Origin of the sequence: Escherichia sp. WS1368, assembly GCF_046487485.1 — a bacterium.
Taxonomy (GTDB): domain Bacteria; phylum Pseudomonadota; class Gammaproteobacteria; order Enterobacterales; family Enterobacteriaceae; genus Escherichia; species Escherichia coli.
On the sequence record NZ_JBJQJI010000002.1, the window covers coordinates 57,672 to 115,342 of the forward strand.

General features: G+C 48.4%; 51 protein-coding genes (2 of these 51 cut by a window edge). 28 read left to right on the forward strand and 23 right to left on the reverse strand.

The annotated features are described in order from the left end of the window. Positions 1 to 235: the start of a bifunctional glycosyl transferase/transpeptidase gene (gene mrcB, locus ACJHYD_RS05970; RefSeq protein WP_001550623.1), read on the reverse strand. 2,300 nt of this gene lie to the left of the window's left edge; the window shows 235 of its 2,535 coding nt (coding positions 1-235); it begins with the start codon at positions 233 to 235; its stop codon lies off the left edge, out of view. 93 nt (positions 236 to 328) lie between these two features. Next, a complete protein-coding gene (hrpB, locus tag ACJHYD_RS05975) occupies positions 329 to 2,758 on the reverse strand; it encodes an ATP-dependent helicase HrpB (RefSeq protein WP_001550622.1) in 2,430 nt (809 codons plus the stop codon). 73 nt (positions 2,759 to 2,831) lie between these two features. Between hrpB and thpR the strand changes: the two genes are divergently transcribed. The 14 genes from thpR to panC all read left to right on the forward strand — a co-directional run bounded on the left by thpR (position 2,832) and on the right by panC (position 16,255). Then, on the forward strand, positions 2,832 to 3,362 hold the full coding sequence (thpR, locus tag ACJHYD_RS05980) for an RNA 2',3'-cyclic phosphodiesterase (RefSeq protein WP_001294687.1): 531 nt from the start codon (positions 2,832 to 2,834) through the stop codon (positions 3,360 to 3,362). Positions 3,363 to 3,376: 14 nt separating this feature from the next. After that, positions 3,377 to 4,081, forward strand: a complete 705-nt coding sequence (gene sfsA, locus ACJHYD_RS05985) for a DNA/RNA nuclease SfsA (protein WP_000396050.1) — start codon at positions 3,377 to 3,379, stop codon at positions 4,079 to 4,081. Positions 4,082 to 4,258: 177 nt separating this feature from the next. Next, the gene (dksA, locus tag ACJHYD_RS05990) at positions 4,259 to 4,714 is read left to right on the forward strand and encodes an RNA polymerase-binding protein DksA (RefSeq protein ID WP_001155227.1); all 456 of its coding nucleotides are present in this window, start codon (positions 4,259 to 4,261) and stop codon (positions 4,712 to 4,714) included. 66 nt (positions 4,715 to 4,780) lie between these two features. Then, a complete protein-coding gene (gene gluQRS, locus ACJHYD_RS05995; protein ID WP_032145728.1) occupies positions 4,781 to 5,677 on the forward strand; it encodes a tRNA glutamyl-Q(34) synthetase GluQRS in 897 nt (298 codons plus the stop codon). 59 nt (positions 5,678 to 5,736) lie between these two features. Then, positions 5,737 to 7,134, forward strand: a complete 1,398-nt coding sequence (gene pcnB, locus ACJHYD_RS06000; RefSeq protein ID WP_014639063.1) for a polynucleotide adenylyltransferase PcnB — start codon at positions 5,737 to 5,739, stop codon at positions 7,132 to 7,134. Then, positions 7,131 to 7,610 carry a 2-amino-4-hydroxy-6-hydroxymethyldihydropteridine diphosphokinase gene (gene folK / locus ACJHYD_RS06005; protein WP_000215130.1) on the forward strand — a complete coding sequence of 160 codons (480 nt, stop codon included), beginning with the start codon at positions 7,131 to 7,133 and terminating at the stop codon, positions 7,608 to 7,610. Before pcnB ends, folK begins: the two co-directional genes overlap by 4 nt. Before the next feature lie 348 nt (positions 7,611 to 7,958). Beyond that, complete coding sequence (locus ACJHYD_RS06010; protein ID WP_000038432.1) at positions 7,959 to 8,531, forward strand: fimbrial protein; 573 nt, start codon at positions 7,959 to 7,961, stop codon at positions 8,529 to 8,531. Positions 8,532 to 8,620: 89 nt separating this feature from the next. After that, a complete protein-coding gene (locus ACJHYD_RS06015) occupies positions 8,621 to 9,355 on the forward strand; it encodes a fimbrial chaperone (RefSeq protein WP_024189685.1) in 735 nt (244 codons plus the stop codon). Positions 9,356 to 9,389: 34 nt separating this feature from the next. Then, positions 9,390 to 11,990 carry an outer membrane usher protein gene (locus ACJHYD_RS06020; RefSeq protein ID WP_001445793.1) on the forward strand — a complete coding sequence of 867 codons (2,601 nt, stop codon included), beginning with the start codon at positions 9,390 to 9,392 and terminating at the stop codon, positions 11,988 to 11,990. 18 nt (positions 11,991 to 12,008) lie between these two features. Continuing rightward, on the forward strand, positions 12,009 to 12,569 hold the full coding sequence (locus ACJHYD_RS06025; RefSeq protein WP_220412367.1) for a fimbrial protein: 561 nt from the start codon (positions 12,009 to 12,011) through the stop codon (positions 12,567 to 12,569). 13 nt (positions 12,570 to 12,582) lie between these two features. Further along, on the forward strand, positions 12,583 to 13,182 hold the full coding sequence (locus tag ACJHYD_RS06030; protein WP_001178095.1) for a fimbrial-like protein: 600 nt from the start codon (positions 12,583 to 12,585) through the stop codon (positions 13,180 to 13,182). A 51-nt stretch (positions 13,183 to 13,233) separates the two neighbouring features. Beyond that, positions 13,234 to 14,484 carry a fimbrial-like adhesin gene (locus ACJHYD_RS06035; protein ID WP_001550618.1) on the forward strand — a complete coding sequence of 417 codons (1,251 nt, stop codon included), beginning with the start codon at positions 13,234 to 13,236 and terminating at the stop codon, positions 14,482 to 14,484. A gap of 113 nt (positions 14,485 to 14,597) precedes the next feature. Beyond that, positions 14,598 to 15,392 (forward strand): 3-methyl-2-oxobutanoate hydroxymethyltransferase, encoded by a 795-nt coding sequence (panB, locus tag ACJHYD_RS06040; protein ID WP_001550617.1) that lies wholly within the window; start codon positions 14,598 to 14,600, stop codon positions 15,390 to 15,392. Between the two features lie 11 nt (positions 15,393 to 15,403). Then, positions 15,404 to 16,255 (forward strand): pantoate--beta-alanine ligase, encoded by an 852-nt coding sequence (panC, locus tag ACJHYD_RS06045; protein WP_000905382.1) that lies wholly within the window; start codon positions 15,404 to 15,406, stop codon positions 16,253 to 16,255. A gap of 81 nt (positions 16,256 to 16,336) precedes the next feature. Here the strand turns inward: panC and ACJHYD_RS06050 are convergent, their stop codons facing one another. Further along, a complete protein-coding gene (locus tag ACJHYD_RS06050) occupies positions 16,337 to 16,552 on the reverse strand; it encodes a hypothetical protein (protein ID WP_000404121.1) in 216 nt (71 codons plus the stop codon). Positions 16,553 to 16,620: 68 nt separating this feature from the next. Then, positions 16,621 to 17,565 (reverse strand): Rpn family recombination-promoting nuclease/putative transposase, encoded by a 945-nt coding sequence (locus ACJHYD_RS06055; protein ID WP_000339900.1) that lies wholly within the window; start codon positions 17,563 to 17,565, stop codon positions 16,621 to 16,623. Positions 17,566 to 17,838: 273 nt separating this feature from the next. On the opposite strand from ACJHYD_RS06055, the gene panD reads away from it, so the two are divergent. Continuing rightward, positions 17,839 to 18,219, forward strand: a complete 381-nt coding sequence (gene panD / locus ACJHYD_RS06060; protein WP_000621515.1) for an aspartate 1-decarboxylase — start codon at positions 17,839 to 17,841, stop codon at positions 18,217 to 18,219. A gap of 3 nt (positions 18,220 to 18,222) precedes the next feature. Here the strand turns inward: panD and ACJHYD_RS06065 are convergent, their stop codons facing one another. From ACJHYD_RS06065 to ACJHYD_RS06080, 4 genes are all read right to left on the reverse strand, one after another. Next, complete coding sequence (locus tag ACJHYD_RS06065) at positions 18,223 to 19,452, reverse strand: polysaccharide deacetylase family protein (protein ID WP_069903797.1); 1,230 nt, start codon at positions 19,450 to 19,452, stop codon at positions 18,223 to 18,225. 63 nt (positions 19,453 to 19,515) lie between these two features. Next, positions 19,516 to 19,956, reverse strand: a complete 441-nt coding sequence (locus tag ACJHYD_RS06070; protein ID WP_001550616.1) for a PTS sugar transporter subunit IIA — start codon at positions 19,954 to 19,956, stop codon at positions 19,516 to 19,518. A 104-nt stretch (positions 19,957 to 20,060) separates the two neighbouring features. Beyond that, positions 20,061 to 20,831 (reverse strand): ABC transporter permease, encoded by a 771-nt coding sequence (locus ACJHYD_RS06075; protein ID WP_000972203.1) that lies wholly within the window; start codon positions 20,829 to 20,831, stop codon positions 20,061 to 20,063. Beyond that, positions 20,828 to 21,754, reverse strand: coding sequence for an ABC transporter ATP-binding protein (locus ACJHYD_RS06080; RefSeq protein ID WP_000150637.1), 927 nt, complete (start codon positions 21,752 to 21,754; stop codon positions 20,828 to 20,830). The genes ACJHYD_RS06075 and ACJHYD_RS06080 overlap by 4 nt, the downstream gene beginning before the upstream one ends. 108 nt (positions 21,755 to 21,862) lie before the next feature. Between ACJHYD_RS06080 and can the strand changes: the two genes are divergently transcribed. Next, a complete protein-coding gene (gene can / locus ACJHYD_RS06085) occupies positions 21,863 to 22,525 on the forward strand; it encodes a carbonate dehydratase (RefSeq protein WP_000651599.1) in 663 nt (220 codons plus the stop codon). Between the two features lie 40 nt (positions 22,526 to 22,565). Here the strand turns inward: can and hpt are convergent, their stop codons facing one another. Next, entirely contained in the window at positions 22,566 to 23,102 is a 537-nt protein-coding gene (gene hpt, locus ACJHYD_RS06090) for a hypoxanthine phosphoribosyltransferase (RefSeq protein ID WP_000683335.1), read from the reverse strand. A gap of 205 nt (positions 23,103 to 23,307) precedes the next feature. Between hpt and gcd the strand changes: the two genes are divergently transcribed. Continuing rightward, positions 23,308 to 25,698 (forward strand): quinoprotein glucose dehydrogenase, encoded by a 2,391-nt coding sequence (gene gcd / locus ACJHYD_RS06095; RefSeq protein ID WP_001306211.1) that lies wholly within the window; start codon positions 23,308 to 23,310, stop codon positions 25,696 to 25,698. 46 nt (positions 25,699 to 25,744) lie between these two features. Here the strand turns inward: gcd and cueO are convergent, their stop codons facing one another. Continuing rightward, positions 25,745 to 27,295 carry a multicopper oxidase CueO gene (cueO, locus tag ACJHYD_RS06100; protein ID WP_001550615.1) on the reverse strand — a complete coding sequence of 517 codons (1,551 nt, stop codon included), beginning with the start codon at positions 27,293 to 27,295 and terminating at the stop codon, positions 25,745 to 25,747. 165 nt (positions 27,296 to 27,460) lie between these two features. Here cueO and ACJHYD_RS06105 point away from each other — a divergent pair, with 165 nt between their 5' ends. From ACJHYD_RS06105 to speD, 3 genes are all read left to right on the forward strand, one after another. After that, entirely contained in the window at positions 27,461 to 27,808 is a 348-nt protein-coding gene (locus tag ACJHYD_RS06105; protein WP_014639061.1) for a YacC family pilotin-like protein, read from the forward strand. A gap of 105 nt (positions 27,809 to 27,913) precedes the next feature. Then, positions 27,914 to 28,780 (forward strand): polyamine aminopropyltransferase, encoded by an 867-nt coding sequence (speE, locus tag ACJHYD_RS06110; RefSeq protein WP_000818425.1) that lies wholly within the window; start codon positions 27,914 to 27,916, stop codon positions 28,778 to 28,780. 15 nt (positions 28,781 to 28,795) lie between these two features. Further along, the gene (speD, locus tag ACJHYD_RS06115) at positions 28,796 to 29,590 is read left to right on the forward strand and encodes an adenosylmethionine decarboxylase (protein WP_000734287.1); all 795 of its coding nucleotides are present in this window, start codon (positions 28,796 to 28,798) and stop codon (positions 29,588 to 29,590) included. Positions 29,591 to 29,627: 37 nt separating this feature from the next. Here the strand turns inward: speD and yacL are convergent, their stop codons facing one another. Next, entirely contained in the window at positions 29,628 to 29,990 is a 363-nt protein-coding gene (gene yacL, locus ACJHYD_RS06120; RefSeq protein WP_000384304.1) for a protein YacL, read from the reverse strand. 196 nt (positions 29,991 to 30,186) lie between these two features. Continuing rightward, the gene (gene acnB / locus ACJHYD_RS06125; RefSeq protein WP_001307570.1) at positions 30,187 to 32,784 is read right to left on the reverse strand and encodes a bifunctional aconitate hydratase 2/2-methylisocitrate dehydratase; all 2,598 of its coding nucleotides are present in this window, start codon (positions 32,782 to 32,784) and stop codon (positions 30,187 to 30,189) included. Positions 32,785 to 33,138: 354 nt separating this feature from the next. Between acnB and ACJHYD_RS06130 the strand changes: the two genes are divergently transcribed. Continuing rightward, on the forward strand, positions 33,139 to 34,992 hold the full coding sequence (locus ACJHYD_RS06130) for a DUF3300 domain-containing protein (RefSeq protein WP_001552008.1): 1,854 nt from the start codon (positions 33,139 to 33,141) through the stop codon (positions 34,990 to 34,992). 70 nt (positions 34,993 to 35,062) lie between these two features. Here ACJHYD_RS06130 and lpdA read toward each other — a convergent pair whose 3' ends face one another. From lpdA to pdhR, 4 genes are all read right to left on the reverse strand, one after another. Next, positions 35,063 to 36,487 (reverse strand): dihydrolipoyl dehydrogenase, encoded by a 1,425-nt coding sequence (gene lpdA / locus ACJHYD_RS06135; protein ID WP_000102485.1) that lies wholly within the window; start codon positions 36,485 to 36,487, stop codon positions 35,063 to 35,065. A gap of 324 nt (positions 36,488 to 36,811) precedes the next feature. Further along, the gene (aceF, locus tag ACJHYD_RS06140) at positions 36,812 to 38,704 is read right to left on the reverse strand and encodes a pyruvate dehydrogenase complex dihydrolipoyllysine-residue acetyltransferase (RefSeq protein WP_001550612.1); all 1,893 of its coding nucleotides are present in this window, start codon (positions 38,702 to 38,704) and stop codon (positions 36,812 to 36,814) included. A gap of 14 nt (positions 38,705 to 38,718) precedes the next feature. After that, a complete protein-coding gene (aceE, locus tag ACJHYD_RS06145; RefSeq protein WP_000003820.1) occupies positions 38,719 to 41,382 on the reverse strand; it encodes a pyruvate dehydrogenase (acetyl-transferring), homodimeric type in 2,664 nt (887 codons plus the stop codon). A 160-nt stretch (positions 41,383 to 41,542) separates the two neighbouring features. Next, positions 41,543 to 42,307 carry a pyruvate dehydrogenase complex transcriptional repressor PdhR gene (gene pdhR, locus ACJHYD_RS06150; RefSeq protein WP_000331776.1) on the reverse strand — a complete coding sequence of 255 codons (765 nt, stop codon included), beginning with the start codon at positions 42,305 to 42,307 and terminating at the stop codon, positions 41,543 to 41,545. A gap of 540 nt (positions 42,308 to 42,847) precedes the next feature. Between pdhR and aroP the strand changes: the two genes are divergently transcribed. Then, positions 42,848 to 44,221: an aromatic amino acid transporter AroP gene (aroP, locus tag ACJHYD_RS06155; protein ID WP_000969915.1), complete on the forward strand. Its 1,374-nt coding sequence runs from the start codon at positions 42,848 to 42,850 to the stop codon at positions 44,219 to 44,221. A 42-nt stretch (positions 44,222 to 44,263) separates the two neighbouring features. On the opposite strand, the gene ampE is transcribed toward aroP, so the two are convergent. Both ampE and ampD read right to left on the reverse strand, forming a co-directional pair. Next, positions 44,264 to 45,118: a beta-lactamase regulator AmpE gene (gene ampE, locus ACJHYD_RS06160; protein ID WP_001550611.1), complete on the reverse strand. Its 855-nt coding sequence runs from the start codon at positions 45,116 to 45,118 to the stop codon at positions 44,264 to 44,266. Then, positions 45,115 to 45,666: a 1,6-anhydro-N-acetylmuramyl-L-alanine amidase AmpD gene (gene ampD, locus ACJHYD_RS06165; protein WP_001550610.1), complete on the reverse strand. Its 552-nt coding sequence runs from the start codon at positions 45,664 to 45,666 to the stop codon at positions 45,115 to 45,117. Before ampD ends, ampE begins: the two co-directional genes overlap by 4 nt. A gap of 87 nt (positions 45,667 to 45,753) precedes the next feature. On the opposite strand from ampD, the gene nadC reads away from it, so the two are divergent. The 4 genes from nadC to ACJHYD_RS06185 all read left to right on the forward strand — a co-directional run bounded on the left by nadC (position 45,754) and on the right by ACJHYD_RS06185 (position 49,658). Further along, entirely contained in the window at positions 45,754 to 46,647 is an 894-nt protein-coding gene (gene nadC, locus ACJHYD_RS06170) for a carboxylating nicotinate-nucleotide diphosphorylase (protein ID WP_001135168.1), read from the forward strand. Between the two features lie 203 nt (positions 46,648 to 46,850). Then, positions 46,851 to 46,934 (forward strand): prepilin-type N-terminal cleavage/methylation domain-containing protein, encoded by an 84-nt coding sequence (locus tag ACJHYD_RS06175; protein ID WP_071883250.1) that lies wholly within the window; start codon positions 46,851 to 46,853, stop codon positions 46,932 to 46,934. Between the two features lie 343 nt (positions 46,935 to 47,277). After that, positions 47,278 to 48,555 (forward strand): hypothetical protein, encoded by a 1,278-nt coding sequence (locus ACJHYD_RS06180; protein WP_021293063.1) that lies wholly within the window; start codon positions 47,278 to 47,280, stop codon positions 48,553 to 48,555. A gap of 5 nt (positions 48,556 to 48,560) precedes the next feature. After that, entirely contained in the window at positions 48,561 to 49,658 is a 1,098-nt protein-coding gene (locus tag ACJHYD_RS06185) for a hypothetical protein (protein WP_129560323.1), read from the forward strand. A 137-nt stretch (positions 49,659 to 49,795) separates the two neighbouring features. On the opposite strand, the gene ACJHYD_RS06190 is transcribed toward ACJHYD_RS06185, so the two are convergent. The 5 genes from ACJHYD_RS06190 to ACJHYD_RS06210 all read right to left on the reverse strand — a co-directional run bounded on the left by ACJHYD_RS06190 (position 49,796) and on the right by ACJHYD_RS06210 (position 56,444). Then, positions 49,796 to 50,353, reverse strand: coding sequence for a recombinase family protein (locus ACJHYD_RS06190; RefSeq protein WP_031314521.1), 558 nt, complete (start codon positions 50,351 to 50,353; stop codon positions 49,796 to 49,798). A gap of 551 nt (positions 50,354 to 50,904) precedes the next feature. Then, positions 50,905 to 51,264, reverse strand: coding sequence for a hypothetical protein (locus tag ACJHYD_RS06195; RefSeq protein WP_001578623.1), 360 nt, complete (start codon positions 51,262 to 51,264; stop codon positions 50,905 to 50,907). Positions 51,265 to 51,307: 43 nt separating this feature from the next. Beyond that, positions 51,308 to 52,348, reverse strand: coding sequence for a hypothetical protein (locus tag ACJHYD_RS06200; protein ID WP_410228815.1), 1,041 nt, complete (start codon positions 52,346 to 52,348; stop codon positions 51,308 to 51,310). A gap of 982 nt (positions 52,349 to 53,330) precedes the next feature. Further along, a complete protein-coding gene (locus ACJHYD_RS06205) occupies positions 53,331 to 54,764 on the reverse strand; it encodes a type III restriction endonuclease subunit R (RefSeq protein ID WP_069917041.1) in 1,434 nt (477 codons plus the stop codon). A gap of 117 nt (positions 54,765 to 54,881) precedes the next feature. Beyond that, complete coding sequence (locus ACJHYD_RS06210) at positions 54,882 to 56,444, reverse strand: recombinase family protein (protein WP_021293056.1); 1,563 nt, start codon at positions 56,442 to 56,444, stop codon at positions 54,882 to 54,884. Positions 56,445 to 56,485: 41 nt separating this feature from the next. Between ACJHYD_RS06210 and ppdD the strand changes: the two genes are divergently transcribed. Continuing rightward, positions 56,486 to 56,890 (forward strand): prepilin peptidase-dependent pilin, encoded by a 405-nt coding sequence (ppdD, locus tag ACJHYD_RS06215; protein ID WP_410228817.1) that lies wholly within the window; start codon positions 56,486 to 56,488, stop codon positions 56,888 to 56,890. A 9-nt stretch (positions 56,891 to 56,899) separates the two neighbouring features. Next, positions 56,900 to 57,671, forward strand: the 5' portion of a protein-coding gene (gene gspE / locus ACJHYD_RS06220; protein WP_001550607.1) for a type II secretion system protein GspE. It continues 614 nt past the right edge of the window; 772 of the gene's 1,386 nt are visible here — the first part of the coding sequence; its start codon is at positions 56,900 to 56,902; its stop codon lies beyond the right edge, outside the window.

The following is a 57,671-nucleotide window of genomic DNA, read 5'->3' on the forward strand; positions in this document are numbered from 1 at the left end:
GCACGGCAAAAACGATAGCCAGTTTTAGCAGCAGCCATAGCCAGCCGCGTTTGCCACGAGGCTTACGCCCTTTGCCTTTGCCCTTACCTTTGCGCGGCATCGGTTCTTCATCCTCATAGTCATCATAATCGTCGTAATCATCGTCATCTTCGTAACGACGACGGCTTACCTTTTGTTTGACCGGACGCGTCGGTTTCCCTTTGCGTCCAATTGGCTCGCGGTCATTCCCGGCCATGCTTTTTCTCCGCAATATTCAGGCGCAAAAGCCCGATTTTCTGTTCTTCTGTTGCAAGACAGAAGAAGATATCTCTCAAATTTGCTTTGGTCTTCACGAATACTTTTTCGTCCGTCGCGTCGGTGCCGTGTTTGCCGGGTCGTCCGGCCAGACGTGTTTGGGATAACGCCCTTTCATCTCCTTTTGCACCTCACGATACGCCCCTTTCCAGAAGGCCCCCAAATCACGCGTGATTTGCAGCGGCCTTTGGGCAGGGGAAAGCAACTCCAGCACCAGCGGCACGCGCCCCTGAGCGATCGTCGGATTGGTGGCCTCGCCAAACATCTCCTGCATTCTCACCGCCAGCGCGGGCGGGTTATCTTCATGATAACGAATGGCGATCCGGCTTCCCGTCGGCACAGTGTAATGCGCAGGCAATTCACTATCCAGACGTTGCTGCATTCCCCAATCAAGTAATCCGCGTAGTGCCTGATAAATGTCGAGTGATTTCAGGCCGCGTAGTGAATGCACGCCGCTCATATGCGGCAGTAGCCACGTTTCCAGCGTCGCCAACAAACTCTCATCATCAACCGCTGGCCAGTCATATTCCGGCAACCACTTTGCGGCGCATAACAAACGCAAGCGTAGCTGTTCCGCTTCCGCCGTCCAGTTGAGCACGCTTAAACCTTTATCACGAATGCCGTTAAGCATCGCCTGATGCAACTCGTCTTCCGAGGGTTTCGCCAGTGGCTGCACTTTCACCGTCAACTGACCGATTTGCAGCCGACGCCAGGCTTTCAGCGTGCCTTGCGCGTCATCCCATTCCACGGTGTCCGACTGCTGTACCAGCTGCGGGCAGCGTTGTACTAACTCATCAATATCGACCGGCAGCGCCAGTAAAATCCGCGCATCCGGCGAGGCGCTGCCCTGCAATAATAACGGTGCGATCAACCATTCGTGGCGGCTTAGCGCATCGTCGGCATCGAGCATCGCCCCCATGCCGTTTGCCAGTTGATAGCGTCCATCTTGCCCACGGCGACGAGCAATGCGATCGGCATACGCCCCGGCAAGTAGCGGCGCGATAAGAGAACTGTCTGCCTCACCGCCGCGTACGTTTAAACGTTTTAACAGTTGCTGACTACGTTGCTGCCAGGCTGGTTGATTGCGCGAAAACGCCACGCCCAGGTCACTATTGCCCATCCGTGGCGGCTCTTCGAGAATGGCGGCAATTTTTGCCGCGGTAGCAGCTTCGTCGTCGTTCTTCGCGCTAACCAGCATTGCCGCTAAACGCGGATCGTTACCCAGCGCTGCCATTTTTTGCCCTTGCGCACTAAGCCGTTCACCGTCCAGCGCCCCCAGCATCCGTAACAGGCGTTTCGCGGCCAGTAGATTCACCGTTGGCGGTTGATCCAGCCAGCTCATCTGCGCCGGATCGCTGCATCCCCATTGCAGTAATTCCATCAGCAAACCGGAAAGATCGCTTTGTAATATTTCCGGTTCACTTTGCGCCGCAGCGCGTTCTGCTTGTTCTTTGGCGATTAAATGCAGGCAGATACCCGGCTCCAGACGCCCGGCGCGCCCGGCACGCTGCGTCATGGATGCCTGACTAACGCGTTGAGTAATCAACCGCGTAAGCCCCGTGCGCGGATCAAAACGCGCCACACGCTCCTGGGCACAATCCACCACCAGACGAATACCTTCAATGGTTAAACTGGTTTCAGCAATATTGGTCGCCAGCACCACTTTGCGCATCCCTTGCGGTGCCGGGAGGATCGCTTTTCGCTGATCGTTCAGCGACAACGCGCCATACAGCGGGCAGAGCAACACATCACTGCCGATGCGCGAAGCCAGTTGTTCCTGCACGCGCTGAATTTCTCCGACGCCAGGTAAAAATAACAGTAATGATCCACTTTCCTGACGCAGCATTTCGGCGGTGGCTACCGCAACGGCTTCGTCAAAACGCTGATGCGCGGGCAGCGGTAAATAACGGCGTTCAACCGGAAACGAGCGCCCTTCTGAGATGATGACGGGCGCTTCTGGCAGCATTTGCTGCAAGCGGTCGTTGTCCAGCGTAGCCGACATAATCAGCAGTTTAAGGTCATCACGCAGACCTTGTTGCACATCGAGTAACAGCGCCAACGCCAAATCCGCCTGCAAGCTGCGCTCATGAAACTCATCGAGGATCACCAATCCAACACCGCTCAGTTCCGGGTCACGCTGGATCATGCGCGTCAGCACGCCTTCGGTAACCACTTCCAGGCGGGTATTCGGCCCGACGCAGTTTTGCGCACGCATCCGGTAGCCAACGGTATCGCCTGGCTTTTCGTTAAGCAGCTCCGCCAGCCGTTGCGCAACGTTACGCGCCGCCAGACGACGCGGCTCCAGCAGAATGATTTTCCCGTGAATAGCTGAATGCGCCAGCAGTTGCAGCGGCAGCCAGGTTGATTTCCCGGCCCCGGTCGGCGCACTTAATAACACCTGCGATGCACAATCGAGAGCGGTAAGTAATTCAGGTAAGACGGCAGCAACGGGCAACGACGACACAAAACGCTCCAGAGGGTTAACATTCTTCGCGGCACATTGTAGCATCGCGGTAATTCATAACCGAGTGCCTCACATGTCTGAACCGCAACGGCTGTTCTTTGCTATCGACTTACCTGCAGAAATCCGCGAACAGATTATCCACTGGCGCGCCACACACTTCCCACCTGACGCGGGACGTCCGGTCGCCGCCGATAATTTGCATCTGACTCTGGCATTTTTAGGCGAAGTGAGCGCCGAGAAAGAGAAGGCGCTTTCTCTTTTAGCCGGGCGGATTCGTCAACCGGGTTTCACACTCACGCTTGATGACGCCGGTCAATGGCTGCGTTCGCGTGTGGTGTGGTTAGGGATGCGTCAGCCACCACGCGGCTTAATCCAGCTGGCGAATATGCTCCGTTCACAGGCTGCCCGCAGCGGTTGTTTTCAAAGCAATCGTCCGTTTCATCCACATATTACCTTATTGCGCGACGCCAGCGAGGCGGTGACAATCCCGCCGCCAGGTTTTAACTGGTCGTATACGGTGACGGAGTTCACCCTTTATGCCTCCTCGTTTGCGCGTGGACGCACACGCTACACGCCGCTAAAACGCTGGGCGCTAACGCAATAACAAGGATTGTCGTAATGGAATTTTCTCCCCCTCTACAGCGCGCGACGCTAATTCAGCGTTACAAACGTTTTTTAGCCGATGTGATCACACCCGATGGTCGCGAATTAACGCTACACTGCCCGAATACGGGTGCGATGACCGGTTGTGCAACGCCTGGCGATACCGTCTGGTATTCGACTTCAGACAACACCAAACGGAAATACCCACACACCTGGGAATTGACTCAAAGCCAGAGCGGCGCAATTATTTGCGTCAATACGCTTTGGGCTAACAGGTTGACGAAAGAGGCTATCCTTAATGAATCAATTTCAGAACTGTCAGGCTATAGCTCGCTGAAAAGCGAAGTTAAATACGGCGCAGAACGCAGCCGTATTGACTTTATGTTGCAGGCGGATTCGCGTCCAGACTGCTATATTGAAGTGAAATCGGTTACGTTAGCGGAAAACGAACAGGGATATTTTCCCGATGCGGTCACTGAACGAGGTCAGAAACACCTTCGGGAGTTGATGAGCGTAGCGGCTGAAGGCCAGCGTGCGGTTATCTTTTTTGCCGTGCTGCATTCAGCCATTACACGGTTTTCACCCGCGCGCCACATCGATGAGAAATACGCGCAACTATTGTCAGAAGCTCAACAGAGGGGGGTAGAAATTCTGGCTTACAAAGCGGAACTTTCTGCCGAAGGCATGGCTCTTAAAAAATCATTACCGGTTACATTGTAGTAGAGTAAGTAACTGGTTAATTTACATTCTGGTCGCGTGCGCAAATACGCTTTTCCTCACACAGTTGTCAAGTGTTACGTTTAGATAATTGCTATCCGGAAAAGCATCTGCTATTTATAGCGGCCTCATTTTTCCCCCGAACATGGGGATCGATAGTGCGTGTTAAGGAGAAGCAACATGCAAGAAGGGCAAAACCGTAAAACATCGTCCCTGAGTATTCTCGCCATCGCTGGGGTGGAACCATATCAGGAGAAGCCGGGCGAAGAGTATATGAATGAAGCCCAGCTGGCGCACTTCCGTCGTATTCTGGAAGCATGGCGTAATCAACTCAGGGATGAAGTCGATCGCACCGTTACACATATGCAGGATGAAGCAGCCAACTTCCCGGACCCGGTAGACCGTGCAGCCCAGGAAGAAGAGTTCAGCCTCGAACTGCGTAACCGCGATCGCGAGCGTAAGCTGATCAAAAAGATCGAGAAAACGCTGAAAAAAGTGGAAGACGAAGATTTCGGCTACTGCGAATCCTGCGGTGTTGAAATTGGTATTCGCCGTCTGGAAGCGCGCCCGACAGCCGATCTGTGCATCGACTGCAAAACGCTGGCTGAAATTCGCGAAAAACAAATGGCTGGCTAATTACAGCCGTTCCATCACGTTTACCACAGGCGGGAAATGCTCCCGCCTTATTTTTTGTTCAACGAGATGACAGACACACACTATATTGGCCGCTTTGCCCCCTCTCCTTCCGGCGAGCTTCATTTTGGCTCTCTGATTGCCGCGCTTGGCAGCTATTTACAGGCTCGCGCTAGGCACGGTCGCTGGCTGGTACGCATTGAAGATATCGACCCGCCTCGTGAAGTTCCCGGTGCCGCAGAAACTATCCTGCGCCAGCTGGAACATTACGGCCTGCACTGGGACGGCGATGTTCTCTGGCAATCGCAACGTCACCACGCCTATCGCGAAGCACTCGCCTGGTTACATGAGCAAGGATTAAGTTATTACTGCACCTGCACGCGTGCGCGTATTCAAAGCATTGGCGGTATTTACGACGGTCATTGCCGGGAATTACATCATGGACCAGACAACGCCGCAGTACGTATCCGCCAGCAGCATCCGGTCACCCAGTTTACTGACCTGCTGCGAGGCATTATTCACGCCGACGAAAAACTGGCACGGGAAGATTTTATTATTCATCGCCGTGATGGTTTGTTTGCCTATAACCTGGCGGTGGTGGTGGATGATCACTTCCAGGGCGTGAGCGAAATTGTCCGCGGGGCAGATTTGATCGAACCGACAGTGCGGCAAATCTCGCTGTACCAGCTTTTTGGCTGGAAAGTGCCAGATTACATCCATTTACCGCTGGCGCTTAATCCACAAGGCGCTAAACTTTCCAAGCAGAATCATGCGCCTGCGTTGCCGAAAGGCGATCCACGCCCGGTTTTAATCGCGGCACTTCAATTTCTGGGTCAACAGGCAGAAGCACACTGGCAGGATTTCAGCGTCGAGCAAATCCTTCAGTCAGCCGTCAAAAACTGGCGGCTCACCGCAGTGCCTGAGTCGGCAATTGTAAATTCAACATTCTCAAATGCGTCATGCTGAGCTATGATTAGCCGCTATTTTTTTGTCCTGAATGATGTTTGACACTACCGAGGTGTACTATTTTTACCCGAGTCGCTAATTTTTGCCGCAAGGTGCTAAGCCGCGAGGAAAGCGAGGCTGAACAGGCAGTCGCCCGTCCACAGGTGACGGTGATCCCGCGTGAGCAGCATGCTATTTCCCGCAAAGATATCAGTGAAAATGCCCTGAAGGTAATGTACAGGCTCAATAAAGCGGGATACGAAGCCTGGCTGGTTGGCGGCGGCGTGCGCGACCTGTTACTTGGCAAAAAGCCGAAAGATTTTGACGTAACCACTAACGCCACGCCTGAACAGGTACGTAAACTGTTCCGTAACTGCCGCCTGGTGGGTCGCCGTTTCCGTCTGGCTCATGTGATGTTTGGCCCGGAGATTATCGAAGTTGCGACCTTCCGTGGACATCACGAAGGTAACGTCAGCGACCGCACGACCTCCCAACGCGGGCAAAACGGTATGTTGCTGCGCGACAACATTTTCGGCTCCATCGAAGAAGACGCCCAGCGCCGCGATTTCACTATCAACAGCCTGTATTACAGCGTAGCGGATTTTACCGTCCGTGATTACGTTGGCGGCATGAAGGATCTGAAAGACGGCGTTATCCGTCTGATTGGTAACCCGGAAACGCGCTACCGTGAAGATCCGGTACGGATGCTGCGCGCGGTACGTTTTGCCGCCAAATTGGGTATGCGTATCAGTCCTGAAACCGCAGAACCGATCCCTCGCCTCGCTACCCTGCTGAACGATATTCCACCGGCACGTCTGTTTGAAGAATCTTTGAAACTGCTGCAAGCGGGCTACGGTTACGAAACCTATAAGCTGCTGTGTGAATATCACCTGTTCCAGCCGCTGTTCCCGACCATTACCCGCTACTTCACGGAAAATGGCGACAGCCCGATGGAGCGGATCATTGAACAGGTGCTGAAGAATACCGATACGCGTATCCATAACGATATGCGCGTGAACCCGGCGTTCCTGTTTGCCGCCATGTTCTGGTACCCACTGCTGGAGACGGCACAGAAGATCGCCCAGGAAAGCGGCCTGACCTATCACGACGCTTTCGCGCTGGCGATGAACGACGTGCTGGACGAAGCCTGCCGTTCACTGGCGATCCCGAAACGTCTGACGACGTTAACCCGCGATATCTGGCAGTTGCAGTTGCGTATGTCCCGACGTCAGGGTAAACGCGCCTGGAAACTGCTGGAGCATCCTAAGTTCCGTGCGGCTTATGACCTGTTGGCCTTGCGAGCTGAAGTTGAACGTAACGCTGAACTGCAGCGTCTTGTGAAATGGTGGGGGGAGTTCCAGGTTTCCGCGCCACCAGATCAAAAAGGGATGCTCAACGAGCTGGATGAAGAGCCGTCACCGCGTCGCCGTTCTCGTCGTCCACGCAAACGCGCACCGCGTCGTGAGGGTACCGCATGACAGTGGCGTATATTGCCATAGGCAGCAATCTGGCCTCTCCGCTGGAGCAGGTCAATGCTGCCCTGAAAGCATTAGGCGATATCCCTGAAAGCCACATTCTTGCCGTTTCTTCGTTTTACCGCACCCCACCGCTGGGGCCGCAAGATCAACCCGATTACTTAAACGCAGCCGTGGCGCTGGAAACCTCTCTTGCACCTGAAGAGTTACTCAACCACACACAACGTATTGAGTTACAACAAGGTCGCGTCCGTAAAGCGGAACGCTGGGGGCCGCGCACACTGGATCTCGACATCATGCTATTTGGTAATGAAGTAATAAATACCGAACGCCTGACCGTTCCGCACTACGATATGAAGAATCGTGGATTTATGCTGTGGCCGCTGTTTGAAATTGCGCCGGAGCTGGTGTTTCCTGATGGAACAGTATTAGGAAATTTATTAAAAATAAATAAATTTCATGAATTAAACAAATGGTGATTTAATGATTTCATGAATATAAATAAATTCCGAAAAATAGCCTTACCCCATTGCAATTAATATATTCCCTAAGCTACAACCATAATTAATATTATATACCCCGTTAACACCTTCCGCCTCACATACAATATTTTTCCCGCTTTGTACATTAAGTTTTACTTAAAGATGAATTAAGTGGATATATAAATTTAAATATGCACAATATCCCACTTGGTGATGAACAGATGTTACATTCAGTAAATCTTCACATTCATCATTAACAAACCAATCTATTTTTCTCTATCGGGGTTCTTTGTCTGAAAGCACCCGATTGTAGTTAAACTCATGGAATATAATTCAAGGATTATTATGTCTAAAAAATTAGGTTTTGCCCTGTCTGGTCTTATGCTGGCAATGGTTGCAGGTACTGCTTCTGCTGATATGGACGGTGGTCAGATTAACATCAGTGGCTTGGTTAGCGATAACACCTGTGAAACAAAAGTTGATGGCGGCAAGCAAGATGGCCTGGTTCTTCTGCAAACTGCAACGGTTGCTGAAATTACCGCTGGTGTATCTGAAACTGCTGTCGGTGCCAAAGCGAAACCGTTTAGCATTACTGTAGACTGCAGCAAAGCGACTCCGGGAGGCCAACCGACTCTGACATTCGGTTCAGTTTTCTTTGGTAACAGTCGTGGCACTTTGAATAACGATATGTCCATCACCACCCCGTCATCTGGTGTGAATATTGCCCTGCACAACATTGACGGCACCACTGTTAAACAAGTCAAAATTAATAATGCATCTGATGCTTACACTAAAGCATTAACCAATAATGTTGCAGTCTTTGACTTCAAAGCCTCCTATGTTCGTGAAGACGACTCAACACCAGCAACGGCTGGTTATGTAAGAACCAACACAGCTTACACCATCACCTACAATTAAGTTATTCGTTGGTGATTTAAATTACTACAAGGGAGCGACACCTATTGTCGCCCCCTTGTCTTGAAAACAATTCATGTCATGGATGGTATATTTTGTTAAATAAAAAGAATATTGTCGCATTATGTGTTGCCAGTAGTATGGCATTTAGCATGCCTGTTATGGCTGATATTGTTATTTCCGGTACACGCGTCATTTATAAAAGTGATCAAAAAAGCGTTAGCGTACGCCTGGAGAATAAAGGCAATAGCCACCTGTTAGTACAAAGCTGGCTGGATACCGGTGACGATAACGCTGAGCCAGGAAGCATTAATGTACCATTTACGGCAACACCTCCCGTTTCACGTATTGATGCTAAACGCGGTCAAACCATCAAATTGATGTATACCGGCAGTACCGTACTCCCCAGCGATAAAGAAAGCGTATTCTGGTTTAACGTGCTGGAAGTGCCCCCAAAACCAGATGCTACAAAAGTAGAGAATCAGAGCCTGTTACAACTGGCTTTCCGTACCCGTATCAAGCTGTTCTATCGTCCGGCAGGATTAAACGGTAACCCGTCTGAAGCACCATTAGCCCTGAAATGGAAATGGGCTGAAGGGAAGTCTGGCCTGAGTGTATATAACCCAACACCTTATTACGTCTCTTTCAACAGTGCAGAGTTAATCGCTGGCGGTAAGTCGAACCCGCTCAATGTAAAAATGGTTGCACCGAAAAGCGAAGAGATTTTCACCATAAGCGGTTCAGGCGGGAAAGCAACGTCAGGAAAGGTACATTTCTCCGCGATTAATGATTTTGGCGGCGCAATTGAAGGCGATGTCAATTTGTAAGACCAGGGACCTTATGCAGCAGGAAGCCAATGTAATGAAAACAACGACATCGACTAAACGCCATAATCTTACGCGTATCGCAATGTATTGCTCAATTATGTATAGCGGCGCTACCATCGGAGCCGAAAGCGTTGAGTATGACCCTACCTTTTTAATGGGTGGCAACGCTTCCAGTATTGATGTTAGCCGCTATAGCGATGGCAACCCGACTTTGCCTGGTGTTTACGATGTTAGCATCTATGTTAACGAGCAACCTGTTGCTAACCTGGAGATCCCCTTTATCGCGATCCCCGATAAAAAGAATGCTCAAGCCTGTATTACCCTGAAAAATCTACTACAACTGCATATCAAGACACCCCCGGCAGACGAGGAAAATACTATCCTTCTTCCACGGGATGAAACGCTTGGCAACTGTCTTGACCTGTCGTTAGCCATACCTAAATCCTCAGTGAACTATGACCCCTCTGAACAACGTCTGGATATCAATGTTCCCCAGGCATGGGTGATGAAGAATTATCAAAACTATGTGGACCCATCACTTTGGGAAAATGGCATTAACGCGGCTACGCTGTCTTATAACATCAACGCTTATCGCAGTGAAAATTCAAATTATACAAATGATAGCGTTTATACATCGTTCAATGGTGGCGTCAATTTAGGGGCCTGGCGTCTGCGTAGCAGCGGTAACTATAGCTGGAGAAACGACGCGGGAAGCAATGTTGAGTTTATGAATCGCTACGTCCAGCGCGACATTACCGCTATTCGCTCGCAGCTCATTATGGGGGAATCCTACACCACAGGTGAAACGTTCGACTCCGTTAGTATCCGTGGCATTCGCTTATACAGCGACAGCCGAATGCTGCCGCCTGTATTGGCAAACTTCGCCCCGACAATTCGTGGTGTAGCAAATACTAACGCCAAAGTCAGCATCACCCAGAGTGGATACAAAATTTACGAAACCACTGTTCCACCGGGACCTTTTGTCATTGATGATCTCAGCCCGTCAGGGTATGGCAGCGATCTTATCGTAACCATTGAAGAAGCTGATGGCAGCAAGCGTACATTTTCTCAGCCATTTTCTTCAGTAATTCAAATGCTGCGCCCGGGTGTTTCTCGCTGGGATATCAGCGGCGGGCAAATTAATAAAGACGACTTGCATCATGAACCAAACTTACTACAAGCGACCTATTACCGTGGTTTAAGTAACCTTTTCACTGGCTATACTGGTTTTCAGGTCACAGATAATCATTATGCTGCAGGCTTACTTGGCATTGGGATGAATACTTCTGTCGGCGCAATTTCCTTCGATGTCACCCACTCCAGTGTCGATATACCGGATGATAAAAGGTACCAGGGGCAAAGCTATCGCATCTCCTGGAACAAATTTTTTGACCTGACAGATACATCATTAAACATCGCGGCTTACCGCTACTCCACGCAGGACTATCTGGGCCTGAATGATGCATTAACACTTATTGATGAAGTTGAACATCCCACTCAGGATCTTGATCCCAAAACTATGCGCAACTACGGGCGCATGAAAAACCAGTTCACCGTAAGCATTAACCAACCGCTACGCTTTGGGAAGGATGATTATGGCTCGTTCTATACATCTGGAAGCTGGTCTGATTACTGGGGGGGCAGTAAGAGCCGTAGCAACTATTCGGTCGGCTACAGTAACAGCGCTTCATGGGGAAGCTACAGCATCAGCGCTCAACGATCCTGGGATGAGTACAGCCAAACAGAAAACAGTATTTACCTCAGCTTTTCGATACCTATCGAAAAGCTGATGGGTACGGAGCACCGTGATTCCGGTTTCCAAAGTATTGATACACAACTTAGTACCAATATGGATGGTAATAATCAGTTCAACATGAGCAGTAGCGGTTATAGCAACGATAACCGCGTGAGCTATAGCGTGAACGCGGGTTATGGGATGAATAAAACCGGCAAAGATCTCAGCAACATTGGGGGTTATGCCAGCTATGAATCGCCATGGGGAACGCTAGCTGGGTCAGTCTCTGCTACCAGCGATAATAACCGCCAGTACTCCGTTAATACAGATGGTGGATTTGTGTTGCACAGCGGAGGACTGACGTTCAGCAACGACAGTTTCAGTGATAATGACACCATTGCTCTGGTTAAAGCACCGGGTGCAAAAGGGGCGCGTATTAACTACGGCAACAATACCGTTGACCGTTGGGGATATGGCGTAACCAGTGCTCTTTCACCATACCAGGAAAACAAAATTGCTCTGGACACTGAAAACCTGGAAAACGACATCGAAATGAAGAGCACCAGTACGGTTGCCGTACCACGCCAGGGCTCGGTTATCTTTGCTGGTTTTGAAACCAATCAGGGACAATCTGCGATTATGAATATCAAACGCAGTGACGGAAAAGGTATCCCCTTCGCCGCCGATATTCATGATGAAACAAATGCAATCATTGGCAACGTTGGGCAGGGCGGGCAGGCATTTGTTCGCGGTATTCAGCAGCAGGGCACGATAAAAATCACCTGGCTGGAAGCCAGCATGCCCAAAACCTGTATTGCGCAGTACCAGCAACCCAATGTGACATCGGAGAAAATCCAGCAAACGATTATTCTCAATAATATTCTTTGCCAGCTCCAATAATACGAAAGAGAGATGACAATGATAAAAAACACACGGTATAAAATAGTACTCCTGGCAGGCATTTTTTTACTGCCCGGCGCACTGGCACAAGATATTAATGTTGATTTTGTTGCCACAATCAAAGGCACGACATGTAATATCACTCTGGAAGGGACACGCGTCACCGCTGATGGCAATAATCAGTACACGCTACGGATATTAAATGTTGCTCTGGATAAAATCATAAACAAGATGCCAGAAGCACAAGCCGACTTTAAACTGGTCGCTAATTGTGATGGTAACATAGGCAAGATTACGACATCGCTGGCAGGGAATCCTTCAGTAGAGTTACCCTATTTAATTTCTCCATTAACTTCAGATAATTCATCCACCACAGAATATATTGCTATGGGGATTAAACTTCGAAATGCCTCTGACACTGAATTTATTCCCCCAGATGGTTCTAAAAAGATTTCCTGGGGAGAGGGATTAACAAAACCGGAACTTGAGATGACGGTAGCACTTCGCGAAACCCGACCAGGTTCAGGAAGAGCAGGTGGTTTTAAAGCACTTGCGACATTCAATTTCACCTACGAATAAAAGGATAATAATAATGCAGATGAAATCATTACATTATGGGATATTTGCAAGCATTACTCTGAGCTTATTATTATTCAGCACGTTTTCTATAGCCATCACGGATAACATTGGCCTAAACGTTATGACCACTGTTGAAAACAGAACTTGTCAAAGCGAAATCAGCAACCAGGGGTTGGTTAATCTTGGCACTGTTGGAGTGGGATATTTTGCCAGTAATGTTAGTGCGGAAGATAATTATCCAGGCGGAAAGACCTTTACTGTGACAGTAAAAGATTGCCCCTCCGCTGGCACAACATCAAGCCAGTTGCATATAGAATTTAAACCTGTCAGTGGTGTAATGGCCACTGGTAGCCAACAGATATTCGCCAATAATCATGTCGGCGGTGCACAAAATGTAGGAATCGTGATTTTTAGCCAAAATAATCAGTCATCGGACACAGTGAATGTGCTGTCACCAACAGGGCAGTTTCGCACAGTCTGGCCAGTTGCCTCTGCAAACATGAATAATTCATCGTGGCAATTTTATACACGAATGCAAAAAATTGATCCGTTACTTCCCGTTGGGGCAGGATTTGTCACCAGCAATGTATTAGTTGATATTTATTATCAATAAATGCCAGACATAACGCATCTACAAATATTATTTTTTCAAAGGAGTGATAAGATGAAGTCAGCGTTCCGATACTTTCTTTTTTTATGGATTATCACAGCCAGCATTAATAATGTAAATGCTGGAAATCTTACTTTTATGGTCGGTGACGATGCTGGCGTAGGAAACCTTAATGGCCCATCAGGCGATAAACTAATATCATTTTCCTATCCGGTTGGTGGAGTAAACAATATTGTATTTTATAATCCAACATCAGCCACACCGACCAATGCACAAATAAAATTATATTGGAGTGACCTGGACACATCAAGTAGCCGTGGGTTTGTATATTGTACTTCAAAAAGTAATTCCAGCGGTATGCCAATTACTGTCCGGCATAACATGGTTGACTCAGGAAAAATGGCAGATGGGCACAGATTATATGAAACTAATGTAACCGGTCTATATTATACGTTAATGCTCAATAGATTCTGGTCGTATGAACTTCGCTCAAGCTCTCCAGATATATACGTTGGAGACGATGGCTGGCACACTGTACAATTTTCTATTACGGGTGATTATATACGAGGTCAATGTAATACTTCCAGGTATCAAGCAGTCGGAGGTCTTTTGCACGATGCCACGGTGGAATTCTATACCGACAGCAGTTTTAACCCTGCTCCAAATACTAACGTGCAATTAAAACATACTGGTGATTATTTGTATTCATTCGCAAATGAAGGGCCAGGGGTTCCAAATGTAAGTGCATCTAAGATGCTAAAAATTGATTTTAATTTAACAGACATCAATATCCAACTGCCAACATGCTTTACGTCTATCCTTTTGGGTGAGAGCGTAACGCGATCAACCGTAAATCTCGGGGAATATACTGTTGGACAGATCACCTCAGATTCTGCAACACCTGTTAATTTTCAGATCTCGCTGCAAAATTGTGTTCGTATAAGCAGTATTAAAACAAAACTAAAATCTAATGTAGTAGGAGTGAATAATCCTCTGTTGCTTGGTAATACTTTGACAGGAACCGATGATGCAAAAGGTGCCGGAGTACTTATTGAAGGGTTACCCAACAGCAAAAATTCACAAAATTTCACGCTTAAGCCAAATGATGAGACATCAAGCTATAACGATGCTGAAGATGATCCTGGAGAAAACAATGGAATTTATAACCCAGATTATCCTAATGCCAACGGTCGTACTACAACCCAGGACCTGAAATTTCAGGCAACATTAAAACGCGATGGTAATGCAACTGTGAAACCCGGCGGATTTAAGGCTACCAGTACATTCCAGGTCACCTACGAGTAACAGGTTTAACCGCACCGCCATCATCTGGCGGTGCTGTAATTGATAAATCATTGCCCCCACCAATGTGACTGATAAAATGCCAGACAGCACGACATTACTTATCAGGATACGTTATGAAACCAACCACTATTGCTTCATTGCAAAAATGCAAACAAGAAAAAAAACGTTTCGCGACCATCACCGCTTACGACTATAGCTTCGCAAAACTGTTTGCCGATGAAGGGCTTAACGTCATGCTGGTTGGCGATTCACTGGGCATGACGGTTCAGGGGCATGACTCCACTCTGCCAGTTACCGTTGCCGATATCGCCTACCACACTGCTGCTGTACGTCGCGGTGCGCCAAACTGTCTGCTGCTGGCTGATCTGCCGTTTATGGCGTATGCCACACAAGAACAAGCCTTTGAAAACGCCGCGACTGTCATGCGTGCCGGTGCCAACATGGTCAAAATTGAGGGCGGTGAGTGGCTGGTAGAAACCGTACAAATGCTGACCGAACGTGCCGTTCCGGTTTGTGGTCATTTAGGCCTAACCCCACAGTCAGTAAATATTTTCGGTGGCTACAAAGTCCAGGGGCGCGGCGATGAAGCGGCCGATCGACTGCTCAGCGATGCATTAGCTTTAGAAGCTGCTGGGGCACAACTGCTGGTACTGGAGTGCGTGCCGGTTGAACTGGCAAAACGTATTACCGAAGCACTGGCGATCCCGGTTATTGGCATTGGCGCAGGCAACGTCACTGACGGGCAAATTCTCGTGATGCACGACGCATTCGGCATTACCGGCGGTCATATTCCTAAATTCGCCAAAAATTTCCTCGCCGAAACGGGCGACATCCGCGCGGCTGTGCGGCAGTATATGGCTGAAGTGGAGTCCGGCGTTTATCCGGGCGAAGAACACAGTTTCCATTAAGGAGTGACGTTGTGTTAATTATCGAAACCCTGCCGCTGCTGCGTCAGCAAATCCGCCGCCTGCGTATGGAAGGTAAGCGCGTGGCGCTGGTGCCCACCATGGGTAACCTGCACGACGGCCATATGAAGCTGGTCGACGAAGCCAAAGCCCGCGCCGATGTGGTCGTCGTCAGTATTTTCGTTAACCCGATGCAGTTCGACCGCCCGGAAGATCTGGCACGTTATCCACGGACCTTGCAAGAGGACTGCGAAAAGCTGAACAAGCGCAAAGTGGATTTAGTTTTCGCCCCTTCGGTAAAAGAGATCTACCCGAACGGTACAGAAACCCACACCTATGTTGATGTTCCCGGTCTTTCTACCATGCTGGAAGGTGCCAGCCGTCCGGGACATTTTCGCGGCGTTTCGACTATCGTCAGCAAGCTGTTCAATCTGGTCCAGCCGGACATCGCCTGCTTCGGTGAAAAAGATTTTCAGCAACTGGCGCTGATCCGCAAAATGGTTGCTGATATGGGCTTTGATATTGAGATTGTCGGTGTGCCAATTATGCGCGCCAAAGACGGTCTGGCGCTGAGTTCCCGTAACGGTTATCTGACGGCGGAACAACGCAAAATTGCGCCTGGTCTGTACAAGGTTTTAAGTTCGATTGCCGACAAATTGCAGGCTGGCGAACGGGATCTCGATGAAATTATTACTATTGCCGGGCAAGAACTGAATGAAAAAGGCTTCCGCGCCGATGATATTCAGATTCGTGATGCCGACACCTTGCTGGAGGTCTCTGAAAACAGCAAACGTGCAGTGATTCTGGTAGCCGCCTGGCTTGGCGATGCCCGCCTGATCGACAACAAAATAGTCGAGCTGGTGTAATACTTAACTGGCGCTACGGCTGATGGCGCCAGTTATTCATTGCCACGTTATCTGTAAGCGATAATTCATAACGCAGACAACTTAGTTAGAGTTAATTAGCTTATCAACCTCTGTAAGAGATAAAGTTGCCATCTCTGCAACGTCTTCCCGAGACATTCCTTTACTCAGAAGACGCTGTGCCAGCCTTACCTTCCGGAGTCCCTCTTTATATCCCTTCTGAAATCCCTTCTGAAATCCCTTCTCTTCAAACCACTGCGCCAACGTCTGCCTGGTTTCTCTCCGTGTCTTTATTTCCATAGGTTCCCTTAATTATCTGGTCAGTTAACAATAACAATTATCTGGCTATAACTGATGATGCAGACAACTTAGTTAATCAGCTTATCAATCTCGGCAAGGGGTAAATTTGCCATCTCTGCAACGTCTTCCCGAGACATTCCTTTACTCAGAAGACGCTGGGCGAATTCCTGACTTACTTCCTGTGTTACTTCCTGTATTACCTCTTGTCTTACCTCTTGTCTTACCTCTTGTCTTACCTCCTGTCTTCCTTCCTGTCTTCCCCTCTCTTCAAACCACTGCGCCAGCGTCATCATAGACTCCCCTCCCGTTTCCCTGTCTCTCAGCACACCATAAAACAAATCCGCTTGTTCAGTATGACCGCGTTGCAGCATATAGTTTTGCATGGCAACTAACTGACTTCCGCTAGTGTACCCTTCGTCAATCAGCGTGACCAGTTGCTCCAGCAATAACATTAAGTCGCGCTGGCGAATATGTTTTTGCAGTAGTTCGAGAATCGCAATCCGCCGATGCTGCATGATTTCGTCATCCGGTGTGATGGTGATATCCACCAGCGGGAAAGGGTTGTTGTAAACGCGTCGCGCCAGCTCCGGCGAGTAAAACATATCAAACCAGCACATTGAGAGCGGATAAGGTGTGGCCTCGCCCTGATAAAACAGAATCGGCACCACCAGCGGCAGCTTATCGTGATCCGCCTCCAGATGCCGGTGCATGGCAGCAATAGAATAACGCATCATGCGAAAGGCCATTTTCTTATCCGGCTTGCTTTGATGTTCAATCACCACATGCAAATAACCGGGATTACCCTGCATTTGCACGGAATAGAGCACGTCAGTGCTGTGCCCTTTCAGGCTTTCTTCAATAAAACTCCCCGACTCAAGATGCAGCGTGTCGAGGTCACACAGTTCGCGTAGTTCCGCTGGCAAATGGATATCCAGAAAGTCACGAGCCGTTTCCGCATGCATTAAAAATTGTTTAAATACCGCGTCATGCGGTGTGGTACTCGGTGCATCCATCTTCCCTGCCTTCCGTGTTGTCTTGCGTGAAGGCAGTATCCAGTCAAGGCGCGCCGTCGTCAGCCGCCTCTTTATTGTTTACCGAGCAGCGTTCAGAGAAATTTCAATTGGTTACAGGCGTTACATGGCACGCTTCGGCACGGTACGCAAACTGCTGATGCAAATGCCGTCAGATGAGTAGACACTAAACAAAAATCGGGCAATACTGCGTGAGAATTTCCTCAAAGCAGGCATCGCCTGCTTCGTTAACGACAGGGTAGAAAGGTAGAAGTTATGATTCGCACGATGCTGCAGGGCAAACTCCACCGCGTGAAAGTGACTCATGCGGACCTGCACTATGAAGGTTCTTGCGCCATTGACCAGGATTTTCTTGACGCAGCCGGTATTCTCGAAAACGAAGCCATTGATATCTGGAATGTCACCAACGGCAAGCGTTTCTCCACTTATGCCATCGCGGCAGAACGCGGTTCGAGAATTATTTCCGTTAACGGTGCGGCGGCCCACTGCGCCAGCGTCGGCGATATTGTCATCATCGCCAGCTTCGTTACCATGCCAGATGAAGAAGCTCGCACCTGGCGGCCCAACGTCGCCTATTTTGAAGGCGACAACGAAATGAAACGTACCGCGAAAGCCATTCCGGTACAGGTTGCCTGATAATCACCCCTGCGGCTGGTTACTCACCAGCCGCGACATTGTCTCCAGCGAATCCGTTCTTAAGATATAAAGTCGTTTTAGTAACAACGGATTATCCCCCGGTTTTACTTTGCCTTTCATGGTTGTCACCGCCAGGTGAAATCCGGCTTCTTTTGCTGCCTTCACGGCTTTGTCATTAAATCCGCCAAACGGATACGAAAGATACCAGACATGCGGATTAAATTGCGCCAGAGCGCGGCGTGAACGTGCAAAATCAAACAGGATATTGTGCTCACTACGGCTCAGTAATATGGGTCGGCGATAACCATCCACCCGATGCAAAAAATGGGTATGTGACTGGAAATCAAATACATCGCGAATTTCGTTAAGTTCAGAAACGCTCATAAATTGCAGCGATTTTGGGTCCCACTTCTGCGGGTGACGTTTGATGCGCGAGGTAACAATAAACGCCGTCGCCTTCATGCCATATTGTTTCAACACAGGATACGCATAGCGGCTCACCGACTTTAGGCCATCATCAAAGGTAATCACCACCGCTCGCGCAGGGAGATTGATCTTATTCTTCACGTAACCTTCCAGTTGCGCCATGCTCAGTGTCACGTATCCCCTGTCGCGCAGCCAGGCCATCTGGTTATTGAAAGCGCGTACCGAGGTGGTCGTCGAAGTATGGCGAAAACGGGTATTTTCTTCGTCGCGCAGAATATGGTGATAGGTTAGCACCGGCAGGCCATTATCGGGTTGGGCATCCAGCGCGCTGATATAGGCCAGTCGATCGCCAATACGGATCTGATACCAGGTTTGATTTAACCTGTCTTTCAGTTTATGCAAAATTGGGTAGCGCAAATTGTCCGCCAGTACCCCAAACGGCGCACTGCCCGCACTCGGCGCGTTGAAGACCGGCGTATCTTTCCAGGTTATTAAGTTCTGATTACTCAGCGGCTTGTTGAGGTCACCCAAACCATCTTCAACTTTTTGTCGCCCCTGAACCGGCTCAAGATGACCTTTATCGATAAACCCTTTACCAAAGCCAAAATTAAATGCGTAATAACTTGCGGCAGTGGGCTCCACGGCAATGATTTGCACGGCCCGAATATTCCCCACGGTCACCATCTTGTCGCCAATTTGCGCCCAGACCGCAGCATTTTCGATGGTTTGCATATAACGGGCAGGTAATGCGGCACTGACGCTTGCGGTAAACAGCATCAGCAGGAGAATAACAGCTTGTTTGTACATGAAAAAATAACCGAGGGTGAAACAACGCTTTTATTGTAGCAAAAGTGCCATCAGAATCGCGGGTTAATACTCATACAAATTATGTTTGAGGACGAAAGGCGGATTTTTTTGTTGCTGGTGCCAAAGACTACTCACCTCCGGCGCACCCAGTTCGACAATACGCTCGCGAAACTCTGCGCTGGATAACGTTTCACGGTAGACCAGCATCTGCTCAATTAACGGTAACGTGACACCAGAAATCACTTCGCAACGGGAGTGTTTGTGGCTTAATAATGAAGCCACGCGGTACGGTGGCGCTCCGGCTATATCGGTTAAGAAGATGACACCCTCACCAGAGTCCGCTTCATGCAGAGCATCGCACATCATGCGGCTGAGCATATTAGAACTTAATCCGCACCAGAAATTCACGGCCCGGCACTGAAGAAGTGCCCCATGTTTTTTCTCCAGCGCATCCAGTATCTCTTGCGCCCGGTCATCGTGACAGGTAATTACCCAACCTAACATCGCCTTCCTCCTTAGCCGAAAATCAGTCTACCCTGACCATTGTTGATAAAGGGTGATAGCCGTCAAAACTCCTCTCCCCCAAATCCAGAGGAGAGGAAATAGCCTTAGCTACGCAAACCACGTCCACGTTGGATCAGCGACCAACAGATCAAATAAAACGCCACAATAAAGACCACCAGTACACCGAAGGTAGTGACCAGCGGAACATCATTGATACCGAGGAAGCCGTAGCGGAAACCACTGATCATATAAACGATTGGGTTCAGGTGCGACAGCCCTTGCCAGAACGGCGGCAACAAAGTCAGTGAGTAAAAGACCCCGCCCAAATACGTAAGTGGCGTTAACACAAAGGTTGGCACCAGGCTGATGTCATCGAACGTTTTGGCAAACACGCCGTTCAGCAAACCCGCAAGGGAGAACAACACCGCCGTGAGCACCAGCGTTAAAGCGACAAATACCCACGAATGCACCTGAAACGGCACAAAAAACAGTGAAATTGCCGTCACCAGAATGCCAACAAACAGACCACGCGCCACGCCACCGCCGACATATCCGGCAATAATGACGTGAGTCGGAACCGGCGCTACCAGCAGCTCTTCAATATTACGCTGGAACTTGGCACCAAAAAATGATGACGCGACGTTAGCGTAGGCGTTGGTGATCACCGACATCATGATCAGCCCCGGTACAATGAACTGCATGTAGCTGAAGCCATGCATATCGCCAATACGCGAACCAATCAGGTTACCGAAGATAATAAAGTAAAGGGTCATGGTGATGACCGGTGGCACCAGCGTCTGCACCCAGATACGCATAAAGCGATGGATCTCTTTCGCCCAGATGCTTTTTAGTGCCACCCAGTAAAGATGCATCATGCGCGATCTCCTTGTTTTTCATTAACCAGTGAAACAAACAGCTCTTCCAGACGGTTAGCTTTGTTACGCATACTTAATACCTGAATGCCCTGCTCACTTAACTGCGTAAATACGCTGTTGATCCCCTGCTCACGCAGCACTTCAACTTCCAGCGTCGCGGTATCGACCAGTCGATACTGATAGCCATCGAGCTTCGGTAACGGGCTTTTCGGTGCGAGATCGAGAATAAAGGTTTCCGATTTCAGCTTTGCCAGCAGCGCCTTCATCGAGGTATTTTCCACCAGCTCACCGTGTTGAATAATGCCGATATTGCGGCACAGCATTTCTGCTTCTTCCAGGTAGTGTGTGGTGAGAATGATGGTGGTGCCTTTGTCGTTTAAATCCTTCAAAAAGCCCCACATTGAGCGGCGAAGTTCAATATCCACGCCTGCGGTAGGCTCGTCGAGAATCAGTAGTTTAGGTTCATGCATTAACGCACGGGCAATCATTAAACGGCGCTTCATCCCGCCAGATAACATACGCGCACGTTCGTTGCGTTTTCCCCATAGATCGAGCTGTTTAAGATACTTTTCGCTGCGGATGTACGCTTCTTTGCGCTCCACACCGTAGTACCCTGCCTGATTCACCACAATTTGCTGCACGGTTTCAAACGGGTTGAAGTTAAATTCCTGCGGCACCAGTCCCAACTGACGTTTAGCGTTCACGACATCCTTCTCGAGATCGTAACCAAATACGCTGACCCGCCCGGAGGTTTTATTTACTAGAGAGCTGATAATACCGATAGTGGTCGATTTCCCGGCCCCGTTCGGCCCGAGAAGCGCATAAAAATCACCCGCTTCGACCTGCAAATCTATTCCACGAAGCGCCTGAACGCCGCCTGGATAGGTTTTTTTAAGCTGTTGAAGTTCCAGTGCAATGGTCATAAATTTTTACTTACCTTACGTTCTTACACTTTATCTGTGGTTTAAATCGTCCCGGAGTTGCCCTATATTAGCCAAACGTAATTATTTGGTTACAGGTCGTTAACCTCCATGAAAGACATAGATACACTCATCAGCAACAATGCACTATGGTCAAAAATGCTGGTGGAAGAGGATCCCGGGTTTTTTGAGAAACTGGCACAAGCGCAAAAACCGCGCTTTCTATGGATTGGATGTTCCGACAGTCGCGTTCCTGCAGAACGTTTAACCGGTCTTGAGCCGGGCGAACTCTTTGTTCACCGTAATGTTGCTAACCTGGTCATTCACACTGACCTGAACTGCCTTTCCGTGGTTCAGTATGCAGTGGATGTACTCGAAGTTGAACACATTATTATCTGTGGCCACTACGGTTGTGGCGGCGTACAAGCCGCAGTTGAAAACCCGGAACTGGGGCTTATCAACAACTGGCTGCTGCATATCCGTGATATCTGGTTCAAACATAGCTCATTGCTCGGCGAAATGCCGCAAGAGCGCCGTCTGGATACCTTGTGTGAACTGAACGTCATGGAACAGGTGTATAACCTGGGCCACTCCACCATTATGCAATCAGCGTGGAAACGCGGGCAGAAAGTCACCATTCACGGCTGGGCCTACGGCATTCACGACGGCTTGCTGCGTGATCTGGATGTCACAGCGACCAACCGCGAAACTCTTGAGCAACGTTACCGTCACGGGATTTCCAATCTCAAGCTGAAACACGCCAACCACAAATAAAAATGCCATGCCGGATGCAACACATCCGGCAACTTCACACTTACTCGTCCAGCAGAATCACTTTGCCGATATACGGCAGATGACGGTAACGCTGTGCGTAATCAATGCCGTAACCCACCACAAACTCATCCGGGATCGAGAAACCGATGAATTCTACCGGGACGTTCACTTCACGACGGGACGGTTTATCCAGCAGCGTACAAATCGCCAACGACTTCGGTTCGCGCAGGCTTAAGATCTCACGCACTTTCGACAGTGTATTACCCGAGTCGATGATATCTTCAACAATCAGCACGTCCTTGCCACGGATATCTTCATCCAGATCTTTGAGGATTTTCACATCACGGGTGGTGGACATGCCGCTACCGTAGCTGGAGGCGGTCATAAAATCGACTTCATGAGATACCTGAACTTCACGACACAGGTCCGCCATAAACATAAATGAGCCACGCAGCAGACCCACCAGCACCATATCGCTGCCGCTGTCTTTGTAACGCTCAGTAATCTGACGACCCAGTTCGGCGATACGCGCTTTAATCTCCGCTTCGGGGATCATTACTTCTACAGTATGTTTCATATCTCTAACCATATGATTTAAAAACAAATCACTTCGCACGGGCAGGTTTTGGCACCGCAACAAAGCGCAAGACACGCAGTATACCAGTAAAACTATTCATTCGCGGAATCTGTTAATAAAGCTCGAATTGTGATGACGATCACACATGTTAAAACCTATAATTAATTGCTACTAAAATATTAATGAATTGAAATGGTGTCTCTTTATGGCAATTAACAATACAGGCTCGCGACGATTACTCGTCACGCTAACAGCCCTTTTTGCAGCGCTTTGCGGGCTGTATCTACTCATTGGCGGAGGCTGGCTGGTCGCGATTGGCGGCTCCTGGTACTACCCTATCGCTGGCCTTGTGATGCTCGGCGTCGCCTGGATGCTGTGGCGCAGTAAACGCGCCGCGCTTTGGCTATACGCCGCCCTGCTGCTCGGCACCATGATTTGGGGCGTCTGGGAAGTTGGTTTCGACTTCTGGGCGCTGACTCCGCGCAGCGACATTCTGGTCTTCTTCGGCATCTGGCTGATCCTGCCGTTTGTCTGGCGTCGCCTGGTCATTCCTGCCAGCGGCGCAGTTGCCGCTCTGGTGGTGGCGTTGCTGATTAGTGGCGGAATCCTCACCTGGGCGGGATTTAACGATCCGCAGGAAATCAACGGCACCTTAAGCGCCGATGCCACACCTGCCGAAGCCATCTCACCGGTTGCCGATCAGGACTGGCCTGCGTATGGTCGCAATCAGGAAGGTCAACGCTTTTCGCCGCTGAAACAGATTAACGCCGATAACGTCCATAACCTGAAAGAAGCCTGGGTGTTCCGTACTGGAGATGTGAAGCAGCCGAACGATCCGGGCGAAATCACCAATGAAGTGACGCCGATTAAAGTGGGCGACACCCTTTACCTGTGTACCGCTCACCAGCGCCTGTTTGCGCTCGATGCCGCCAGCGGCAAAGAGAAATGGCATTACGATCCTGAACTGAAAACCAACGAGTCTTTCCAGCACGTAACCTGCCGTGGCGTCTCTTATCATGAAGCCAAAGCAGAAACGGCCTCGCCAGAAGTGATGGCGGATTGCCCGCGTCGTATCATTCTTCCGGTCAATGATGGTCGCCTGATTGCGATTAACGCTGAAAACGGCAAGCTGTGCGAAACCTTCGCTAATAAAGGCGTGCTCAATCTGCAAAGCAATATGCCAGACACCAAACCGGGTCTGTATGAGCCGACTTCGCCGCCGATTATCACCGATAAAACCATCGTGATGGCCGGTTCAGTCACCGATAACTTCTCAACCCGCGAAACGTCTGGCGTGATCCGTGGTTTTGATGTCAACACCGGGGAGCTGCTGTGGGCTTTTGATCCGGGCGCGAAAGATCCGAACGCAATCCCGTCTGACGAACACACCTTTACCTTTAACTCACCAAACTCGTGGGCACCAGCGGCCTATGACGCGAAGCTGGATCTGGTCTATCTGCCGATGGGCGTGACCACGCCGGATATCTGGGGCGGTAACCGCACACCGGAACAGGAACGTTATGCCAGCTCGATTCTGGCGCTGAATGCCACAACCGGGAAACTGGCGTGGAGCTACCAGACCGTTCACCACGACCTGTGGGATATGGATCTTCCGGCACAGCCGACGCTGGCGGACATCACCGTTAACGGTCAAAAGGTTCCGGTCATTTATGCTCCAGCGAAAACCGGCAACATTTTTGTGCTCGATCGTCGTAACGGCGAACTGGTGGTTCCGGCCCCGGAAAAACCGGTTCCTCAAGGTGCAGCGAAAGGCGATTACGTCACCCCAACTCAACCCTTCTCGGAACTGAGCTTCCGTCCGACGAAAGATTTGAGCGGTGCGGATATGTGGGGAGCCACCATGTTTGACCAGCTGGTGTGCCGCGTGATGTTCCACCAGATGCGCTATGAAGGCATTTTCACCCCACCATCTGAACAGGGTACTCTGGTCTTCCCTGGTAACCTGGGGATGTTCGAATGGGGCGGGATTTCCGTTGATCCGAATCGTGAAGTGGCAATTGCCAACCCAATGGCACTGCCGTTTGTTTCGAAACTGATCCCGCGCGGTCCGGGTAATCCGATGGAACAGCCGAAAGATGCCAAAGGCACGGGTACGGAATCCGGCATTCAGCCGCAGTACGGTGTACCGTATGGCGTCACGCTCAATCCGTTCCTCTCACCGTTTGGTCTGCCATGTAAACAGCCAGCATGGGGCTATATCTCGGCGCTGGATCTGAAAACCAATGAAGTGGTGTGGAAGAAACGTATTGGTACGCCGCAGGACAGTATGCCGTTCCCGATGCCTGTACCGGTGCCGTTCAATATGGGTATGCCGATGCTGGGCGGGCCAATCTCCACAGCGGGTAACGTACTGTTTATCGCCGCTACGGCAGATAACTACCTGCGCGCTTACAACATGAGCAACGGTGAAAAACTGTGGCAGGGCCGTTTACCGGCGGGTGGTCAGGCTACGCCAATGACCTATGAAGTGAATGGTAAGCAGTATGTGGTGATCTCCGCAGGCGGTCACGGTTCATTTGGTACGAAGATGGGCGACTATATTGTGGCTTATGCGCTGCCGGATGATGTGAAGTAACCATAATGCCCGGAGAGATCCGGGCATATTTCCGAATACGGTCTTTTTATACCGTAAACCCTAACATCATCCCCGTATCTTCATGCTCCAGCAAATGGCAGTGCGCCATATAAGCATGTTCTTTCGGTGCATCGTGATTAAACTTCACCAGCACTTCGCTGACATTACCTTCTACCTTAACGGTATCTTTCCAGCCTGCGCGATGAGTCGCTGGCGGTTTGCCATTTTCTGACAAGATACGGAACTGCGTGCCGTGAATATGGAACGGATGCAGCATCATGTCGCCCACGCCAGAGATAACCCAACGTTCGTACTGCCCTTTCGCCGCCGCAAACATCGGCTTATTCATATCAAACGCCTGACCGTTGATTTTATTGGCATGGTGGAAATCGAACTTCCCGCCGTGGTTCATATGATTCATATTGCCGTGCCCCATATGGCCCATCATCTGGCTGTGATCCATCCCGGCCATCGCCTGATCGCCATATTTCTCCATCAGCATCTGCATCCCCATCATATCGAGCATCGGGTCCATAGAGAGTTGCAGCTTACGTACCGTCAGCCCTTCCAGCGAAGGTAATGCTGGCAGGCTACTTAATGTGTCTGGCAAAGCACCAGAGGCACTAATGGCAATCGGCTGAATCCGCATTACCGGATGCGGCTTATCAAAAGGCGCAATCGCCATTCCCATCTGGCTGACCGGCAGCGTCACCAGGTCAAAGGGGTTGTTGTCGTTAACCTCCACCAGCACTTCAAAACGCTCGCCCATCAGCACCGGCAGCTCGCTCACCTTCACCGGTTCAGGTAGTAGACCACCGTCGCTGGCAATCACATACAGCGGGCGATTGTCGCTGGTGGCGAAATTGAGCGAGCGGGCGTTACAGCCATTGAGCAAACGCAGGCGCAGCCAACCACGCGGGGCAGCGTGTTGTGGGTAGATTGCACCGTTGGTCAGCAACGTATCGCCAAACCAGCCCACGGCGGCGGTCATCACATCCAGTTGATAATCAATCTGCCCGTCAGCGCTAAATTTCTTATCCTGAACGATCACCGGAACATCATCGATACCCCACTGTTTTGGCAGCATTAATTTCAGGATCTCGTCATCTTCAATCACCACCAGACCAGCCAGCCCCATCGCCACCTGTCGCCCGGTCTTGCCATGTTGATGTGGATGGAACCAGCAGGTAGCGGCAGGTTGATCAACGTTCAACGTCACCGAGCGCTTGCCACCTGGCGGAATAATTCCCTGCGGGCCGCCGTCGACTTCACCCGGTACTTCCAGCCCGTGCCAGTGCAACGTCGTCTCTTCCGTCAGTTGGTTATAGATATCAACCGTTACCGCTTTGCCGCGCTGTAATTTCACCGCCGGCCCCAGCAGATTGCCGTTATAGCCCCAGGTAGTTGCGGTTTTCCCGCCAAAGGTGGACTGGCCTGCGCCAATAGTTAACTGAATGCGATTACGGGCATCGGTCGTGAGCAAATCAGGGATCGGTAACGTTGGGCGTTCCGCCGCAAATACTGCGCGGCTCCACAGCGGTAAAGCCGAAGCCACGCCCAGCGCGACGGAATATTTTAAGAAATCACGACGTTGCATAGTTATTTCCTTATTCTTAAGCAGGCGAAACAAAATCAAACGTTGAGCATAGTCCTTCCCCTTACGGGAAGGTCAAGCCGCAGACACAATTTAATCGACAATAATGGTCGTCGCCTCGCTCGCAGTGTGCTAACGTTTATCTTCTTTAAGCCCCTGGTAGAAGCAATGAAGACGTTTTTCAGAACAGTGTTATTCGGCAGCCTGATGGCCGTCTGCGCAAACAGTTACGCGCTCAGCGAGTCTGAAGCCGAAGATATGGCCGATTTAACGGCAGTTTTTGTCTTTCTGAAGAACGATTGTGGTTACCAGAACTTACCTAACGGGCAAATTCGTCGCGCACTGGTCTTTTTCGCCCAGCAAAACCAGTGGGATCTCAGTAATTACGACACCTTCGACATGAAAACCCTCGGTGAAGACAGCTACCGCGATCTCAGCGGCATTGGCATTCCCGTCGCTAAAAAGTGCAAAGCCCTGGCTCGCGATTCCTTAAGCCTGCTTGCCTACGTCAAATAATCCCTGATACCTTTTTGTAGAAATATTGACCGTGCATCCGCGGTCAATGTTAGCTATTATGTTGCGCCCTTTTTTTACGGGTGTTAACAAAGGAGGTATCAACCCATGGCCGAAAAAAAACAGTGGCATGAAACGCTACACGACCAGTTTGGGCAGTACTTTGCGGTAGATAACGTTCTGTATCATGAAAAGACCGATCACCAGGATCTGATCATTTTTGAGAACGCTGCATTTGGCCGCGTAATGGCGCTGGATGGCGTAGTACAAACCACCGAGCGCGACGAGTTTATCTATCATGAGATGATGACCCATGTTCCGCTACTGGCCCACGGTCACGCGAAACATGTGCTGATTATCGGCGGCGGCGACGGTGCCATGCTGCGTGAAGTGACCCGACATAAAAACGTTGAGTCAATCACGATGGTGGAAATCGATGCGAGTGTCGTGTCGTTCTGCCGTCAGTATCTACCCAACCATAACGCTGGTAGCTACGACGATCCGCGCTTTAAACTGGTGATCGACGATGGCGTCAATTTCGTTAATCAAACCAACCAGACTTTTGATGTCATTATCTCCGACTGCACCGATCCTATCGGTCCCGGCGAAAGTCTGTTCACCTCAGCATTTTATGAAGGTTGTAAACGCTGCCTGAATCCTGGCGGTATCTTCGTCGCACAAAACGGCGTCTGCTTTTTACAGCAGGAAGAGGCTATCGACAGTCATCGCAAACTCAGCCATTACTTCAGCGACGTTGGCTTTTATCAGGCGGCGATCCCGACCTATTACGGCGGCATCATGACCTTTGCATGGGCGACAGATAACGATGCCTTACGCCATCTCTCAACCGAAATTATTCAGGCGCGTTTTCTCGCTTCTGGCCTGAAATGCCGTTATTACAATCCGGCAATCCATACGGCAGCTTTTGCCTTACCTCAGTATCTGCAAGACGCACTGGCTTCACAGCCGTCCTAAGGAGAAGATAAGAAATTGAAAAAACTGAAACTGCATGGCTTTAATAATCTGACCAAAAGTCTGAGTTTTTGTATTTACGATATCTGCTACGCCAAAACTGCCGAAGAACGCGACGGTTATATTGCTTATATCGATGAACTCTATAATGCCAACCGTCTGACCGAAATCTTGTCAGAAACCTGTTCCATTATCGGGGCCAATATTCTTAACATCGCCCGCCAGGATTACGAACCACAGGGTGCCAGCGTCACTATTCTGGTGAGTGAAGAACCGGTTGACCCGAAACTCATCGACAAAACAGAACACCCCGGCCCACTGCCAGAAACGGTCGTTGCCCATCTCGATAAAAGTCATATTTGCGTACATACCTACCCGGAAAGTCATCCTGAAGGCGGTTTATGTACCTTCCGCGCCGATATTGAAGTCTCTACCTGCGGCGTGATTTCTCCGCTGAAGGCGCTGAATTACCTGATCCACCAGCTTGAGTCCGATATCGTAACCATTGATTATCGCGTGCGCGGTTTTACTCGCGACATTAACGGTATGAAGCACTTTATCGACCATGAGATTAATTCGATTCAGAACTTTATGTCTGACGATATGAAGGCGCTGTATGACATGGTGGATGTAAACGTCTATCAGGAAAATATCTTCCATACCAAGATGTTGCTTAAAGAGTTCGACCTTAAGCACTATATGTTCCACACCAAACCGGAAGATTTAACCGACAGCGAGCGCCAGGAAATTACCGCTGCGCTGTGGAAAGAAATGCGCGAGATTTATTACGGGCGCAATATGCCCGCTGTTTAACGGCTCTGGCGGAGCTCGCGGGCTCCGCCAGATTTATTTACTTTTGCTGCACGAAATTACGATAAGCAGCCACCACCTGCAGAAAATCCTCAACGCCGCATAGCGACAGGCTTTCTTCGTCGTAGTAGTTCATCCCCTCTTCCATTTCATCGCCAGCGAATTCCAGTTGATTGGCGCGAACCATCACTTCTTCGCCGTCCATCCATAGCGTGTACTCATGCCCTGCCCGCTGCCAGGAACGTTCGCTACCTTTGAGCGTGCGCGCGGCGTCTTCTACTTCATCAAGCAAGGCCAGGTTTTCTTTCACCTCTTCGTTAAACCAGTGCCCGACCACTTCATGCCCCATGGACATACGCACCTTTACCACTCCGGTAATATCACGCAGAAATTCGTAATCCATAGTGTGTTCCTCTGCTCCCGGCAATGCGCCATTACTGCATTGCACCTTAGGTTTAATTATCGCAGCACTATGCAAGATTAAAAGGTGGAAAAGAATAAGGAATAAAAATAAACCCCCTTTCCTTGAGCAGAAAGGGGGTTTAAAGAAGTGTTACTTGTCAGGTATTCAGGAGAACACCTGAGCTATTTTCAGGCTGTTACACCGCAGTCTGGAAAATCACCCCGTCCGCTTTTTCGGTGTACTGAGAAAGCTGGTTGAAGTTCAGGTAACGGTAAGTATCAACGGCAGTTTTATCCACCTGTGCCACGTAGGTCTGGTACTCTTCCGGCGTCGGCAGTTTGCCAATCAGCGCCGCAACAGCAGCCAGTTCCGCAGAAGCCAGGAAGACATTCGCGCCAGTACCCAAACGGTTCGGGAAGTTACGGGTAGAGGTGGAAACCACCGTCGCACCGTCTGCTACACGCGCCTGGTTACCCATACACAGGGAACAGCCAGGGATCTCGATACGCGCACCACTCTTACCGAAGACGCTGTAGTAGCCTTCTTCCGTCAGTTGCGCGGCGTCCATACGGGTTGGCGGTGCCACCCACAGGCGGGTCGGCAACTGGCCTTTATGCGCATCCAGCAGTTTACCCGCAGCACGGAAGTGACCGATGTTGGTCATGCAGGAACCGATAAACACTTCGTCGATCTTCTCACCCTGTACCGCAGACAGCGGACGTGCGTCATCCGGATCGTTCGGAGCACACAGGATTGGCTCTTTAATATCCGCCAGATCGATGTCGATCACTGCCGCGTATTCCGCATCTGCATCGGCTTCCAGCAGCTCAGGATTCGCCAGCCATTTTTCCATGCCCTGAATACGGCGTTCCAGGGTACGACGATCGCCGTAACCTTCGGCAATCATCCACTTCAGCAGGACGATGTTAGAGTTCAGGTATTCAATGATCGGTTCTTTGTTCAGCTTAATGGTACAACCGGCAGCAGAACGCTCGGCGGACGCATCGGTCAGCTCAAAGGCCTGCTCAACTTTCAGATCCGGCAGACCTTCAATTTCCAGAATGCGACCTGAGAAGATGTTTTTCTTGCCTTTCTTCTCAACGGTCAGCAGACCTTGTTTGATCGCATACAGCGGAATAGCGTGTACCAGATCGCGCAGGGTGATGCCCGGCTGCATTTTGCCTTTGAAGCGCACCAGAACGGATTCCGGCATATCCAGCGGCATGACGCCTGTTGCGGCTGCAAATGCCACCAGACCAGAACCCGCCGGGAAAGAGATACCGATCGGGAAACGGGTATGGGAGTCACCACCGGTACCGACGGTATCCGGCAGCAGCATACGGTTCAGCCAGGAGTGGATTACGCCGTCACCCGGACGCAGCGACACACCACCACGGTTCATAATGAAGTCCGGCAGCGTGTGGTGCGTGTTCACGTCAACTGGCTTCGGATACGCCGCGGTGTGGCAGAAAGACTGCATCACCAGGTCAGCCGAGAAGCCCAGGCACGCCAGGTCTTTCAGTTCATCACGGGTCATCGGGCCGGTGGTGTCCTGTGAACCTACAGAAGTCATTTTCGGTTCGCAGTACGCGCCCGGACGAATGCCTTTCACGCCGCAGGCACGACCTACCATTTTCTGCGCCAGCGAGAAGCCGCGGTCGCTCTCAGCGACATCTTTCGCCTGACGGAACACATCGCTGTGCGGCAGACCAAGTGCTTCACGCGCTTTGGTGGTCAGGCCACGCCCGATAATCAGCGGAATACGACCACCGGCACGCACTTCATCAATCAGCACGTCGGTTTTCAGCTCGAAGGTCGCCAGCAGTTCGCCGGTTTCGTGGTTACGCACTTCACCTTTGTACGGGTAAACGTCAATTACGTCACCCATGTTCAGGTTAGAGACGTCCACTTCAATTGGCAGTGCACCCGCATCTTCCATCGTGTTAAAGAAGATGGGTGCAATTTTACCGCCGAGGCACAAACCACCGCCGCGTTTGTTCGGCACATGTGGAATATCATCGCCCATAAACCACAGAACGGAGTTCGTGGCGGATTTACGCGATGAACCCGTACCCACAACGTCACCGACGTACGCCAGCGGAAAACCTTTCTGTTGCAGAGCTTCAATCTGTTTGATCGGACCAACAACACCTGGCTGGTCTGGCTCAATACCTTCACGGGCGTTTTTCAGCATCGCCAGCGCGTGCAGTGGGATATCCGGGCGTGACCACGCATCCGGTGCCGGAGAGAGGTCATCGGTGTTGGTTTCGCCAGTGACTTTAAAGACGGTAACGGTCAGTTTTTCAGCCAGCGCCGGGCGATTCAGGAACCATTCGGCATCCGCCCAGGACTGCATTACCTGCTTAGCATATTCATTGCCTGCTTTGGCTTTCTCTTCTACGTCATAGAAGTTATCGAACATCAGCAGTGTGTGAGAAAGTGCTTTGGCAGCAATCGGTGCCAGTTTGGCATCATCCAGCGCGTCGATCAGCGGATGAATGTTGTAACCACCCTGCATGGTGCCCAGCAGTTCGATAGCTTTTTCCGGAGTCAGCAGAGGGGATTTGGCTTCGCCTTTAGCAATAGCAGCCAGGAAGCCTGCTTTTACATAGGCGGCTTCATCGACGCCTGGGGGAACACGGTTGGTTAACAGATCTAACAGGAATTCTTCTTCGCCCGCGGGCGGGTTTTTCAGCAGCTCTACAAGCGCGGCCATTTGGTTTGCATCCAGGGGTTTGGGCGCAATCCCCTCAGCGGCACGCTCAGCTACGTGCTTACGGTATTCTTCTAGCACGACGGTTCTCCTCGCTCTCATTGTCATAGTGCGGCAGGCGATTCTCTTCACGCTCCTGTGAGACAGCAGTTTGTAGGGTAAATGCCCAGTACCGCAACGGGCAGAATAGCAGGATTTTGACGATGTGTTAATCCGTTTACAAAAAAGCAACATAAAAAAGTGGCTGAATCGTTAAGGATGGTCTAGAGATTGTTTCCCTCCGTAAAAACTTCATTAATTCGCATGGTGATAATCACCTTTCTCAACGAATCCCAAGATTAGTCAAAATTTAAACTACCGCCTCTTTATACTCGGATTCTCAGCACCTGCGGGTGGCAGTTCGCCGACCATTGCGATTTCCTTGAGATCCGAATTATGAAAATGACTTTGCCGTTTAAACCCCATGTGCTGGCGCTAATTTGCAGTGCCGGGCTTTGTGCCGCCTCTGCCGGGCTATATATAAAAAGCCGCACAGTGGAAGCGCCTGTGGAAGCGCAATCGACACAACTGACTGTGTCTGACGCTGCCGCGGTTACGCTTCCTGCAACGGTTTCCGCGCCTCCCGTAACACCCGCCGTCGTCAAATCCGCATTCAACACTGCACAAATAGATCAATGGGTTGCGCCTGTCGCGCTGTACCCCGACTCTCTGCTTTCACAAGTGTTAATGGCATCAACCTATCCGACAAACGTTGCGCAAGCAGTGCAATGGTCGCACGATAATCCACTTAAACAAGGCGATGCTGCTATTCAGGCGGTATCTGACCAGCCGTGGGATGCAAGCGTCAAATCACTGGTAGCCTTTCCACAGTTGATGGCGTTGATGGGCGAAAACCCGCAATGGGTGCAAAACCTGGGCGATGCTTTTCTGGCGCAGCCGCAGGACGTGATGGACTCGGTACAGCGATTGCGGCAACTGGCGCAACAAACCGGCTCGCTGAAGTCATCAACCGAACAGAAAGTTATTACCACAACGAAGAAAACTGTACCGGTAACACAGACAGTCACGGCTCCCGTCATACCATCCAATACCGTTTTAACTGCCAACCACGTCATTACAGAGCCGGCAACAACCGTCATTTCTATTGAGCCCGCCAATCCTGATGTGGTCTATATTCCCAACTACAACCCAACCGTGGTTTACGGGAACTGGGCCAATACTGCGTATCCGCCGGTTTATCTGCCACCACCAGCCGGAGAACCGTTTGTTGACAGCTTTGTGCGCGGATTCGGCTATAGCATGGGCGTTGCTACCACGTACGCGCTATTCAGCAGCATCGACTGGGATGACGACGATCATGACCATCATCATCATGACGATGATGATTATCATCACCACGATGGCGGTCATCGTGACGGTAATGACTGGCAACACAACGGCGACAACATCAATATCGACGTCAATAATTTCAACCGTATCACCGGTGAGCATCTTACTGATAAGAATATGGCATGGCGGCACAATCCAAACTACCGTGATGGTGTGCCCTATCATGATCAGGATATGGCAAAGCGGTTTCATCAAACCGATGTCAACGGCGGCATGAGCGCCACGCAGTTACCTGCTCCAACACGCGACAGCCAGCGTCAGGCGGCAGCAAGTCAGTTTCAGCAACGAACACACGCCGCCCCCGTCATTACGCGAGATACCCAACGTCAGGCAGCGGCACAGCGGTTTAATGAAGCTGAACACTATGGGAGCTATGACGACTTCCGCGACTTCAGCCGTCGCCAACCACTGACCCAGCAACAAAAGGACGCCGCTCGTCAGCGTTATCAGTCGGCCTCTCCTGAGCAGCGCCAGGCAGTCCGCGAGAAAATGCAGACTAACCCGCAGATCCAGCAGCGAAGAGAGGCAGCGCGTGAGCGTATTCAGTCCGCCTCTCCTGAGCAGCGCCAGGCAGTCCGCGAGAAAATGCAGACTAACCCGCAGAACCAGCAGCGAAGAGAGGCAGCGCGTGAGCGTATTCAGTCTGCAACTCCCGAACAGCGCCAGGTGTTTAAGGAAAAAGTACAGCAGCGCCCACTGAACCAACAGCAACGTGATAACGCCCGCCAGCGTGTTCAATCAGCATCACCTGAGCAACGTCAGGTTTTTCGGGAGAAAGTTCAGGAGAGCCGCCCACAACGTCTAAACGACAGTGACCATACTGTCAGGCTGAATAACGAGCAACGGTCAGCAGTACGCGAACGTCTCTCTGAGCGCGGAGCAAGGCGACTGGAAAGGTAAATTACAGACGTAAAAAAAGCGGCGTGGTTAGCCGCTTTTTTAATTGCCATATGTCCCGGCAAACGAAGAATTACTTCTTCTTCGCTTTCGGGTTCGGCAGGTCGGTAATGCTACCTTCGAACACTTCTGCCGCCAGGCCCACAGACTCGTGCAGAGTCGGGTGCGCATGGATGGTCAGTGCGATGTCTTCAGCATCACAACCCATTTCGATTGCCAGGCCGATTTCACCCAGCAGCTCGCCGCCGTTAGTACCGACAATCGCACCACCGATCACACGGTGAGATTCTTTGTCGAAAATCAGCTTGGTCATACCGTCTGCGCAGTCGGAAGCGATCGCACGACCAGAAGCAGCCCACGGGAAGGTGGCAGTTTCATAGCTGATGCCTTTCTCTTTCGCTTCTTTCTCGGTCAGACCCACCCATGCAACTTCTGGTTCGGTATAGGCGATGGACGGGATAACTTTCGGATCGAAGTAGTGTTTCTTACCGGCGATAACTTCAGCGGCGACGTGACCTTCGTGAACACCTTTGTGTGCCAGCATCGGCTGACCGACGATATCGCCGATAGCAAAGATGTGCGGTACGTTGGTACGCAGCTGTTTGTCAACGCGGATGAAACCACGGTCGTCCACTTCCACGCCAGCTTTGCCTGCGTCGAGGTTTTTACCGTTCGGCACACGACCAATCGCTACCAGCACGGCGTCGTAACGCTGCGGTTCAGCGGGTGCTTTTTTGCCTTCCATCGTCACATAAATGCCGTCTTCTTTCGCTTCAACGGCGGTAACTTTGGTTTCCAGCATCAGGTTGAATTTCTTGCTGATACGCTTGGTGAAGACTTTAACGATGTCTTTGTCAGCTGCCGGGATAACCTGGTCGAACATTTCAACCACATCAATCTGTGAACCCAGCGCGTGGTATACGGTCCCCATTTCCAGACCGATGATACCGCCACCCATTACCAGCAGGCGTTCTGGTACTTCTTTCAGTTCCAGCGCGTCAGTGGAGTCCCAGATACGCGGATCTTCATGCGGAATAAACGGCAGTTGGATCGGGCGAGAACCCGCTGCAATGATCGCGTTGTCGAAGTTGATCACGGTTTTGCCGTTCTCACCTTCAACTTCCAGGGTGTTAGCCCCGGTGAATTTACCCAGACCGTTGACCACTTTGACTTTGCGGCCTTTTGCCATACCAGCCAGACCACCGGTCAGCTGATTGATCACTTTCTCTTTCCAGGTACGAATCTTGTCGATATCGGTTTTCGGTTCGCCGAAGACGATACCGTGTTCAGCCAGCGCTTTGGCTTCTTCGATGACTTTTGCTACGTGCAGCAGTGCTTTAGAAGGGATACAGCCGACGTTCAGGCAAACACCGCCAAGGGTGTTGTAACGTTCTACGATTACGGTTTCCAGACCTAAATCAGCGCAACGGAAGGCAGCGGAGTAACCTGCGGGGCCTGCCCCAAGTACCACGACCTGAGTTTTGATTTCAGTACTCATCATGACCTCTATATATTTATCTCCGGCGGTCATACCCGTCGTCTTTCAGGCCGCAGCGGCGTTAGCTTCACGCCCTCACCCCAGTCACTTACTTATGTAAGCTCCTGGGGATTCTGGCGCTTGCTACCTTGCTGCACCCAGAAATCCATAGGGTATGTGAAGTAATACCCTAACCACCACCGGGTCGTTCTATCCGTCGGTATTTTACAAAATTGTTAACAATTTTTAAACAACAAACGGCAACCGATTTGTCTATTCGCTAATAACCTCAATACATTCATGAGATTACCAGAAAAAAGCCGGCCGTTGGGCCGGCTCTTTTACTTACATCACCAGACGGCGAATGTCAGACAGCGTGTTGTTAATGATGGTAATGAAACGGGCACCATCAGCACCGTCGATCACGCGGTGGTCGAAGGAGAGAGAAATCGGCAGCATCAGACGCGGCACGAACTCTTTACCATTCCACACCGGCTCCATCGCGGACTTGGAAACGCCGAGGATAGCCACTTCCGGCGCGTTCACAATCGGCGCGAAGTGGGTAGTACCCAGGCCGCCGATGCTGGAGATGGTGAAGCAACCGCCCTGCATTTCGCCCGCAGTCAGCTTACCGTCACGCGCTTTCTTAGAAATAGTCATCAGCTCGCGAGACAGCTCGATGATGCCTTTCTTGTTGACGTCTTTGAATACCGGAACAACCAGACCGTTCGGGGTATCCACCGCCACACCGATGTTGATGTATTTCTTCAGGGTCAGACGCTGACCGTCTTCCGACAGCGAACTGTTGAAGCGAGGCATCTGCTCAAGAGCTGCAGCAACGGCTTTCATGATGAAGACAACTGGGGTTATCTTCACATCCAGCTTACGTTTCGCCGCTTCTTCGTTCTGCTGTTTACGGAACGCTTCCAGCTCGGTGATATCGGTTTTGTCGAAGTGGGTAACATGCGGGATCATCACCCAGTTACGGCTCAGGTTCGCACCAGAAATTTTCTGGATACGGCCCAGTTCCACTTCTTCGATTTCACCAAACTTGCTGAAGTCCACTTTCGGCCACGGCAGCATGCCTGGGATACCGCCGCCAGTCACCGCCGGAGCCGCTTCTGCACGTTTGATAGCTTCTTTCACGTAAGCCTGAACGTCTTCGCGCAGGATACGACCTTTACGGCCAGTGCCCTTCACTTTCGCCAGGTTAACGCCAAACTCGCGTGCCAGACGGCGGATCAGCGGAGTCGCGTGAACGTAAGCGTCGTTTTCAGCAAATTCAGATTTGCCTTCCGCTTTCACAGCCGGTGCTGCTGCCGGGGCTTCAGCTTTTGCTGCCGGAGCCGGCGCTGCCGCTTCCTGTTTCGCAGGAGCTGCCGCAGGCGCTGCGCCTTCAACTTCGAAGATCATAATCAGCGAGCCAGTTTTCACTTTATCGCCAACGTTGACTTTCAGTTCCTTCACGACGCCTGCAAACGGAGCCGGGACTTCCATAGAAGCTTTATCGCCTTCTACGGTGATCAGTGACTGTTCAGCGGCAACTTTGTCGCCCACTTTCACCATCACTTCGGTCACTTCAACTTCGTCACCGCCGATATCCGGAACGTTAACTTCTTTCACGCCAGCTGCTGATGCAGGGGCCGCTGCCGGAGCTGCTTCCTGTTTAGCCGCCGGACCTGCCGCGCCTGCTTCACCCGCGACTTCGAAGACCATAATCAGCGAGCCGGTAGACACTTTGTCACCCACGTTCACTTTGATCTCTTTCACGGTGCCTGCAAACGGAGCAGGAACTTCCATAGAAGCCTTATCGCCTTCTACGGTGATCAGCGACTGTTCAGCTTCAACTTTATCGCCAACTTTCACCAGGATTTCGGTCACTTCAACTTCGTCGCTGCCGATATCCGGAACGTTAACGTCTTTTGCCGCCGCAGCCGCTGGTGCTGCTGCCGGAGCTGCTTCTTTCTTCTCTTCTGCCTGAGCAGGTGCAGCGTCTGCTGCACCGTCGGCGGAATCGAAAATCATAATCAGTGCGCCGGTCTGGGTTTTATCGCCAACAGAGACTTTGATCTCTTTAACGATACCCGCCTGCGGAGATGGTACTTCCATAGAGGCTTTGTCGCCTTCTACGGTGATCAGCGACTGTTCGGCTTCAACTTTGTCGCCCACTTTGACCAGGATCTCGGTGATTTCAACTTCATCAGCCCCGATGTCCGGTACTTTGATTTCGATAGCCATTATTCTTTTACCTCTTAAGCCAGACGCGGGTTAACTTTATCTGCATCGATGTTGAATTTGGCGATTGCGTCAGCAACCACTTTCTTATCGATTTCGCCACGTTTAGCCAGTTCGCCCAGCGCCGCAACCACGACATAAGAAGCATCAACTTCGAAGTGGTGACGCAGGTTCTCACGGCTGTCGGAACGACCGAAGCCATCAGTACCCAGTACGCGGTAGTCGTCAGCCGGTACGTAAGTACGGACCTGCTCAGCGAACAGTTTCATATAGTCGGTAGATGCCACTGCCGGAGCGTCGTTCATCACCTGAGCGATGTATGGAACGCGCGGAGTTTCCAGCGGGTGCAGCATGTTCCAGCGTTCACAATCCTGACCATCACGCGCCAGCTCGGTGAAGGAGGTCACGCTATAAACGTCAGAACCTACGCCGTAATCTTTCGCCAGGATCTCTGCCGCTTCACGGACGTGACGCAGGATAGAACCGGAGCCCAGCAGCTGAACTTTACCTTTGCTACCTTCAATGGTTTCGAGTTTGTAGATACCTTTACGGATACCTTCCTCAGCACCTTCCGGCATTGCCGGCATGTGGTAGTTTTCGTTCAGCGTAGTGATGTAGTAGTAAACGTTCTCTTGTTTTTCACCGTACATACGCTCCAGACCGTCATGCATGATGACAGCAACTTCGTAAGCGTAAGCCGGGTCGTAAGAGATACAGTTCGGGATAGTCAGCGACTGAATGTGGCTGTGACCATCTTCGTGCTGCAGACCTTCGCCGTTCAGGGTGGTACGACCGGAAGTACCGCCGATCAGGAAGCCACGCGCTTGCTGGTCGCCAGCCGCCCAGCACAGATCGCCGATACGCTGGAAGCCGAACATCGAGTAATAGATGTAGAACGGAATCATCGGCAGATTGTTGGTGCTGTAAGAGGTCGCCGCTGCCAGCCAGGAACACCCTGCGCCCAGCTCGTTGATCCCTTCCTGCAGAATCTGACCTTTCTCGTCTTCTTTATAGTAAGCAACCTGCTCGCGGTCCTGCGGGGTGTACTGCTGACCGTTCGGGCTGTAAATACCAATCTGACGGAACAGACCTTCCATACCGAAAGTACGCGCTTCGTCGGCGATGATCGGTACCAGACGATCTTTGATCGACTTGTTCTTCAGCATCACGTTCAGGGCACGAACGAAAGCGATAGTGGTAGAGATCTCTTTGCTCTGCTCTTCCAGCAGCGCGCCGAAGTCTTGCAGGCTCGGCAGCTCAAGCTTCTCGGTGAAGTTCGGCTGACGGCTTGGCAGATAACCGTGCAGTTTCTGACGCTGAGCGTGCAGATAGGTATGCTCTTCAGAACCTTCCGGGAAGGTGATGTACGGCAGTTTTTCGATATCTGCATCAGACACCGGCACATTGAAACGGTCGCGGATATGACGCACGCCGTCCATGTTCATTTTCTTAACCTGGTGCGCGATGTTTTTACCTTCAGCCGCGTCGCCCATGCCGTAACCTTTAATGGTATGAGCAAGGATTACCGTCGCTTTGCCTTTGGTTTCCTGCGCTTTCTTGAATGCAGCGTAGATTTTCTTCGGATCGTGACCGCCACGGTTCAGCGCCCAGATCTGCTCGTCAGTCCAGTCTGCAACCAGAGCTGCGGTTTCCGGATATTTACCGAAGAAGTGTTCACGAACGTACGCACCATCTTTCGATTTGAAGGTCTGGTAGTCGCCGTCAACGGTTTCGTTCATCAGCTGGATCAGTTTACCGCTGGTATCTTTACGCAGCAGTTCATCCCAACGGCTACCCCACATCACTTTGATCACGTTCCAGCCAGCACCTTCGAAGATGCCTTCCAGTTCGTTGATGATCTTGCCGTTACCGGTGACCGGGCCGTCAAGACGCTGCAGGTTACAGTTGATAACGAAGACCAGGTTATCCAGTTTTTCACGGGTAGCGATGGTGATCGCACCTTTGGATTCCGGTTCGTCCATTTCACCGTCGCCGAGGAAGGCGTAAACGGTCTGTTTAGAGGTATCTTTCAGGCCACGGTGTTCCAGATATTTCAGGAATTTAGCCTGGTAAATAGCACCAATCGGACCCAGACCCATAGATACGGTCGGGAACTGCCAGAATTCCGGCATCAGTTTCGGGTGCGGATAGGAAGAGAGGCCATTGCCGTGAACTTCCTGACGGAAGTTATCCAGCTGCTCCTGAGTCAGACGACCTTCCAGGAAAGCACGAGCGTAAACGCCCGGGGAGATGTGGCCCTGGAAGTAAACCAGATCGCCGCCATCCTGCTCGTTGCGTGCACGGAAGAAGTGATTAAAGCACACATCATAAATGGTTGCGGAAGACTGGAAGGACGCCATGTGGCCGCCCAGTTCGAGGTCTTTTTTCGACGCACGCAGAACCGTCATGATGGCGTTCCAGCGGATAGCTGAACGAATACGGCGTTCCAGTTCCAGATTACCCGGATACTCCGGTTGTTCTTCAACGGGGATGGTGTTGATGTAGTTGCTGATACCGGTGCCTGCGGCTACGTTGACACCGCCTTTGCGGGCTTCAGCAAGCAGTTGGTCGATCAGATACTGAGCACGCTCAACACCTTCTTCACGGATGACCGATTCGATCGCCTGGAGCCAGTCGCGAGTTTCGATCGGATCCACGTCATTTGGGAAACGTTCTGACATGGGTTATTCCTTATCTATCTAATAACGTTGAGTTTTCTGGAACCTGTCCCATTGAACTCTCGCCGGAAAGCTCAATAAGACAGGTTCTACGTTTAGTTGCCGCGCTTTTATATGCGCTTGATTTACAACATCTTCTGGATAATTTTTACCAGAAAAATCACTAATTCTTTCGTTGCTCCAGACGACGCAGAGAACGCTCACGGCGGCTCTCTTCACGGCTTCTGTCGAGCAAAATTTCTTCGATAAAGGCCAGATGGCGATGCGATGCTTCGCGCGCTTCTTCCGGCTTACCGGCCATAATCGCTTCAAATATGCGGGTGCGGTGACTACTCACCAGCGGCAGCATCTCGCGACGCGAATAGAGCAATTCGAAGTTCTGGCGGACATTCTGGGCCAACATCGGCTCCATACACCTTAGCAGATGAAGCAGAACCACATTGTGGGCCGCTTCAGTGACAGCAATCTGATACTGGAGTACGGCGTTTGATTCCGCGTCCAGATCGCCAGACTGCTGCGCCAGCTCTATGGCGTGATGGAGTTCACGGATGCGTTCCTTGTCTTCATCGGTACTACGCAGCGCGGCGTAATAAGCGGCGATACCTTCCAGGGCGTGTCGTGTTTCGAGCAAGTCATACTGTGATTCAGGATGATCGGAGAGCAGCTCTACCAGCGGATCGCTGAAGCTTTGCCATAGGCTGCTCTGGACAAAAGTGCCGCCACCCTGGCGACGAAGCAACAAGCCCTTCGCTTCGAGACGTTGAATCGCCTCACGCAAGGAGGGACGGGAGACGTCAAACTGTTTTGCCAGTTCGCGTTCCGGTGGGAGTTTTTCGCCCGGGCGGAGAGTGCCTTCGAGGATCAAAAACTCCAGTTGCTGCTCAATCACATCGGAGAGTTTTGGTTGGCGGATTTTGCTGTAGGCCATGAGTTCCTGTCTTAAGCCACTTGCCGAAGTCAATTGGTCTTACCAATTTCATGTCTGTGACGCTAAAGTAACAAAGTATTCACCTTATGTCCATACAGGTTTTGATTGAAATCATGAAACTGTGCACATTTTAACAACTTGACATATATAACGTTTCAAAGTTGTAACTATGCACAAATGTAGACTTTACGTAGGAAAGGGATTTTTTAACGATTATTAAACTATAAAAATCCGAATTGAACCGATTCACTTACCAATTTATCGATTTTTAATTCAAAAATAATGAATTTATATTCATTTTGCATATTGAGGGGATTTGAGGCTGACCTTTACAAACGGTTTCTTTTTAAGCAACTCATCTTCAACCATGCATAAAGCGGGTGCATTCGCTGCCGCATACCATTATTCTTGATCTGACGGAAGTCCTTTTGTAACAATTCAAACTTCTTTGATGTAAACAAATTAATACAACAAACGGAATTGCAAACTTACACACGCATCACTGCGTAGATCAAAAAAACAATCACCGCACGAGGTTTCATGATGGAAGGTCAACAGCACGGCGAGCAGCTAAAGCGCGGCCTTAAAAACCGCCATATTCAGCTTATCGCGCTGGGTGGCGCGATAGGGACCGGGCTATTCCTGGGTAGCGCCTCCGTAATACAGTCCGCAGGGCCAGGGATTATCCTGGGTTACGCCATTGCTGGTTTTATCGCCTTTCTGATCATGCGTCAGCTAGGTGAAATGGTGGTCGAAGAACCTGTCGCAGGCTCCTTTAGCCACTTTGCTTATAAATACTGGGGCAGTTTTGCCGGTTTCGCCTCTGGCTGGAACTACTGGGTACTGTACGTTTTAGTTGCCATGGCAGAGCTTACTGCTGTGGGTAAATACATTCAGTTCTGGTATCCAGAAATCCCAACCTGGGTTTCTGCCGCCGTATTCTTTGTGGTGATCAACGCCATCAACCTGACCAACGTAAAAGTGTTTGGTGAGATGGAGTTCTGGTTTGCCATTATCAAAGTTATCGCAGTGGTAGCGATGATCATCTTCGGCGGCTGGCTGCTATTCAGTGGCAACGGCGGCCCGCAGGCGACCGTTAGCAACCTGTGGGATCAAGGTGGTTTCCTGCCGCACGGCTTCACCGGGCTGGTGATGATGATGGCGATTATCATGTTCTCGTTCGGTGGTCTGGAACTGGTGGGGATCACCGCAGCAGAAGCTGATAACCCGGAGCAAAGTATCCCGAAAGCAACTAACCAGGTTATCTACCGCATCCTGATTTTCTATATTGGTTCGTTAGCCGTTCTGCTCTCGCTGATGCCGTGGACCCGCGTTACTGCTGATACCAGTCCGTTTGTACTGATCTTCCACGAATTGGGCGATACCTTTGTGGCGAATGCGCTGAACATCGTGGTACTGACTGCTGCGCTCTCCGTGTACAACAGCTGCGTATATTGCAACAGCCGTATGCTGTTTGGTCTGGCACAGCAGGGCAACGCGCCAAAAGCGCTGGCGTCTGTCGACAAACGCGGTGTACCGGTTAACACTATTCTGGTGTCTGCGCTGGTTACGGCATTGTGCGTGCTGATTAACTACCTTGCACCGGAATCCGCATTCGGACTGTTAATGGCGCTGGTGGTATCTGCACTGGTAATCAACTGGGCGATGATTAGCCTGGCGCATATGAAATTCCGTCGCGCCAAGCAGGAACAAGGCGTGGTAACTCGCTTCCCTGCTCTGCTTTATCCGCTGGGTAACTGGATCTGCCTGCTGTTTATGGCGGCGGTACTGGTGATTATGCTGATGACCCCAGGAATGGCGATTTCGGTATACCTGATCCCGGTATGGCTGATCGTGTTAGGTATCGGCTATCTGTTTAAAGAGAAAACCGCCAAAGCCGTAAAAGCGCATTAATCTCTCTACGCCCTCACCCATACAGGGTGAGGGCAATAATCTTTACACCAACGCCCCGTAAATCGTCAGTAGCGCAATCACCACCACGACCACGAACGAGGTTTTCTTCGCCATGGAAACCGCTGCCTTCGGCGTCTCCAGCTTATCGACATGCGGTTCACGCGCCAGAGAGAACTGCGCCAGACGCGTTAATACCTGATATTGCGAAGTATGGAAATCACCCAGCGAAGCAAACCAGGCCGGTAACGCTTTCTCCCCATGACCGATCAAGGCATATACCACACCCGCAAGACGAACCGGCACCCAATCCAGTACATGAAGCACGGCATCAATGCCGGACTGTAAACGATGATGCGGCGTCTGGTAACGCGCCAGCCAGTATTGCCATGCACGCAAAAACGCATACCCCATCAGCGTAACGGGTCCCCAGGTTCCCCCCACAATCAGCCAGAACAGCGGTGCAAGATAAAAACGAAAGTTAATCCACAGCAATGCATTTTGCAGCTCACGCAAATACTCACGTTCATCGCAGCCTGCCGGGACGCCGTGAATCATGGTGAGTTCGCCAGCCATCGTGGCACGGGCATGGCTATCATTACGTGAAGCAGCTGTCAGATAAGCATGATAATGAAGACGAACTTTACCTGCGCCAATACACAGCAAACCAATCAGCAGCCACACCAGCAGCGTGGGAACGTTGAACAATACTCCCTGCAATGCGCGTAACAGTAAAAAAGTCACGCCCATCGCAATAATGGTCATGCCTAATGTGCGCCCGAGAGAAAAATGTTTCACCCGCCGAAAGAACGCTTCAAGACGATGATCAAGCTGCCAGTGCTCGCCCAACTTAAACAGGCGCTCGAAAATTAACACCAGTAAGGTTGTAAATAGCGTCATGTTGTCTCCTTGTTGACCAGCGCACGAAACCGTGCCCAATCAAATGCAGGACCGGGATCGGTTTTCCGATCCGGCGCAATATCACAATGGCCCGTCATGTTATTAGCGATATCTGGATAGCGATCAATCAGTGCCCGCGTAACCGCCGCAAGCTGTTGATACTGCGCATCGGTATACGCCAGCGTATCGGTGCCTTCCAGCTCAATCCCAATAGAAAAATCATTGCAGCGTTCGCGCCCCTGATACTGAGAGACTCCGGCATGCCAGGCACGTTTATCGAAAGGAACATACTGGACTATTTCACCATCGCGGCGAATCAAACAGTGAGCGGAGACGCGCAAATGGGCGATCTCAGCAAAGAAAGGATGTGCCTGCGGATCAATAGTTCCAGTGAATAATGCGTCGATCCACGGACCGCCAAACTCGCCTGGCGGCAGGCTAATATTGTGCACCACCAGCAGGGTGGGTGTTTCGTCATCCGGGCGGCAATCGTAATGTGGTGAGGGAACGCGGCGCGCGCCAACCAGCCACCCCTGTTCTAACAACATGCAGGATCTCCTTATATGTGGTGCTAATACCCGGTTCAGAGTAGCATGTTTCTACCTTATGATTCGTTAGCTATCTGGAGTTTTAACATGCCGCCTCGCCGCTATAACCCTGACACCCGACGTGACGAGCTGCTGGAACGCATTAATCTCGATATCCCCGGCGCGGTGGCCCAGGCGCTGCGGGAAGATTTAGGCGGAACAGTCGATGCCAACAATGACATTACGGCAAAACTTTTACCGGAAAACTCTCGCTCTCATGCCACAGTGATCACCCGCGAGAATGGCGTATTTTGCGGCAAACGCTGGGTTGAAGAGGTGTTTATTCAACTGGCAGGCGACGATGTCACCATAATCTGGCATGTGGATGACGGCGATGTCATCAACGCCAATCAACCCTTGTTCGAACTTGAAGGCCCATCCCGCGTGCTGTTAACGGGCGAACGCACTGCGCTTAATTTTGTGCAAACCCTTTCAGGGGTTGCCAGTAAGGTACGCCACTATGTCGAATTACTGGAGGGCACCAACACGCAGTTGTTGGATACGCGCAAAACCTTACCCGGCCTGCGTTCAGCTCTGAAATACGCGGTACTTTGCGGCGGCGGAGCGAATCACCGTCTGGGGCTTTCTGATGCCTTTCTGATCAAAGAAAACCATATTATTGCCTCCGGCTCAGTGCGCCAGGCGGTCGAAAAAGCATCCTGGCTGCACCCGGATGCGCCAGTAGAAGTCGAAGTAGAGAATCTGGAAGAACTTGATGAAGCCCTGAAAGCAGGTGCCGATATCATCATGCTGGATAACTTCGAAACAGAACAGATGCGCGAAGCCGTCAAACGCACCAACGGCAAGGCGCTACTGGAAGTGTCTGGCAACGTCACTGACAAAACACTGCGCGAATTTGCCGAAACGGGCGTGGACTTTATCTCCGTTGGTGCACTAACTAAACACGTACAGGCACTCGACCTTTCAATGCGTTTTCGCTAATTGCTAACAGATTTATCCGCTCCATCGCGGGCGGATAAATCTCCCCTTCCCCAACTTTCTTCGTAACGCCTCGCAAATTTCTTGTCTTTCGCTGCAACGAAATAAAAAACCTCGGAAGCTGCTTTCCCGTTTCGTTTTTTGCCCCTCGCTTGTGCTGATGGCGTTTGCCAAAGTAGCGCCAACCAAATCAAGGAGCGAAACAGATGGACAAGCAACGCGGTTTTACACTTATCGAACTGATGGTGGTCATTAACAGTAAATTACTGTACAAATACCGCATCTGTTAATTCATCTCTCTCCCACAATGCCACAATCCATAACATATTGATTTTAATACATAATGATATCAAAAGGATTTGAACCATCTTAACCATCACTTCCCATTTTTAGACCCCCTTCTACTATATTTCTCGTCAGTAGAGATCTAATGGCATCTTTTCACCTACGCACTAATAACGTATCCTTTGCTTTCGCCAAAATGGTGGTAATCATCTTTAGAACATAGTAAAAATACTGTTGATTTCTATATAGTTCTACCTCTCCTTTAGTTGTTATTAAGATGGCAGTTTCAAATCAGGAACACATAGGTATCATGTACTAACAGCTTTATAACTTAATCAGGTGCTAACCATGGACTCGAAATCTCTTGTTGAACTTTCCCATGATATACAATCCGGACTAGGAAACATTGACGTTCCAGATTTTGATAACATCAAAACTATCGGAATGGCATCAATACTAGCAATGCATATACGCGGATTGGGAGAAATTGATTATGAAGTTTTAAGGAAAGTCAGTGACTTCTTTTTCAACATACCTTCATATGCTTTAAAAAGCGTATTGGAAGTACTGGCTGAGATAGAATATGTAGATTTAATAACGAAAGACAAAAAAATATTGTCAGTAATTCCAAACGTTCCTCGATTCAAAGATCTCTATCAAGGTGTTGGTGATTATTTCACATTTAGCGATCTCAACGAACATGAGCAAGGCACATTGATAATATTATCTAATCTTCAAAACAAACCCGAAAACAGAGACAAACTAATTCATTCTACAGGCATCGACAATACTCTTTTTTCTCGTTGTTTAGAGATTGGTGAAAAAGGTAACTATTTTAGAAATTATAGAGCTAGAGGAAAAAACATCATAGCTAGCCCATTTTATTTTGCCGATAATTTAGAGTCACTTGTCGATATTTCAGCCAAAATTGGTTCGAATGATATTGATGCTGTTTTAAAAATTATAAAAGATAATCAGGGATGGCCTCTCTCACTGATCGAATCACAATTAGAAATCGGTGGAAAAAAGCTAACAAAAGTACAAAAAGAACTTTTAATTGGTTTTTGCCAAGAGGGTGTACTCAAACCCCCTTCAATTGATTTCGGAAACCAAAAACAAGAAACATTCATATTCACACCGAGGCCCGGAAATATAAAATTGAATGCAGCTAACAGAGAGATTTATGAACGAGCAATGGCGTTAGTTTCTTGCGTTAGGAAAGGACAATTACTGCACGACAAATATAGAATAAGGCTTCCAGTTAGGATATTGGAATCATTAAAAGAAAAAGGTTATCTTAATCAAAATTCAGAAGCTGCATCCCAGTATAGGAATCTGGTGTTTTTGAAGGTTGGAATGCTAAAAGCTAAGGATCATAACAAGTGGGAATTTCATTTAATAAAAACAGAAGAAAACATTGAAGCATTAGATTTAGCAATAAGTCTCTTAAAAACAGGAGAACTTGCAAATTTAGAAGTTGATCAAAATGCAAAAATAGCATTAACACAAGATGAAAAATACATTCAATCGATCATTAGCTCCGCAGAACTTAGAACTAGAGAGAAGATAAAACAAAGCGAGGAAGCAAAAGAACAATTTGAACAACTGATTTTCGAAATGGAGTAATGGTAATGGCTAACTTAGATAAAGACCTAGGTTTGAAGCAAGACGCTATAAGGTTTTGCTTGATAAATGGTTACTTGCCATTTTTAGAAGTTAACGTTGAAAACTATAGGGAACTTTCTGATACATCTACAATTATAACAGATGTAGATGTTTTAGGGGTTGCTTTTGATATAACTGGAAAAACCAGAAAGATAATTTTCGATTGTAAAACCCTTAAAAATACCAGCCCTATTAATAGAGCGTTTTGGGCTTCCGGTGTTATGAATTTTTTAGGCTATGATGAAGCATTCATCATATTAAGAAAGAAAGCAAGTGAGGCCCATAGACTTTCCGCAAAAACAATTAATGTCCACCTTTTTGATGAAGATCAAATGAAAGGATATGCTCAATCATTTTCAATGAATTTCAATATTGATTTAAGCTACTCTACGGACATTAATAATTGGATAAGTATACAGGAAGTATATAAAACAGATAAAACCATCCAAAAATATGGCGAATTTTTAGCAAGTTCGGTTCCTACAGAAAATGATCCAGCGAAGAATTTGAGAAGATTTATTGCTGCTTTACAAAAAGTGAAGAATGAACTAGACCCTCAAAAAAATAAACACAGAGCAATTTACTTGCATAGTCTAATGACATTCTCATATATTATGGCATGCTTAGTGCAGCAACTAAGAGGGTTAATTGATTTTGATTATAATCAGAATGAATTCACAAGACTTCTCAAATATTATATCTGGGGAGGGAAGGATAGCTTTATATTAAGACATAAGATGAGAGAACTAATCTCATCTAATGACAGTTCGATTCAAAATATAGAGCCAGAGTTAAGGAATTGGGATGACTTTATTGAACTCACAAGGAGTCTACTTGACTCTCCTAATGATATAATTAAATGTTGCCATGTGTTACGTGAATTTAGTTTTTTAGAACTATCCATGCATGACATTAAAAAGGATGAGCAACTATCCACTCTAATTTCAGATAATTCAAGAATTCGTCAATTTATAATGATAATGGCTAGATACTTAACCAACTCGATGAAAATGCCAAAAGATTTCATTAACGATCTAGTATCAATATTTGATAGATTGAGATAAAAAGAAGAGCAGGCTCGAATTAAATTTCGTGCCTGCTCACCATATAAACAAATGATAATAACTCATTCAACTAGATTATCTTTAATTCAGAGCAGTAATGATTTTCTTAATAACAATTCCCCTTTCTGAATCCCATCTCAGGAGGCATTCATTTCTTTTTTCACGCGAAACACTGTAGCCCTGCCACAATCGCACAACTTTGCAATCTCATCCGGTGTGTTCTTCCCAGCTTGAAGCATCTCAATGATTTTACTGTGTAATTCTTTGTTCTTTTGCTTTCCTTTATACTTCTTAGCCTCTTTAGCAAGGGCAATTCCTTCGTTGCGACGTGATGCGATCATTCCCCGCTCAAATTCTGCAACGGCTCCCATCATGGTTAAGATTAAACGAGATTGTGGGGAGTTATCGAAACTCATTGAGTTAGCAAGGAACTGAACAGTGATCCCGCGAGCAACGAGGCTATCAATCATTTCCAGCAAATCGCGGGTATTACGTGCAAGGCGATCAATCGAGTGAGTCATGAGCGTATCACCTTCGCGGAGGTGTGAAAGCAGGTTCAACAATTCAGGTCTCTCGCTGGTGGACTTACCTGATTCTTTCTCGGTGACGATTTTGTCACAAACAGGTTCCAGTACTGCCAACTGACGCTCAAGATTTTGATCCTTTGTTGAGACTCTCGCGTAACCAAAAATCATTTTCCTGCCCTCACTTACGTGAAAAGTATCATTTGAATTTACTTAATGATACAGTATCATTTAAATGCATTCAAAATCTAAATGATACTAAACGAGACGAGAAAAGCGAGTATCGTTAGGGAGTACCCAAAAGAGATTTTTGATCGTGCGTTTTTTAGTCAATGTAGGGTTAGTGAAAAGTTCAGTACCGAGATCTGAGTTCACGGCATTTTGTCGACGGGGTTGAACCTGATTAGGCGAACGAGATTTTAAATCAGGCGGAATAAAACAAGTTGTACTTTTATCTGAGTAAACGATCCCTTTAACTTTTTAGTCAGAAATCGTGATACTAGGGGTTTGGTTATTTTGTGTCCTTAAGGCCAGTACTTTTAGCGAGGACGAAAAAACGGCCTACATGAGACCGCTTACAGTAACTTAAGTATATTATCCAAAAAAGTCACTTAACTTAAATCAATTTGGATGCAAAATCGCCACACTTTGCAAGTGAACACATACCGGGCAACAAGCAAATAAAAAAGGCCACTTTCGCGACCTTGTACCAGTACAAACACTCATTCAGAACGATCAAGTACCATATATGCTGGCTGACACATGCTGCCCCGCTCCTGTAGCCAGTAGTAATCAAGATCGGCAACACGCACGTCCAATCCAGAATCTACACGGTTGATCTGTAACCGTAGCCCTACAGTATCCTTGTACGATAAACCAGATTTAACATTGTATTTGTACTTAACACCGTTTTCCTGTTCAAACTGTTTAAGGAAAGGCGTCATTTGTTTCTGAATTTCTTTCAAACAAATAACCTCATTATCAATAGCAAAGGGGGGTTCTGTTTTTCCATCAGGTACAGCAGCCTGTAAATGAAAGGAAGTACTCAACAATAACAGCATTGCAACAGAAGTCTTTTTCATTTTAATTCCTTATTAAAGAACAGTACATTATATTTCAATGGACTTAATAACAATATTTTATATTTCCTTCGGGTTTTCTCATGCATTTAATTCCTTCAGGAATATAATCAGTTACGGGAGCAGGTCTGGCATCAGGTCTTGAAAGACGATTGGATATAGAAGACAACAGACTGAAAACACACTCATTAAATGATTTTTGATATTTATTTTTTTCATAAAAGTACTGCATGGTGATTTTATCTCTTTCGTATTGCAATTCTTTGCCAAGCTGAATCCTATCCATATCAATTCCATTTCTCATAGCATTAAATCTTTCGTTCAATAAATTAAATTGAGATTTATTCCATTCATTTAAAGGAAATAAAGAATTGTTAAGCCTTTGCCTACAATTAGATTGCTCGATAGCTGACATGTATTCTTTCATACTAACGCCAATATCTAAGTATGTGAGTTGTCCAGCAGTTCTATTAACTGAGTTATTAGGGTAAGATTTAATTTCAGTAAGTATTGACTCTGTTAATACTGCATTTTCTTCTAAATCTTTGCTAATAGTTATTTGAGCTTGTTCTCTTTTATCCTTATCAAATATTGAAATGTATTTCTTTACTATATCCTGATTAGCTTTCTCGGCTGCTACTAACGCATCTTGAACCTTCTTTTCCGCCGCTTTAACTCGTTGTTCTTCTACAAATTTCGCGTAGTCATCAGTATTTGTAATGTGATTTTCACGAGCGATAGAAAACTCTTTACTATCTTTAAAACCAAGTTTTTGTGCTCTGGCTCCATCGCTTGAAGATCGGGCAGAACTTGCCACGAATGCAAGCACAATGATCACTACAGGAACCGTATAATTATTAACGAGTTTATAGGGTAAGAACTTCGCTTTAAGCGTACCATAACCCAAAACAGCCCAGCCTATCGCGGCAGTACTTGCCAGTAGCTGGCACAATCCAGCGACGGAAAGCATGATTACCGACCAGAAGCCTGTACCGACTGCGAAAAGATCACCAAATTTCTCCATTGACGCAAGGAATAAAAACACTCCCCAAATACCATAAATTCCTATTTTTAAATATTTACTCACCGCAATTATCCTTGAATAATTTTCCAAATCGATGGTTCGTTCTATTTGTATTATCGACAATAATTCGTTTGCCTTTAGGTAGATCCCTTAAAAAGGAATCCCCCCAAAATTTATAGATTAGCAGTTGTACCACTCTCACTGTTTTGTCACTCCCATTATCTTCTCTCAGGTCAAAAGTACGGACTTAAAGCCGTCCGTGTTCAGGTGCTCAAGAGTAGCACGCATATCAATAAACGATCGATAAAAACGATCAATTAATGGATTATTGATTGCTATAATCGATCAATTACTATTAATTCAATACAAATCAATAGGTAAAATCGATCAAGAGGATTCGTCATCCATGAAAGGGGTTATGTATCTGATTTCAATACAGGGAGTATTAGCGATACCATCACGCAAACGCTCTTAAAGCGTAGCTACGGCGTTTTGTAGGGTTTTGGTCATTCATGTGTGTCAGTAATGAACATCGCATTCAGGGGCTTCCTGTGCGTTTTGTCCGAAACACCATCATGAAGGGGGACAGATCGGATCGGGGTCGCTTCGCTCTGGTCAGTACTGGATAGTTCTTTTCCAGTAACTGAAACCGCAGATACCCCACTAAGTACACAAAGGAATTATTTGTAGAATAAGTAATGAAATAACAGTCAGTTATGTACTTACTGACAGAACTAAAAACGCGATTAGGTTCGCTCTGTCAGTGACCGAAGGGAACGCAACAGTAGAATCTAATCCAGCGAACAGTACACGCAAGCGGGTGCTGTTTAATTGTTTTATCTATGTAAACAATGGGATAGCTATCAAGTACTCACTGCGTGAGCACTCTCACTAACTACCCGAAACAGTTCGCTTGCTTCGCCGCTCCTACTTTCAGGTAGTTAATTCGCTTTCGCTCGTTGTGATGTCCGAAATTTATTACCTATAGTATTATAAGGTATTATTTTCCGGACATTTATGTATTTTTATGATGGTGTTCTGGACATCATTTTTTGCTTTTTTGTACTTCCTTTTCGTATTTGTTCCACATAGCCTTTTGCTCTTCGGGACTGAGTGCTGTATTACCACTGGCAAGAAACACCTTGAACGCTTCTAACTCAAGCCCTGGGTTGTGGCTTTTCCAGCGGCGAAAACGCTTAGCGTGATTATCATCAAGAGTGAAACGCTTTTGCTTATTCTTTGAACCTTGCGGCCTGCCTCTCGACCTCTGCTCATCATCAATACCGATATCTATATACTCAATATTATCTGTAAGAGATCTGGCTTGCCATTCATCAAAAACATAAACAGTCTGTGTTTCAGTACTGTCAAAATCCCTTGAAATTCCTCGTAGTACGAACTGGTGTAAACTTTCGTACTCCCTCGCAACATGTATCGCCTCGCCGTCAATCTCAAAGAACAATTCGCACTGTTTAGCCTCTGTTTCAGAGGGACGCATACAAGCGAGCCAGACGCACGTGAGCAAGTGTTGGTACTGGTTAAACCCTCTGGCATCCGGGCTTATCTCTGTGCCGTTTTTGAGGCTCTGAGAATCGCTTTTGTTCTTCGTCCAGTAGAAATCCTGTCCCTCAAGTTTTTTATCAATAAATGAGTATATTTTTTGTACTTTATCAGGGTTATTAGTCTTCCATGTCTTCGATAGTTTTTGATTTTTTGAGAAGTAATAAACTTTTAATCTGTTTTTGAGTTCAGTTTTTCGTGTCAGTAATCCTTCAAGTTCAGTACTTTCAAAGAGTTCTTTATTGCCTTTATAGATCAATGACTTTTCAAAATTCGCTCCGAGAAAGGTGATTGATACGTCTTTGTACTTACTGAGATCTTTCCATGCGGTAATATTAAGCTGTTCCTTTTCTGAATCGGTAAAGTACTCATTATTCATGATAAACATATCATTTTCGTTAATTGCTGGTAGCTGGGTCAAAATACTCTTCAGTACTTCCCCTTGTATTTCTGGTTTTCTTTCAGCCGCAATATACATATTTCTGTCATCTAATGACTGTACATTGTGTATTAATGAATTAAGAATTACATTTTTTATATTAGTATCACCCTCATTAATATTCTGAAAAGAATGAAAATTAGTTACGTCATCAATATAAACATTCCACCCGGACAATAATTCAACAGAAATTTTAAAAAAGGTTTTGTCTGTGATAAGTAATGTCGATGAATTCGAACTATTCAAATAATCGATAACAGTACTAATTACACTTTCATCTCTCGGAACTGAATCTGTAATAATATACTTACAATCATTAATTTGTTTTGCTGTCTGTTTAATAAGTTCTTGTGTGTTCTGCACTAAAATATATTTTTCAGTACTATTGTTAATTAAATTACATATAGCAGTAGTTTTACCTGAACCACAAGGGGCGGAGACATACTTAAATTTATTATAAATAGGTGTAGGATTAATCATTTGTACACGCTCCATATTGATTAATTTAGAAAGGTCAGCCATTCCAGTGTCTGGCCTTTCGTTGTTTTAGTTATTAGTATTTAGGCATTGAAAAATAATTTTATTTGGCATAGTAAATCATGATTTATTGATTAAATACTCCACCGATTTTAGGTCATCATTCTGAACTGCCATAAATTTCACATCACCAGTTTTACTATCAATTACCATTGCTTGCTTCTCATTAACACCAATATAATTCACAACTAACATAATAGCATTTCCTAAACGCTTCATTTTTATATTTTTAATAACACGTTTAATCTTCACATTAAAATTAAGTCTTAAATTAGTATTCTTAGAGTCGAGCAAATCATCAGTGCACGATTCTTTTAAATCGCTAAATTTTTCATAACCAACATTTGATTGTTTCAACCTAGTAATTTCAGTTCGTATTTCGCTAATACGACGTTGGAGGTTTTTTAGTATACGTCTATCATTAGGGTCAGGTATGTATTCCTTTTCCATGTCTGCGAGTATTTCGCTACTATAATTTTCTTTTGTAGCTAGCTCTATTGAAAGATAGTTTATTTTAATTTGTATATCATCATCGTTTGACCTCAACATAGAAAAGTCAAAATTCCTGATATGTTCCAATAAAGCATTTTCTATAATCTTGTATTTGAAACCTCTTTCTTTGCATTTATCAATTTTCAATAGACTCCCACCACAACGAAAGTATGTATCACCTTTTTTATCGACAGAATTAACTTGGACATATCTGCCACAATTCATACATATGCATAATCCTGCAAATAAATTATTAGCTTTTACATTTACTTTTCCCAACGGGTTTCTCTGCTTTCGTAAATCATTTACAGTTTCAAATAATGATTGTTCAACAACCACTGGATAGATAATCATACCATCTAAAATTTTACGTCCCGTAGAATTGAATTTACCAATAAGCCTTTGATCTTTAATTATTTTAACCAAATGATTAATAGTCGGCTCACTTTCATTTATCTGCATTTTTTTCTTTTTTAGTTCATCACGGATTGCAGCAGGTCCAAATCCATCAGCATACATTTTAAAAATAAGGTTGAACTTCTCAGCCTCACCTTCTTTTATCACATACTTATTATTTTTAACTTCTATCCATGATGGCACTCGATGTGTTAAAACAGATGTTCCTTCGATAGTATTTTTTATTCTTTCATCCCAGTTTTTAATACTTAAGCGAGCTTTGCGTTTACTTTCATTATGTGCTCGCTGTAAACCTCCTGAAATAATATTCAGATCACTATATTGGTGATGTATCATTTCTGTTTCTACTTCATGAATATCGCATCCAGCATTAATCAAGCTCAAGAATAATCCTGCGGCTCGGTTGGGTGCGGCTCTACTAAAGCGGTCTAGGTTTTCAATGACTAACACTGAATTAGTGATCTTTTTCTGTAACACATCATCTATAAAGTTTTTCAGTACAGAACCATCTTCGATATTTTTTCCGCTATATGCAGATACACCTTCGGCATACAACCAACTAATATCCCCAAACTCATAGCCACGGTTATGTTGAGAATCATCGTATGCAGCAACGTAATCTCGCAGCATTGTTTGCTGTCTCGACATGCCATAGCCATCTTTAGCTTGTCCTCTCGAACTGACACGAGCGTAGCAATACACCGCTTTTTTCATTTTATTTTCCCTAAAATCATAACAGTAAAAAGCAGTATATCATGGTGGTTATTGGCATCATTGCCATTTTAAGCGCCATTGGTATTCCCGCTTATCAAAACTACCTGCGCAAAGCCGCACTCACCGACATGCTACAAACCTTTGTGCCTTACCGTACCGCCGTAGAGTTGTGCGCGCTGGAACATGGTGGATTAAATACCTGCGACAGTGGCAGCAATGGCATTCCCTCGCCTACCACCACCCGCTATGTTTCAGCCATGAGTGTGGCAAAGGGCGTGGTGTCGCTGACCGGGCAAGAAAGTCTCAATGGGCTAAGCGTCGTCATGACACCGGGTTGGGATAACGCAAACGGCGTCACCGGTTGGACGCGCAACTGCAATATTCAAAGTGACAGCGCATTGCAGCAAGCCTGCGAAGATGTCTTCCGTTTTGATGACGCCAACTAAGGAGCGGCAATGAATATTCCACAGCTCACCGCCCTGTGTCTGCGTTATCAGGGAGTCTTGCTGGATGCCAGCGAAGAGGTGGTTCATGTTGCGGTGGTCGATGCCCCTTCGCATGAGCTACTGGACGCATTGCATTTCGCTACCACCAAACGTATTGAGATCACCTGCTGGACGCGCCAACAAATGGAAGGTCACGCCAGTCGCACACAACAGACATTGCCCGTAGCTGTTCAGGAGAAGCATCAGCCCAAAGCAGAGTTGCTGACTCGAACGTTACAATCTGCGCTGGAACAACGCGCGTCTGATATTCATATCGAACCAGCGGACAATGCCTACCGCATCCGCTTGCGTATCGACGGCGTATTGCATCCTTTACCGGATGTTTCACCGGATGCCGGAGTCGCATTAACCGCCAGATTAAAAGTGCTGGGCAACCTGGATATTGCGGAACATCGCCTGCCGCAGGACGGGCAATTCACTGTCGAACTGGCAGGAAACGCCGTCTCATTTCGTATTGCGACCTTACCATGTCGGGGTGGTGAAAAGGTGGTATTAAGATTGTTACAGCAGGTGAGTCAGGCACTGGATGTCAACACGCTTGGAATGCAGCCGTTACAACTGGCGGACTTTGCTCATGCCTTGCAACAACCACAGGGACTGGTGCTGGTAACAGGCCCTACAGGCAGCGGCAAAACGGTCACGCTTTATAGTGCCCTGCAAACGCTGAATACTGCTGATATTAATATTTGTAGCGTCGAAGATCCGGTTGAGATCCCCATAG

Excerpts from the sequence above, each read along its gene's own strand:
- aroP (WP_000969915.1), top strand. The coding sequence starts at position 42,848 with ATGATGGAAGGTCAACAGCACGGCGAGCAGCTAAAGCGCGGCCTTAAA.
- can (WP_000651599.1), top strand. The coding sequence starts at position 21,863 with ATGAAAGACATAGATACACTCATCAGCAACAATGCACTATGGTCAAAA.
- ACJHYD_RS06075 (WP_000972203.1), bottom strand. The coding sequence starts at position 20,831 with ATGATGCATCTTTACTGGGTGGCACTAAAAAGCATCTGGGCGAAAGAG.
- ACJHYD_RS06130 (WP_001552008.1), top strand. The coding sequence starts at position 33,139 with ATGAAAATGACTTTGCCGTTTAAACCCCATGTGCTGGCGCTAATTTGC.
- ACJHYD_RS06190 (WP_031314521.1), bottom strand. The coding sequence starts at position 50,353 with ATGATTTTTGGTTACGCGAGAGTCTCAACAAAGGATCAAAATCTTGAG.
- aceE (WP_000003820.1), bottom strand. The coding sequence starts at position 41,382 with ATGTCAGAACGTTTCCCAAATGACGTGGATCCGATCGAAACTCGCGAC.
- ampE (WP_001550611.1), bottom strand. The coding sequence starts at position 45,118 with ATGACGCTATTTACAACCTTACTGGTGTTAATTTTCGAGCGCCTGTTT.
- ACJHYD_RS06025 (WP_220412367.1), top strand. The coding sequence starts at position 12,009 with ATGATAAAAAACACACGGTATAAAATAGTACTCCTGGCAGGCATTTTT.
- ACJHYD_RS06195 (WP_001578623.1), bottom strand. The coding sequence starts at position 51,264 with ATGAAAAAGACTTCTGTTGCAATGCTGTTATTGTTGAGTACTTCCTTT.
- ACJHYD_RS06055 (WP_000339900.1), bottom strand. The coding sequence starts at position 17,565 with ATGGATGCACCGAGTACCACACCGCATGACGCGGTATTTAAACAATTT.
- dksA (WP_001155227.1), top strand. The coding sequence starts at position 4,259 with ATGCAAGAAGGGCAAAACCGTAAAACATCGTCCCTGAGTATTCTCGCC.
- ACJHYD_RS06180 (WP_021293063.1), top strand. The coding sequence starts at position 47,278 with ATGGACTCGAAATCTCTTGTTGAACTTTCCCATGATATACAATCCGGA.
- ppdD (WP_410228817.1), top strand. The coding sequence starts at position 56,486 with ATGGTGGTTATTGGCATCATTGCCATTTTAAGCGCCATTGGTATTCCC.
- ACJHYD_RS06105 (WP_014639061.1), top strand. The coding sequence starts at position 27,461 with ATGAAGACGTTTTTCAGAACAGTGTTATTCGGCAGCCTGATGGCCGTC.
- ACJHYD_RS06210 (WP_021293056.1), bottom strand. The coding sequence starts at position 56,444 with ATGAAAAAAGCGGTGTATTGCTACGCTCGTGTCAGTTCGAGAGGACAA.
- ACJHYD_RS06050 (WP_000404121.1), bottom strand. The coding sequence starts at position 16,552 with ATGGAAATAAAGACACGGAGAGAAACCAGGCAGACGTTGGCGCAGTGG.
- ACJHYD_RS06035 (WP_001550618.1), top strand. The coding sequence starts at position 13,234 with ATGAAGTCAGCGTTCCGATACTTTCTTTTTTTATGGATTATCACAGCC.
- aceF (WP_001550612.1), bottom strand. The coding sequence starts at position 38,704 with ATGGCTATCGAAATCAAAGTACCGGACATCGGGGCTGATGAAGTTGAA.
- ACJHYD_RS06030 (WP_001178095.1), top strand. The coding sequence starts at position 12,583 with ATGCAGATGAAATCATTACATTATGGGATATTTGCAAGCATTACTCTG.
- speE (WP_000818425.1), top strand. The coding sequence starts at position 27,914 with ATGGCCGAAAAAAAACAGTGGCATGAAACGCTACACGACCAGTTTGGG.
- thpR (WP_001294687.1), top strand. The coding sequence starts at position 2,832 with ATGTCTGAACCGCAACGGCTGTTCTTTGCTATCGACTTACCTGCAGAA.
- ACJHYD_RS06010 (WP_000038432.1), top strand. The coding sequence starts at position 7,959 with ATGTCTAAAAAATTAGGTTTTGCCCTGTCTGGTCTTATGCTGGCAATG.
- yacL (WP_000384304.1), bottom strand. The coding sequence starts at position 29,990 with ATGGATTACGAATTTCTGCGTGATATTACCGGAGTGGTAAAGGTGCGT.
- ACJHYD_RS06020 (WP_001445793.1), top strand. The coding sequence starts at position 9,390 with ATGAAAACAACGACATCGACTAAACGCCATAATCTTACGCGTATCGCA.
- panB (WP_001550617.1), top strand. The coding sequence starts at position 14,598 with ATGAAACCAACCACTATTGCTTCATTGCAAAAATGCAAACAAGAAAAA.
- hpt (WP_000683335.1), bottom strand. The coding sequence starts at position 23,102 with ATGAAACATACTGTAGAAGTAATGATCCCCGAAGCGGAGATTAAAGCG.
- lpdA (WP_000102485.1), bottom strand. The coding sequence starts at position 36,487 with ATGAGTACTGAAATCAAAACTCAGGTCGTGGTACTTGGGGCAGGCCCC.
- gluQRS (WP_032145728.1), top strand. The coding sequence starts at position 4,781 with ATGACAGACACACACTATATTGGCCGCTTTGCCCCCTCTCCTTCCGGC.
- pdhR (WP_000331776.1), bottom strand. The coding sequence starts at position 42,307 with ATGGCCTACAGCAAAATCCGCCAACCAAAACTCTCCGATGTGATTGAG.
- ACJHYD_RS06070 (WP_001550616.1), bottom strand. The coding sequence starts at position 19,956 with ATGTTAGGTTGGGTAATTACCTGTCACGATGACCGGGCGCAAGAGATA.
- gcd (WP_001306211.1), top strand. The coding sequence starts at position 23,308 with ATGGCAATTAACAATACAGGCTCGCGACGATTACTCGTCACGCTAACA.
- sfsA (WP_000396050.1), top strand. The coding sequence starts at position 3,377 with ATGGAATTTTCTCCCCCTCTACAGCGCGCGACGCTAATTCAGCGTTAC.
- folK (WP_000215130.1), top strand. The coding sequence starts at position 7,131 with ATGACAGTGGCGTATATTGCCATAGGCAGCAATCTGGCCTCTCCGCTG.
- nadC (WP_001135168.1), top strand. The coding sequence starts at position 45,754 with ATGCCGCCTCGCCGCTATAACCCTGACACCCGACGTGACGAGCTGCTG.
- ACJHYD_RS06065 (WP_069903797.1), bottom strand. The coding sequence starts at position 19,452 with ATGTACAAACAAGCTGTTATTCTCCTGCTGATGCTGTTTACCGCAAGC.
- ACJHYD_RS06175 (WP_071883250.1), top strand. The coding sequence starts at position 46,851 with ATGGACAAGCAACGCGGTTTTACACTTATCGAACTGATGGTGGTCATT.
- ACJHYD_RS06205 (WP_069917041.1), bottom strand. The coding sequence starts at position 54,764 with ATGATTAATCCTACACCTATTTATAATAAATTTAAGTATGTCTCCGCC.
- panD (WP_000621515.1), top strand. The coding sequence starts at position 17,839 with ATGATTCGCACGATGCTGCAGGGCAAACTCCACCGCGTGAAAGTGACT.
- ACJHYD_RS06080 (WP_000150637.1), bottom strand. The coding sequence starts at position 21,754 with ATGACCATTGCACTGGAACTTCAACAGCTTAAAAAAACCTATCCAGGC.
- ACJHYD_RS06185 (WP_129560323.1), top strand. The coding sequence starts at position 48,561 with ATGGCTAACTTAGATAAAGACCTAGGTTTGAAGCAAGACGCTATAAGG.
- cueO (WP_001550615.1), bottom strand. The coding sequence starts at position 27,295 with ATGCAACGTCGTGATTTCTTAAAATATTCCGTCGCGCTGGGCGTGGCT.
- ampD (WP_001550610.1), bottom strand. The coding sequence starts at position 45,666 with ATGTTGTTAGAACAGGGGTGGCTGGTTGGCGCGCGCCGCGTTCCCTCA.